The organism is Kitasatospora sp. NPDC059146, assembly GCF_042786665.1.
Lineage (GTDB): Bacteria > Actinomycetota > Actinomycetes > Streptomycetales > Streptomycetaceae > Kitasatospora.
The window spans coordinates 1-55175 of record NZ_JBHZCY010000021.1 but is presented as its reverse complement, the minus strand read 5'-3'; the positions used below and the strand labels follow the sequence as shown (position 1 = coordinate 55175).

At 73.0% G+C, this 55175-nt stretch carries 52 protein-coding genes and 1 pseudogene (1 of these 53 running past the window's edge); 30 read left to right on the top strand and 23 right to left on the bottom strand.

Annotated elements, in window-relative coordinates; all coding sequences use genetic code 11:
* The 3 genes and pseudogenes from ACFXPX_RS12420 to ACFXPX_RS12410 form a co-directional block, all read right to left on the bottom strand.
* Positions 1-12 (bottom strand): annotated as a pseudogene (locus ACFXPX_RS12420) (BTAD domain-containing putative transcriptional regulator) (its annotated part extends 1239 nt beyond the left edge of the window); the annotation flags it as partial.
* Positions 13-98: 86 nt separating this feature from the next.
* Complete coding sequence (locus ACFXPX_RS12415) at positions 99-332, bottom strand: DUF397 domain-containing protein (RefSeq protein WP_380591734.1); 234 nt, start codon at positions 330-332, stop codon at positions 99-101.
* Positions 329-1156: a helix-turn-helix domain-containing protein gene (locus ACFXPX_RS12410; protein WP_380591732.1), complete on the bottom strand. Its 828-nt coding sequence runs from the start codon at positions 1154-1156 to the stop codon at positions 329-331. Before ACFXPX_RS12410 ends, ACFXPX_RS12415 begins: the two co-directional genes overlap by 4 nt.
* A gap of 228 nt (positions 1157-1384) precedes the next feature.
* On the opposite strand from ACFXPX_RS12410, the gene ACFXPX_RS12405 reads away from it, so the two are divergent.
* A complete protein-coding gene (locus tag ACFXPX_RS12405; protein WP_380591730.1) occupies positions 1385-1609 on the top strand; it encodes a hypothetical protein in 225 nt (74 codons plus the stop codon).
* An 8-nt stretch (positions 1610-1617) separates the two neighbouring features.
* Positions 1618-1845 carry a hypothetical protein gene (locus ACFXPX_RS12400; protein WP_375886410.1) on the top strand — a complete coding sequence of 76 codons (228 nt, stop codon included), beginning with the start codon at positions 1618-1620 and terminating at the stop codon, positions 1843-1845.
* A gap of 260 nt (positions 1846-2105) precedes the next feature.
* On the opposite strand, the gene ACFXPX_RS12395 is transcribed toward ACFXPX_RS12400, so the two are convergent.
* Complete coding sequence (locus tag ACFXPX_RS12395; protein ID WP_380591728.1) at positions 2106-2318, bottom strand: DUF397 domain-containing protein; 213 nt, start codon at positions 2316-2318, stop codon at positions 2106-2108.
* Between the two features lie 235 nt (positions 2319-2553).
* Here ACFXPX_RS12395 and ACFXPX_RS12390 point away from each other — a divergent pair, with 235 nt between their 5' ends.
* A complete protein-coding gene (locus tag ACFXPX_RS12390; RefSeq protein WP_380524454.1) occupies positions 2554-2973 on the top strand; it encodes a hypothetical protein in 420 nt (139 codons plus the stop codon).
* A gap of 34 nt (positions 2974-3007) precedes the next feature.
* Here the strand turns inward: ACFXPX_RS12390 and ACFXPX_RS12385 are convergent, their stop codons facing one another.
* Entirely contained in the window at positions 3008-3331 is a 324-nt protein-coding gene (locus ACFXPX_RS12385) for an ArsR/SmtB family transcription factor (RefSeq protein ID WP_380524453.1), read from the bottom strand.
* Between the two features lie 96 nt (positions 3332-3427).
* Here ACFXPX_RS12385 and ACFXPX_RS12380 point away from each other — a divergent pair, with 96 nt between their 5' ends.
* Positions 3428-3754 carry a putative quinol monooxygenase gene (locus ACFXPX_RS12380; protein WP_380640925.1) on the top strand — a complete coding sequence of 109 codons (327 nt, stop codon included), beginning with the start codon at positions 3428-3430 and terminating at the stop codon, positions 3752-3754.
* A gap of 43 nt (positions 3755-3797) precedes the next feature.
* Here ACFXPX_RS12380 and ACFXPX_RS12375 read toward each other — a convergent pair whose 3' ends face one another.
* The 4 genes from ACFXPX_RS12375 to bioB all read right to left on the bottom strand — a co-directional run bounded on the left by ACFXPX_RS12375 (position 3798) and on the right by bioB (position 7659).
* Complete coding sequence (locus ACFXPX_RS12375; protein WP_375886428.1) at positions 3798-4244, bottom strand: hypothetical protein; 447 nt, start codon at positions 4242-4244, stop codon at positions 3798-3800.
* A gap of 72 nt (positions 4245-4316) precedes the next feature.
* On the bottom strand, positions 4317-5057 hold the full coding sequence (gene bioD, locus ACFXPX_RS12370) for a dethiobiotin synthase (RefSeq protein ID WP_380640923.1): 741 nt from the start codon (positions 5055-5057) through the stop codon (positions 4317-4319).
* Positions 5054-6358: an adenosylmethionine--8-amino-7-oxononanoate transaminase gene (locus ACFXPX_RS12365; protein ID WP_380640921.1), complete on the bottom strand. Its 1305-nt coding sequence runs from the start codon at positions 6356-6358 to the stop codon at positions 5054-5056. The genes bioD and ACFXPX_RS12365 overlap by 4 nt, the downstream gene beginning before the upstream one ends.
* 47 nt (positions 6359-6405) lie before the next feature.
* Positions 6406-7659 carry a biotin synthase BioB gene (bioB, locus tag ACFXPX_RS12360; RefSeq protein WP_380591716.1) on the bottom strand — a complete coding sequence of 418 codons (1254 nt, stop codon included), beginning with the start codon at positions 7657-7659 and terminating at the stop codon, positions 6406-6408.
* Positions 7660-7897: 238 nt separating this feature from the next.
* On the opposite strand from bioB, the gene ACFXPX_RS12355 reads away from it, so the two are divergent.
* Entirely contained in the window at positions 7898-8752 is an 855-nt protein-coding gene (locus ACFXPX_RS12355; RefSeq protein WP_380591714.1) for a hypothetical protein, read from the top strand.
* Between the two features lie 77 nt (positions 8753-8829).
* Here ACFXPX_RS12355 and ACFXPX_RS12350 read toward each other — a convergent pair whose 3' ends face one another.
* From ACFXPX_RS12350 to ACFXPX_RS12335, 4 genes are all read right to left on the bottom strand, one after another.
* Complete coding sequence (locus ACFXPX_RS12350) at positions 8830-11322, bottom strand: DEAD/DEAH box helicase (RefSeq protein WP_375886633.1); 2493 nt, start codon at positions 11320-11322, stop codon at positions 8830-8832.
* A 63-nt stretch (positions 11323-11385) separates the two neighbouring features.
* Positions 11386-12120 (bottom strand): hypothetical protein, encoded by a 735-nt coding sequence (locus ACFXPX_RS12345; protein WP_380524447.1) that lies wholly within the window; start codon positions 12118-12120, stop codon positions 11386-11388.
* Positions 12121-12165: 45 nt separating this feature from the next.
* A complete protein-coding gene (locus tag ACFXPX_RS12340) occupies positions 12166-14400 on the bottom strand; it encodes a hypothetical protein (protein ID WP_380524446.1) in 2235 nt (744 codons plus the stop codon).
* 32 nt (positions 14401-14432) lie between these two features.
* Positions 14433-14882 (bottom strand): hypothetical protein, encoded by a 450-nt coding sequence (locus ACFXPX_RS12335; RefSeq protein ID WP_380591712.1) that lies wholly within the window; start codon positions 14880-14882, stop codon positions 14433-14435.
* 226 nt (positions 14883-15108) lie between these two features.
* Here ACFXPX_RS12335 and ACFXPX_RS12330 point away from each other — a divergent pair, with 226 nt between their 5' ends.
* The 3 genes from ACFXPX_RS12330 to ACFXPX_RS12320 are packed head-to-tail and all read left to right on the top strand — an operon-like array spanning position 15109 to position 17269.
* Complete coding sequence (locus tag ACFXPX_RS12330) at positions 15109-16311, top strand: 8-amino-7-oxononanoate synthase (protein WP_380640919.1); 1203 nt, start codon at positions 15109-15111, stop codon at positions 16309-16311.
* On the top strand, positions 16312-16806 hold the full coding sequence (locus tag ACFXPX_RS12325; RefSeq protein ID WP_380591708.1) for a hypothetical protein: 495 nt from the start codon (positions 16312-16314) through the stop codon (positions 16804-16806). It begins immediately after the preceding gene.
* Positions 16799-17269, top strand: coding sequence for a hypothetical protein (locus ACFXPX_RS12320; RefSeq protein ID WP_380640917.1), 471 nt, complete (start codon positions 16799-16801; stop codon positions 17267-17269). Before ACFXPX_RS12325 ends, ACFXPX_RS12320 begins: the two co-directional genes overlap by 8 nt.
* 15 nt (positions 17270-17284) lie before the next feature.
* On the opposite strand, the gene ACFXPX_RS12315 is transcribed toward ACFXPX_RS12320, so the two are convergent.
* The 3 genes from ACFXPX_RS12315 to ligD are packed head-to-tail and all read right to left on the bottom strand — an operon-like array spanning position 17285 to position 19635.
* On the bottom strand, positions 17285-17935 hold the full coding sequence (locus ACFXPX_RS12315) for a GNAT family N-acetyltransferase (protein ID WP_375886457.1): 651 nt from the start codon (positions 17933-17935) through the stop codon (positions 17285-17287).
* Between the two features lie 46 nt (positions 17936-17981).
* Positions 17982-18581 (bottom strand): class I SAM-dependent methyltransferase, encoded by a 600-nt coding sequence (locus ACFXPX_RS12310; RefSeq protein WP_380591702.1) that lies wholly within the window; start codon positions 18579-18581, stop codon positions 17982-17984.
* 40 nt (positions 18582-18621) lie between these two features.
* A complete protein-coding gene (gene ligD / locus ACFXPX_RS12305) occupies positions 18622-19635 on the bottom strand; it encodes a non-homologous end-joining DNA ligase (protein ID WP_380524439.1) in 1014 nt (337 codons plus the stop codon).
* 66 nt (positions 19636-19701) lie between these two features.
* Between ligD and ACFXPX_RS12300 the strand changes: the two genes are divergently transcribed.
* Positions 19702-20763 carry an ATP-dependent DNA ligase gene (locus ACFXPX_RS12300; RefSeq protein ID WP_380640915.1) on the top strand — a complete coding sequence of 354 codons (1062 nt, stop codon included), beginning with the start codon at positions 19702-19704 and terminating at the stop codon, positions 20761-20763.
* A 74-nt stretch (positions 20764-20837) separates the two neighbouring features.
* On the opposite strand, the gene ACFXPX_RS12295 is transcribed toward ACFXPX_RS12300, so the two are convergent.
* Positions 20838-22235: a serine hydrolase domain-containing protein gene (locus ACFXPX_RS12295; protein ID WP_380640913.1), complete on the bottom strand. Its 1398-nt coding sequence runs from the start codon at positions 22233-22235 to the stop codon at positions 20838-20840.
* 456 nt (positions 22236-22691) lie between these two features.
* Between ACFXPX_RS12295 and tdh the strand changes: the two genes are divergently transcribed.
* The 3 genes from tdh (at position 22692) to ACFXPX_RS12280 (ending at position 26969) form a co-directional block, all read left to right on the top strand.
* Positions 22692-23720, top strand: coding sequence for an L-threonine 3-dehydrogenase (gene tdh, locus ACFXPX_RS12290; protein ID WP_380409431.1), 1029 nt, complete (start codon positions 22692-22694; stop codon positions 23718-23720).
* Between the two features lie 88 nt (positions 23721-23808).
* Entirely contained in the window at positions 23809-25002 is a 1194-nt protein-coding gene (locus tag ACFXPX_RS12285; RefSeq protein WP_375886472.1) for a glycine C-acetyltransferase, read from the top strand.
* Between the two features lie 371 nt (positions 25003-25373).
* Entirely contained in the window at positions 25374-26969 is a 1596-nt protein-coding gene (locus tag ACFXPX_RS12280; RefSeq protein ID WP_380640911.1) for a CocE/NonD family hydrolase, read from the top strand.
* A 203-nt stretch (positions 26970-27172) separates the two neighbouring features.
* Here the strand turns inward: ACFXPX_RS12280 and ACFXPX_RS12275 are convergent, their stop codons facing one another.
* Positions 27173-28561, bottom strand: a complete 1389-nt coding sequence (locus ACFXPX_RS12275; protein WP_380640909.1) for a TolB family protein — start codon at positions 28559-28561, stop codon at positions 27173-27175.
* A gap of 269 nt (positions 28562-28830) precedes the next feature.
* Between ACFXPX_RS12275 and ACFXPX_RS12270 the strand changes: the two genes are divergently transcribed.
* Positions 28831-29742 carry a LysR family transcriptional regulator gene (locus ACFXPX_RS12270; RefSeq protein ID WP_375886478.1) on the top strand — a complete coding sequence of 304 codons (912 nt, stop codon included), beginning with the start codon at positions 28831-28833 and terminating at the stop codon, positions 29740-29742.
* A gap of 81 nt (positions 29743-29823) precedes the next feature.
* Here the strand turns inward: ACFXPX_RS12270 and ACFXPX_RS12265 are convergent, their stop codons facing one another.
* Positions 29824-30240 carry a GntR family transcriptional regulator gene (locus ACFXPX_RS12265; RefSeq protein ID WP_375886481.1) on the bottom strand — a complete coding sequence of 139 codons (417 nt, stop codon included), beginning with the start codon at positions 30238-30240 and terminating at the stop codon, positions 29824-29826.
* A 426-nt stretch (positions 30241-30666) separates the two neighbouring features.
* Here ACFXPX_RS12265 and ACFXPX_RS12260 point away from each other — a divergent pair, with 426 nt between their 5' ends.
* From ACFXPX_RS12260 to ACFXPX_RS12230, 7 genes are all read left to right on the top strand, one after another.
* Positions 30667-30960, top strand: coding sequence for a helix-turn-helix transcriptional regulator (locus ACFXPX_RS12260; protein WP_375886482.1), 294 nt, complete (start codon positions 30667-30669; stop codon positions 30958-30960).
* A gap of 145 nt (positions 30961-31105) precedes the next feature.
* A complete protein-coding gene (locus ACFXPX_RS12255) occupies positions 31106-31300 on the top strand; it encodes an FDLD family class I lanthipeptide (protein ID WP_375886484.1) in 195 nt (64 codons plus the stop codon).
* Positions 31301-31500: 200 nt separating this feature from the next.
* Positions 31501-32838, top strand: a complete 1338-nt coding sequence (locus ACFXPX_RS12250) for a lanthionine synthetase C family protein (RefSeq protein ID WP_380640907.1) — start codon at positions 31501-31503, stop codon at positions 32836-32838.
* 5 nt (positions 32839-32843) lie between these two features.
* On the top strand, positions 32844-35948 hold the full coding sequence (locus ACFXPX_RS12245) for a lantibiotic dehydratase (RefSeq protein WP_380640905.1): 3105 nt from the start codon (positions 32844-32846) through the stop codon (positions 35946-35948).
* Positions 35945-37729 carry an ABC transporter ATP-binding protein gene (locus ACFXPX_RS12240; protein ID WP_380640903.1) on the top strand — a complete coding sequence of 595 codons (1785 nt, stop codon included), beginning with the start codon at positions 35945-35947 and terminating at the stop codon, positions 37727-37729. Before ACFXPX_RS12245 ends, ACFXPX_RS12240 begins: the two co-directional genes overlap by 4 nt.
* 98 nt (positions 37730-37827) lie before the next feature.
* A complete protein-coding gene (locus ACFXPX_RS12235) occupies positions 37828-38769 on the top strand; it encodes an LLM class flavin-dependent oxidoreductase (RefSeq protein ID WP_380640901.1) in 942 nt (313 codons plus the stop codon).
* Positions 38770-38857: 88 nt separating this feature from the next.
* Positions 38858-40129, top strand: coding sequence for an erythromycin esterase family protein (locus ACFXPX_RS12230; protein ID WP_380524430.1), 1272 nt, complete (start codon positions 38858-38860; stop codon positions 40127-40129).
* A gap of 106 nt (positions 40130-40235) precedes the next feature.
* Here ACFXPX_RS12230 and ACFXPX_RS12225 read toward each other — a convergent pair whose 3' ends face one another.
* Positions 40236-40739, bottom strand: coding sequence for a hypothetical protein (locus ACFXPX_RS12225; protein ID WP_380640900.1), 504 nt, complete (start codon positions 40737-40739; stop codon positions 40236-40238).
* Between the two features lie 248 nt (positions 40740-40987).
* Here ACFXPX_RS12225 and ACFXPX_RS12220 point away from each other — a divergent pair, with 248 nt between their 5' ends.
* A complete protein-coding gene (locus ACFXPX_RS12220) occupies positions 40988-42304 on the top strand; it encodes a sensor histidine kinase (RefSeq protein WP_380640898.1) in 1317 nt (438 codons plus the stop codon).
* The gene (locus ACFXPX_RS12215; RefSeq protein ID WP_375886500.1) at positions 42292-42972 is read left to right on the top strand and encodes a LuxR C-terminal-related transcriptional regulator; all 681 of its coding nucleotides are present in this window, start codon (positions 42292-42294) and stop codon (positions 42970-42972) included. Before ACFXPX_RS12220 ends, ACFXPX_RS12215 begins: the two co-directional genes overlap by 13 nt.
* Here the strand turns inward: ACFXPX_RS12215 and ACFXPX_RS12210 are convergent.
* Together ACFXPX_RS12210 and ACFXPX_RS12205 are read right to left on the bottom strand one after the other, a co-directional pair.
* The gene (locus tag ACFXPX_RS12210) at positions 42950-44110 is read right to left on the bottom strand and encodes a glycosyltransferase family 4 protein (RefSeq protein ID WP_380640896.1); all 1161 of its coding nucleotides are present in this window, start codon (positions 44108-44110) and stop codon (positions 42950-42952) included. The two genes, ACFXPX_RS12215 and ACFXPX_RS12210, sit on opposite strands and share 23 nt — an antisense overlap.
* A gap of 36 nt (positions 44111-44146) precedes the next feature.
* The gene (locus ACFXPX_RS12205) at positions 44147-45430 is read right to left on the bottom strand and encodes a hypothetical protein (RefSeq protein ID WP_380640894.1); all 1284 of its coding nucleotides are present in this window, start codon (positions 45428-45430) and stop codon (positions 44147-44149) included.
* 306 nt (positions 45431-45736) lie between these two features.
* Here ACFXPX_RS12205 and ACFXPX_RS12200 point away from each other — a divergent pair, with 306 nt between their 5' ends.
* From ACFXPX_RS12200 to ACFXPX_RS12165, 8 genes are all read left to right on the top strand, one after another.
* A complete protein-coding gene (locus ACFXPX_RS12200) occupies positions 45737-46006 on the top strand; it encodes a hypothetical protein (RefSeq protein ID WP_375886507.1) in 270 nt (89 codons plus the stop codon).
* Entirely contained in the window at positions 45987-46505 is a 519-nt protein-coding gene (locus ACFXPX_RS12195; RefSeq protein WP_380640892.1) for a DUF6879 family protein, read from the top strand. The genes ACFXPX_RS12200 and ACFXPX_RS12195 overlap by 20 nt, the downstream gene beginning before the upstream one ends.
* Positions 46506-46519: 14 nt before the next feature.
* On the top strand, positions 46520-47368 hold the full coding sequence (locus ACFXPX_RS12190; RefSeq protein ID WP_375886512.1) for a helix-turn-helix domain-containing protein: 849 nt from the start codon (positions 46520-46522) through the stop codon (positions 47366-47368).
* 193 nt (positions 47369-47561) lie between these two features.
* Positions 47562-47705 (top strand): hypothetical protein, encoded by a 144-nt coding sequence (locus ACFXPX_RS12185; protein WP_375886513.1) that lies wholly within the window; start codon positions 47562-47564, stop codon positions 47703-47705.
* Between the two features lie 3 nt (positions 47706-47708).
* Positions 47709-48767, top strand: a complete 1059-nt coding sequence (locus tag ACFXPX_RS12180; RefSeq protein WP_380640890.1) for a methyltransferase domain-containing protein — start codon at positions 47709-47711, stop codon at positions 48765-48767.
* A gap of 309 nt (positions 48768-49076) precedes the next feature.
* Positions 49077-50003, top strand: a complete 927-nt coding sequence (locus ACFXPX_RS12175) for a Gfo/Idh/MocA family protein (protein ID WP_380640888.1) — start codon at positions 49077-49079, stop codon at positions 50001-50003.
* A gap of 251 nt (positions 50004-50254) precedes the next feature.
* Positions 50255-52132: an endonuclease/exonuclease/phosphatase family protein gene (locus ACFXPX_RS12170; protein ID WP_380591684.1), complete on the top strand. Its 1878-nt coding sequence runs from the start codon at positions 50255-50257 to the stop codon at positions 52130-52132.
* A gap of 74 nt (positions 52133-52206) precedes the next feature.
* Positions 52207-52713 carry a GNAT family N-acetyltransferase gene (locus tag ACFXPX_RS12165; protein ID WP_375886519.1) on the top strand — a complete coding sequence of 169 codons (507 nt, stop codon included), beginning with the start codon at positions 52207-52209 and terminating at the stop codon, positions 52711-52713.
* Positions 52714-52745: 32 nt separating this feature from the next.
* Here ACFXPX_RS12165 and ACFXPX_RS12160 read toward each other — a convergent pair whose 3' ends face one another.
* Positions 52746-55106, bottom strand: a complete 2361-nt coding sequence (locus ACFXPX_RS12160) for an ATP-binding cassette domain-containing protein (RefSeq protein WP_375886521.1) — start codon at positions 55104-55106, stop codon at positions 52746-52748.
* Between the last annotated feature and the right edge of the window lie 69 nt (positions 55107-55175).

The following is a 55175-nucleotide window of genomic DNA, read 5'->3' as shown; positions in this document are numbered from 1 at the left end:
CTCGATGGCCATCCCGGCGCGCTGCACCCGCAGCGCGCCGAGTAAGGCGAAGCCGACCGGTTGCAATGTGCTTCCTATGCTCGGCGAATGGAGGTCGGTCAGATTATGCCGAACTCCCCAGCAGAAGTGGCGGAGATGAAGGCGGTGAAGGCCTCAGGACTGACAGTGAGATGGACACCTGGAGTCTTGGTGTCGCCGATGAGGATGAGGTCGTGAGAGGTGAGAAAGTTGGTGGCTACCTGAACGCAGTCGCCTTCGCCCTGAGGGTCGCTGTAAGTCGACTTGAACCAGCGGGCGGTTGAGGGGTCAGGGGCCGAAGTGTGCGGGGTCATTCTGCGTGGTCCTCCGATGCTCTATGCAGCCACGCCATCGACTCATCGGGCGTAAGGGCCTCTGCTCGGAGCGTATCGTAGATCAGTGCCATATCGGTCACCTGGTGCGGTGCCTCGATGAGTTGACCGGACTTCACTCCTTCCAGATAGGCGACCCGAGGGGCGTCATCGAAGTGGAGCAGCGTGAGCGAGCCGCCCATCGCGCCGTGTGGTCGATCAATTGGCAGGATCTGCACCATGGCGTTCTTGCCCTGGGCGATGTTGATCACGTGCCTGATCTGCTCGCGGGTGACATCCGGGCAGCCGACGACACGGCGGATAGCAGCCTCGTCCAGGACGACCCACATGAACGGAGGCGCGGGGTTGTGGAGGATTTGCTGCCGAGCCTGACGTCGATTCCAGTGTGCTCGGATTTCCTCCTCGGACGCACGAGGTCGGCCTAGCCGTAGGAAGGCGCAGCCGTAGCTCTCAATTTGCCACAAACCTGGAATCGACAGGGAGTATTTCAGGTGAGTATTCGCGAGCGGTTCCAGTGTCATGTAGCGGCGTGACCAGTCCGGAAACGAGTCACTGCTCACGAGCGGGTAGAACCGGGTGAAGAACCCGCCGGCGGAGGGAAGCGCGGTGTCGAGGAGGGGCGGGAGGTCCGGTGGCGGAGTCCGGTGCGCAGCTTCGATGTTGGCCAGGTGTGACTTGCTGTAGCGGACTTGTTCGCCCAGATCGGCGATGGACATGCCTGCGCAGGATCGATGATGGCGGATCTCCGACCCGAAGTAGTGCCGGGGGGACTGGCCAGGGGTGAGGTCGCGAGGCTGCGCGGGCATCTGGGGGCCTCCGGATGTCTTCAAGAGGGGTGGGGACATGCCGCTTCTTCACAAGCCTAACCCCGAGGCGTGACGCTTGAACCACAAACGGTGACAGCCAAATCCGGCGAACGCCCCAGTGGAGCAGTAAATATGACGAATAATCAATCAGGAGAAAACCTTCTCCTCCAGCGGAGCTTTCCGCCCTGCCGGTGTCCCCGGTGCGGTGATTCCATCCCGGAGGCCGGCTTGGCCGACCACGTCATCGCCCCGGCGGCGCCGCCCGTGCGACGGGTGGCGCCGCCGGTCGAGCCCTACCGCCCCTCCGCCATCGGCGAGCGGGTCTTCGACGTCCGCTCCGGATGCTGGGCCGCCTTCATGGGGTGGCAGCACGGGAGCGCCTTCCTCCGGCCCCTCGGCGGGGGCATCGAGTGGGAATCCGAAGCGCGTTGGATCACGAACACCGAACTGTGAGATGCCCCATGAGCAGCATGATCGACAAGATCACGGCCGAGGACCGTCGCAGCGCGGCCGACATTCTCGACGACCTCCAGGCCGTCCTGCACGCCGCCGAGGTGAAACTCCCGTCCCTCGGCATCGACTGGCGCCTCGTCAAGGAAACCGGCGTCCTCCTGATCGACCTCGGCGCGGCCCGGCCGGACGTCATCGAGCGCCTGGTCGTCGTCCTCCGCAGGGGTATGCGACCGTAGCCGCCGCCGGTGCCATCGCCGTCGGGAGCTTCCTCCTCGCGGGCCTCGTCCTCCTGGCGATCCCCGCCACCATGTCCTCGACGGCCGACGCCCTGGTGTTCGCCCTCACCTTCCTCGCCGCCTCCACCGGTGGATTCTCCATCGCCGCAAGATGGTTGAGGGTGCACACCTAACAACGGTGCGGGCTTCGAGCGCCGCTCGAAGCCCGCACCGAACGTCGGACGCCTGGGGCCGCCTTTCACCTCATGGGACGACGGAATTCAGACGGGGCCGAACTCGCCGGACTTGATGCCGGAGATGAAGGACTCCCAGGCGTCCGTCCCGAAGGCGAGCTGCGGGCCGTCGGGGTCCTTGCTGTCGCGTACGGGGAGGACGGCCAGGAGGCCGGGAGCGACCTCGACGCACTGCCCGCCGCCGGTGCTGTACGAGGACTTCATCCAGGAGCGGGGCTTTACGGTCGTGGTGGGAATCATGGCGTGCAACTCCTTGCGGCCGTTGCGGAGATGGGCGAGCGAGTCCACGCGTGAGAGCGCCTGGACCTGCGACCCATCGTAAGTCCATTGCGAGTTCGAGCGCTGCTCGAAGCTCGCGCTCAACACCTTGACCGTTCAGGGGGGTTGGCGGATCCTCGGGGGCATGACTGTGCCTCCGCAGCCGTCGTATGCTCCTCGGTCGCGTCCCGGTGGGTCCCGGGCCAATGCTGTGGCGGTGTTGCTGCTCGCGGGTGGGGCCGTGGGCTCGCTGGCGCTGCCGTGGGCCTCCTACAGTGGGGAGAGCGGTGACCTGTCGTGGTCCGGCTTCGACCTGCTGAACAGCCCGCGGTGGGTGGGGGAGTTGACCGACGGCGCCGACATCTGGATGGGCGCCTTGCAGTGGCTCGGCCTGGTGCTGGTCGGCCTGTCCGTGCTGCGCCTGCTCGCGCGGGAAGTCCGGTTGGCGGGGCTGTCGTTGCTGCTGGCGGCGGGGGTGGCCGGGGCCGCCGTCGGCTCGCTGGTGCAGTTCCACAAGGTGCTCCAGGACGGTGGGGGCTTCGCCCCGTCCATGCAGGCGGGCCCGGTCGTCGCCGCGGTCGCCGCCGTCCTGTGCTTCCTGGTCGCCTGCTTCGGCCCCGCCACCCAGCGCCGCTGACCCAGGCTCGGGCCCGGGCCCGCCCGGCGATCGGTCACGCGCCCGGCGCGTCCTCTGCTGCGAGGAGGGCCAGCAGGCCGGGGAAGCGTTGCTCGATGTCGGTCCGGCGGAGGGTGGCCATCCGGCTGTTGCCCCGGTCGACCTGGCGGACGAGGCCGGCCTCGCGGAGGGTCCGGAAGTGGTGGGTGACCGTGGCCTTGCTGACCGGCAGCTCGAAGGAACTGCAGGTGCGGGCCCCGCCGTCGGGTCCGGCGGCCAGTTCCCGCACCACGCGGCGGCGTAGCGGGTCGGCCAGTGCGCTCAGCACCTTGCCGAGCTCGATCTCCTCCGGTGCGGGGTGTCCCTCGTCGTCGGGCATCGTGACCACCTCCAGGTACGGCTTGCATCGTACCTTGCTGCGGCCCTACCGTACGGGAGGTACGACGAACGTCATACCTCTGGATCGGAGACCCCTGTGGACCAGCCCTTCACCCTCGTCGGCACCGCCCGCCCCAAGCCCGAGCGCGCGGAGGACCTGCGCCAGCTCCTGCTCTCCTTCGTCGAGCCGACCCGTCGGGAACCCGGCTGCCTCGAGTACCACTTCCACGAGGACCGGGACGAGCCGGGCGTGTTCGTCTTCTACGAGGCCTGGCGCAGCCAGGAGGACCTCGACGCCCACCTCGCCCTCCCGCACCTCCAGGACTTCTGGGAACACCGAATGGACTACCTGGAGCGGGACTTGGAGATCCGCTACCTCACCATGCACAGCCCGTACGAGGAACGTTCCGCCCTCGCCCGATGAGCGGGGCGCCGCCGCTCGGCGGGGTCACGGCCCCGACCGCTCCTCAGACGCCGTTGAGGGCGTAGTTGCGGAAGGTCGCCAGCAGCGGCAGCACCTCGGTCTTGTTGGGGTCCTCCGTCACGGCCCGCATCGCGTCGATGACGGTGTGGGCGATGACCTTGGTGATGGTGAGGTCGTCGGCCGGGGTGAGGGTGCCCCAGGCCTTGAGGGTCTGGGTGAGCAGGGCGCTCATCCGGGCGCCGATGTTGGCGCTGACGGCGTCCGAGAGTTCGGCGATCTCCTCGTCGCTCATGCTGGAGCGCAGCCCGAAGGCCAGGGCCATCAGCGTGTCCATCGCGTGCTCGCCGTACGCGGCGACCAGCGCCGGCAGCGACCGCTCCCCGGCCGTGCCCGACGCGAGGGCGACCAGCGCCTCGTCGTCGTCCTTCCAGGCCGCCTCCAGGGCGGCCAAGGCCCGGAGGGCCTCGTCCATGCTCAGCCCGTCTGTCATGCGGGCAACGCTATTGAGCATCCGGTGCCCGGATCTGCAATTCGGGCACCAGGATCACTCCATCGGGCGAAGTCAGGGCCGTTCCGGCCGATGGACGTGTGCGAAGTGCTCCGCGTTCCAGCGGCCGCCCAGCTCGGGGGCCAGGGAGGCGGCGGCGAGGGCCGCGAAGTCCGCGGCCGTACCGGCCCGCTCGGGCAGGGCGCCGAGCAGCGGGGCGCCGGCCGAGCGGGGCAGGTCGGCGAGGTTGCAGCGTTCGGCGAGGCCGGGCTCGGCGGGCCAGGAGCCGATGACGACGCCGGCGAGCGGGAGTGCGCGGGCGGCCAGGGCCTCGGCCGTGAGCGAGACGATGTTGAGGGTGCCCAGGCCGGCGGAGGCGATCAGCAGCACCTCGGCGTCCAGGCCCGCCGCCCGGACGGCCCGGGCCTGGTCAGCGAGCGTGCGGCCTTCGTCGTCGTAGCGGACGAGCAGGCCGCCCGCGCCCTCGACCAGCACCAGGTCGTGGGTGGCGGCGAGGTCGGTGACCTCGGCGACCACCTCGGCGGGGGAGAGGTAGGGCATCCCGGCCCGCCGGGCGGCGGTGTCGGGGGCCAGCGGCTCGGGGTAGCGCGCCAGCTCACGGATCGTCAGTTCGCCCGCCAGGCGCCGCACTTCGGCGGCGTCGCCCGGCTCGCCCGGCGCGACGCCGGTCTGTCCGGGCTTGAGTACGGCGACCTTCCGGCCACCGCGCAGGGCGGCCGAAGCGAGGGCCGCGGTGGCGACGGTCTTGCCGACGTCCGTGTTGGTGCCGGTCACGAACAGGATGCGCGCGGTCATCCGGCCACCGCCGCGGCGGTCACGGCGGCAGCGATGCGTGCCACGTCCTCGTCCTCCGTCACATAGGGGGGCATGGTGTAGATCAGGTCCCGGAAGGGGCGCAGCCAGACGCCCGCCCGGGCGGCGGCCTCGGTGGCCGCCGGGACGTCCACCGGGTGGTCCAACTGCACGACGCCGATGGCCCCTTGGACCCGTACGTCGCGTACGCCCGGCACCTGGGCCGCCGCCGCGAGGCCGTCCCGCAGCCCGCCCTCGATGCGCTTGACCTCGACCGCCCAGTCCTGCCCGAGCAGCAGGTCCAGCGAGGCGTTGGCGGCCGCGCAGGCCAGCGGGTTGCCCATGAAGGTCGGGCCGTGGGCGAGGACGGGCATCTCGCCGCGGCTGATGCCGTCGGCGATCTCGCCGGTGCACAGGGCGGCGGCCAGCGTGAGGTAGCCGCCGGTGAGCGCCTTGCCGAGGCACATCACGTCCGGGGAGACGCCCGCGTGGTCGGCGGCGAACAGGGTGCCGCTGCGGCCGAAGCCGGTGGCGATCTCGTCGAGGACCAGCAGGACGCCGTACCGGTCGCAGAGTTCGCGCAGCATCCGCAGGTAGGCGGGGGAGTGGAACTGCATGCCGCCCGCGCCCTGGACCACCGGTTCGACGATGACGGCGGCCAGCTCGTCGGCGTGACGGGCCATCAACTCCTCGAACTCCGCCGCGTATCCGGGGTCGAGCGGGGCGTCGAAGCCGGCCGGCGGCTGGGGGGCGAAGAGCTGCCCGGGCAGCACCCCGCCCCACAGGTGGTGCATCCCGCCGTCGGGGTCGCAGACCGACATGGGGTGGAAGGTGTCGCCGTGGTAGCCGCCGCGCCAGGTCAGCAGTCGGCGCTTCCCGGGCCGGCCGGTGGACTGCCAGTACTGGAGGCACATCTTCATCGCGACCTCGACCGCGACCGAGCCGGAGTCGGCGAGGAAGACGTGCTGGAGCGGCTCCGGGGTGATCTCGACCAGACGGGCGGCCAGCCGGACGGCGGGCTCGTGGGTGAGCCCGCCGAACATCACATGGCTCATCCGCCCCAGCTGCTCGCGCACCGCCTCGTCCAGCACCGGGTGGCGGTAGCCGTGGATCGCCGCCCACCAGGAGGACATGCCGTCGACCAGTTCGCGCCGCCCGCCCGAGACGGGCTCCGCCAGGCGCAGGCGGACGCCCGCGGCGGATTCGACCACGTACGGGGTGGCCGTGCCGGGCATCGGCCCGTACGGGTGCCAGACGTGCGCCCGGTCGAGGGCGAGCAGCGTGTCCGCGGACAGCTGGGACATGGTGGGTCTCTCCGGAGGGTGCTGGAGGGTCGGGCGGGTCGGGCGGGTCAGGCGTTGGGCGCGAGTTCGGTGCCGGCGCCGCGGCGGCGGACCTTGACCAGGTCGTCGCGCAGCTCGCCGTTCGCGCTGTTCGCGCCGTCCGCGCCCTCCGAGGCCGGGGCCGGGGCCGGGGCCGAGGCGGTCCCGGCGAGGGGCGCGTGCTCGTGCCCGCCGCAGGGCCCGCAGCCGCCGCCGCTGCCGCAGGCCGAGGCCGCGGTGCCGCAACCGGAGCCGGTGGCAGCGGCGGCGGCCACGTCGGCGCGGTGGCGGGGCAGGGTGGCCTCGCCGGCGCCCTCGACCTCGAAGCCCGCGTCCTTGATCATGTCGAGGTCGGTCTGCCCGGCCTGGCCCTCGCTGGTCAGGTAGTCGCCGAGGAAGATCGAGTTGGCGATGTGCAGGCCGAGCGGCTGCATGGTGCGCAGGTGGACCTCGCGGCCGCCGGCGATCCGCACCTCGGTGTCGGGGTTGACGAAGCGGACCATCGCCAGGATGCGCAGGCAGCGCTGCGGGGTGAGGTTCCACTCCTTGGCGAGCGGGGTGCCCTCGAAGGGGATCAGGAAGTTGACCGGGACGGAGTCCGAGCCGAGCTCGCGCAGCGCGAACACGACGTCGACCAGGTCCTCGTCGGTCTCGCCCATGCCGGCGATCAGGCCGGAGCAGGCGGACAGGCCGGCGCCGTGCGCCTTCTGCACCGTGTCGACCCGGTCCGCGTAGGTGTGGGTCTTGGTGATGGCCCCGTAGGTGTTCTCGGAGGTGTTGAGGTTGTGGTTGTAGGCGTCGGCACCGGCCGCCTTGAGCCGCTCGGCCTGGTTGTCGGACAGCAGGCCGAGGCAGACGCAGATCTCGACCTCGGGGTCGGCGTCCTTGATGGCGGCCATGGTGTCGGTGACCCGGTCGATGTCACGGTCCGTCGGGCCGCGGCCGCTGGCGACCAGGCAGACCCGCTTGGCGCCGCCGGCCACCCCGGCGCGGGCGGCGTCGGCGGCCTGGTCCGGCTTGAGCCAGGTGTACTTGAGGATCTCGGCCTTGGACCCGAGCCGCTGCGAGCAGTAGGAGCAGTCCTCGGGGCAGAGCCCGCTCTTGAGGTTCACCAGGTAGTTGAGCTTGACCCGGCGGCCGAACCAGCGGCGGCGCACCTTGCCGGCCGCGGCGACCACGTCGAGCAGCTCGTCGTCGGTGGTGGCGAGGACGGCCAGGGCCTCCTCGCGGGTCGGGACTTCGCCGCGCAGGCCCTTGGCGGTGAGGGTATCGAGCAGATCCATGGGGCCGATCCTGCCTGCTGGCGCTCGAATGGCGCCAGAGCAAACCCACCAGAAGATCCCCGGAAGGATGTGCCGATTGCCACAGTGTCGAAGCTCACGGCGTCGGCGCTGGTCACGCGCTTGACGGCGGCGTCGGCGGACGGTTACCGGCGGGTAGGTCGGAGGCGGGGCGGGCGAAGATCGACAAGCGCCTGACCCAGTGACCAGGGCCACTCGGCGGATGCTTAGAATCTGCGCCATGACCACGCAGGGGGAGCGCACCCCGACTCCGGGAGAGGGCCAGGACGGCCGGGCAGGACAGCGGACCGGCGGGGGCGCCGGAGGGACCGGGGGTACCGCGGGCGCCACGGCGGCGGCCCGCAGGCGCGGCCCGCGGCTGACCGGCCGCCGGGCGGTCGGCTGGGTCGTCGTGATCGGTGTGGTCGTGGCCGGCGGCTGGGTCATCACCCGCCCCACGCCCGGCGACTACATACCCGGCCTGGGCCCGTCCAAGGCGGACTCCGCCCGCACGCCCCCCGTCGTCGGCTCCCCGCCGCCCACCACCGACCCCGAGGGCCTCAACGCCGACAACCTCTTCCCCACCCAGCGGACCGTCGACGCGATCGGCTACAAGGCCCGGCGCAACGGCATCCGGCAGGGCGAGAACTGCGGCGAGGTGCTCCAGGACCGCACCCAGGAGCTGCTCAAGGACAGCGGCTGCCAGGCCTATCTGACGGTCAGCTTCACCGGTGTCGACCGCCCGGTCCTCTCCAGCGTCACCCTGCTGCGCTTCGCCGACCCGTCCACCGCCGCCAAGGCCGCCGACGCCCTGCGCTCCAAGCCCGGCGCGGTCGCCTTCATCCTCGCCGACACCAACATCGCGCCCGCGCAGTCCGGCGGCGGCAAGCCCGGCAGCGAGGCCCGGATCGAGGCGGTCGGGCACTACGTGACCGTCGCCAGCTCCCGCCCGGCCGGCGCCACCGCCCCCGGCACTCCCGGTACCCCCGGCGCCACCGGCCCGACGCCGACCTCCACCGGCAGCGGCGAGCCGAACCTGGACGAGGCCACCCGCGCGCTGTCCTACGCGGCGGGGCAGCCGTTCGTCTGGATGTAGCGCGGCGGTGTGACGAACGGCCAGGGGCCCGGCACGCGGATCGCGTGCCGGGCCCCCGGCCGGTCAGGAGGCGGAGGTCAGCCGCCGAGCCGGTCCACCGCCGTCACCCGCACGACCGCCCGGCCCTCCTCGTCCGAGCCGTACAGGTCGACCTCGGCGCTGATGCCCCAGTCGTGGTCGCCCTCCGGGTCGTCGAAGATCTGCCGGACCTTCCAGGCGGAGTCCTCCTCCTCGATGATCAGCATCTTCGGGCCGCGCGCGTTCGGGCCGGTGCCCAGGTCGTCGTACTCGTCCCAGTACCCGTCCATGGCGTCCGCCCAGCGGTCCGCGTCCCAGCCGTACTCGCCGTCCAGCTCGCCGAGCGCGCCCCAGTGCTCCAGGGCGCACAGCTCCACCCGGCGGAACAGCTCGTTGCGCACCAGCACCCGGAACGCCCGGGCGTTCGCCGTCACCGGCGCCGGCTTGTCGTCCAGGGTGACCTCGGCGGTGGCCGCCTCGGTCGGGTTGGCCAGCTGCTCCCACTCGTCCAGCAGGCTGGAGTCGACCTGGCGGACCAGCTCGCCGAGCCAGGCGATGACGTCCTTGAGGTCGTCCGTCTTCACGTCCTCGGGGACGGTCTGCTCCAGCGCCTTGTACGCACCGGCCAGGTAGCGCAGCACGATGCCCTCGGTGCGGGCGAGTTCGTAGAAGCCGACGTAGTCCGAGAAGGTCATCGCCCGCTCGTACAGGTCGCGCACCACGGACTTCGGCTGGAGCTGGTGGTCGCCGATCCACGGGTGCGCCCGGCGGTACACCTCGTACGCGTGGGTGAGCAGCTCCTCCAGCGGCTTCGGGTAGGTGATCTCCTGGAGCCGCTCCATCCGCTCCTCGTACTCGATGCCGTCCCGCTTCATCTCGCCGACGGCCTCGCCGCGCGCCTTGTTCTGCTGGGCGGCGAGGATCTGGCGCGGGTCGTCGAGGGTCGCCTCGACCACCGAGATGACGTCCATCGCGTAGGCGGGGGAGGTCGGGTCGAGCAGTTCGAAGGAGGCCAGCGCGAAGGTGGACAGCGGCTGGTTGAGCGCGAAGTTCTCCTGGAGGTCCAGGGTCAGGCGGACGATCCGGCCCTCCGCGTCCGGCTCCGGCAGGCGCTCGACCACGCCGCCCTCCAGCAGCGAGCGGTAGATCGCGATCGCGGTGCGGATGTGGCGGCGCTGGGCCGCCTTGTCCTCGTGGTTGTCGGTGAGCAGCTTGCGCATCGCCTCGAAGGCGTTGCCCGGGCGGCCGATCACCGACAGCAGCATCGCGTGGCTCACCTTGAACCGGGAGACCAGCGGCTCCGGGTCGGCGCCGATCAGCTTGTCGAAGGTCTCCTCGGTCCAGCCGACGAAGCCCTCGGGCGCCTTCTTCCGCACCACCTTGCGCTTCTTCTTCGGGTCGTCCCCGGCCTTGGCGATCGCCTTGTCGTTCTCGATCACGTGCTCCGGCGCCTGGGCCACGACCTGGCCCACGGTGTCGAAGCCGGCCCGGCCCGCGCGCCCGGCGATCTGGTGGAACTCGCGGGCGCGCAGGATGCGCACGCGCTGGCCGTCGTACTTGGACAGCGCGGTGAACAGCACCGTGCGGATCGGCACGTTGACGCCCACGCCGAGCGTGTCCGTCCCGCAGATCACCTTCAACAGGCCTGCCTGGGCGAGGCGTTCGACCAGCCGGCGGTACTTCGGCAGCATGCCCGCGTGGTGCACGCCGATGCCGTGGCGGACGAAACGCGACAGGTTGCGGCCGAACTTGGTGGTGAAGCGGAAGCCGCCGATCAGGTCGGCGATGGCCTCCTTCTCCGCCTTCGAGCACATGTTGATGCTCATCAGCGACTGGGCCCGCTCCACCGCTTCCTTCTGGGTGAAGTGCACGACGTAGACCGGCGCCTGGCCGGTCTGCAGCAGCTCCTCCAGGGTGTCGTGCATGCTGGTGCGCCGGTACTCGTAGAACAGCGGCACCGGGCGGGTCGCGTTGCGCACCACCGTGGTCGGACGGCCCGTCCGGCGGGTCAGGTCCTCCTCGAAGCGGCGCACGTCGCCCAGCGTCGCCGACATCAGCAGGAACTGCGCCTGCGGCAGCTCCAGCAGCGGGATCTGCCAGGCCCAGCCGCGGTCCGGCTCGGCGTAGAAGTGGAACTCGTCCATGACGACCTGGCCGATGTCCGCCCGGGTACCGTCGCGCAGCGCGATCTGCGCCAGCACCTCGGCCGTGCAGCAGATGATCGGCGCGGTCGGGTTGACGCTCGCGTCACCCGTCATCATGCCGACCTGCTCGGTGCCGAACATCTTCACCAGGTCGAAGAACTTCTCCGACACCAGCGCCTTGATCGGCGCCGTGTAGAAGGTCCGCTGCCCCTCCGCCAGCGCCGCGAAGTGCGCACCCGCCGCCACCAGGCTCTTTCCCGAGCCGGTCGGCGTGGCCAGGATGACGTTGTTCCCGGAGACCAGCTCGATCAGCGCCTCCTCCTGCGCCGGGTACAGCGTGATCCCGCGCTCCTCCGCCCAGGCCGCGAAGGTCTCGTACAGCGCATCGGGAGTGGCGGGCTTCGGCATCAGATCAAGGAGGGTCACCGGGCTATCTTGCCTGCTGGCCGCCACCCCCGGCAAAGCCCGGGATCACTCGACGGGAACGGTGGGGGCGGTGGCGGCGAGCCGAGGGGTGTTGGTGCACCTGTACGAGCCCGCGGCGGCCCGCGCGATCTTCAGCGCGACATCGGCGTACGTCTGCCGGATCCTGGCACGGGGCGAGGTGGAGACCCAGGGCTCGCCGTCGACGGAGACCTGCACGTACGCCGGGGCGGCGTCGCCCTTACGAAGCTCCGCCGGCAGCTGGTAACCGTCGCACCGGAGGTACAACCGCACCTGGGGAGACTTGTCACCGCCCGCGTCGGCCACCCAGCCGACTGCGTCGGGGCCGAAGTCCAGTGGCACGGTGCGACCGGCCTCCCCGGTGTCCCTCTGCCGGTCGGCGTCGATCCCGTCGTACGCGGGAGAGACGGTTGCCGACAGAAGGCTGTCGGCCGTCGTGTGCTGCCCGGCCCACCAGACTTCGCACTTGCCGTACCGGTCGCCGTTGACCGGGTCCGACGGGGTTGCCATCCGGTCCTGGTGGGCGCCCTCGTAGCCACGGCCGTCCGGGCCCGCGAGCACCCTGAGCTCGTCCTTGGTCACCAGGTCCCAACAGGCGCTCTGCGGCAGGTCCACCTCCTGCCACGGTTTCCAGGCCCACAGCCCGCCGCCCACAGCCGCCGCCACCGCGAGGGCGACGGCGGCGTGCCAGGGGCGGGCCCGGGACCGGCGCCGGGGGGAGTCGTCCGGGGACGGCGGGACGATGTGGGCGACGTCAACCATGTCTCAACGCTCTCGGTCGTGGCCTGGGGTGCGGCGTCCGGGGGTCTAGTTCTTCTTAGGGAAGGCGGTGCCGAAGGAGTCCCTGCCGCTGCCGTAGCCGGTGTTCTCCTCTTGCGCGGCCCGGCGGGCCACGTCGTTGATGTAGTTCGGGTCGGCGCCCGTTGTGCGGCCGGCGTCGCGCACCGCGTTGACGATCGCCTGCTGGGCGTTGGCCTCGGCCTGCTGCTTGGCATCCACGGCCTCGTCGCTCGCGGCATTGTGGGTGTCCACCTTGTACCCGGCGGCGACGTTGTCCATGATCTGGTTGGCCACGTTGTCGATGCCCTCGCCGATCAGGGGTGCCCGCTCCTTCAAGGCGTCGCCGGCGAACGACCAGAGCTGGCCGGCGAGCTCCCGCTTGGTGTCGATGGCGGCGTTGTACGCGGCATCACTGGCGGCGTGCTTGGTGTATACCTCGTCGACCATGGCGCTCGTGATGAGGCCGTTGACCTGACCTGCCGGCTTGGCGATGTTCTCGACCGCCACGGCTAGGTCCTTGTGTAGCTCGGGGTGGGCCAGCACGTCCTGGATCTGGGCCGTGGTGTAGGCCTGCTGCCCGGCAGCGATCGAGGCATAGGCGTCCGGGTCCCGGCCGAGTGTGCCGAGGAGGCGCTCGACCTCGCCCGTCCTGAACAGGTGGGAGGCGGAGCCCGGTCCTTCCAGGGCGCCCTGGATGTCGCCGATGTAGTTGGCGGTCATGTTGCCGAGGCTGCCGTTGAGGTTCGAGAACAGTCCGCCGTGGAGGAGGTCCGGACCGTCTCCGGTGCCGAACCTGGTCACGACCTGTTGCATGACGGCGTTCATGTCGCTGGTGTGCGGAGGGAACTTGCCGTGCACGTCGTCGTACGCGCGGCCCGTGGTCGCAGCCTCCAGGGCGTGCCCCAGGGAGGTGACATCGAAGGGTTCGGCGGTGCCCGGGTTCGGCCGGGGCGGGTACTGCTGGTCGAGCAGGAGTGACCGGGAGCCGTTGTCGGTGAGCATCTTGAGGTAGGTGTTCTCGCCGCCGTGGCTCTTGACCGTGCCGTCGGGGTTGTACGTCGTCGGAGTGTCATGGAAGAACTTGGTAGCCGCCTCCGGGCTGTGTCCGAGAGCGTCCAGGACGGCGGACATCGGGTTGATGCCCCGAATGTTGCCGTCCTTGTCGGGTACGCCGATGAACTTGAGCTCGGTGAAAGGGTACGAGGCCTTCGTCGCGGCGTCCCAGCGCATCGGGTTCTCGTTGGTCAACTGGGTGACGTGCGCGGCGACCGGGTCGAGGAAGTGCGCGTCGTACTTCCCGCTGCGCAGCAGATTGGCCATGATCTGGTAGCCGTACGGGCTGTGCGCGGGGTCGGCGCCGGGCGGGACGGGTATCTGCTTGGCGCCCGCGGCCCGGAACCTGGTCTCCCAGTCGTCCGAGACGTGCGGCAGGTTCTTGGTGTCGGTCGCGGTGGCCAGGGTGAGGCCGAGGTCCTGCTGGATGCCCTTGATCGCGGCGGAGCGGGCCGGGCTGTTGGCGTAGTCCCCGCTCTGTGCCATGGCGCCGTACTTGGCCATGAAGGTCGCCGGGTCCTGGTTTCCGTAGAAGGACGTGGCGAACCGTGGGTCGTTGTTGTGGTGGTCCAGGATGCTCTGGAGGTGCTTGAGTTCGGCGTCGCTGGCCTTGTTGCCGAGGCTGAGGATGTAGGTGGCCGCCTTGGCTTCCTCCTCCGGTATGCCGCCGACCGGGTTGGCATTGAAGGTGGTGCCGTCGCTGCCGGTGTCGTCGCCCAGGGCTCTGGCGGCGTCGAGGTCGGCCTCGGTGGCGCGGTCGATCGCGTCGCCGATGGCCTTGGCCGCGGAATCGGCCTTGGCCTTCCAGCTCTTGCCGTACTCCGGGTCCCGCTTGTCCACCTCGGTCGTGGGCGCGGGCCAGCTCACCCCGCCCTCGGCGCTGACGGTGAGACCGGCGGTGGTGGCGTTGTGCACCGCGTTGGTGAGGTCCTGCTTGGCGGCCGTGATCTCGGCGTGGGCGTCCCGAAGGGTCTTGGCCAGTGCCGAGGCCTCCTCGAAGGCGGCGTGGATCTGGTCGCGGGCCCAGGTGAGTTTGGCGTTGGCGAGGCCGGCGGCGTCACCGTGCCAGCCGGATTGGGTGACGGTCCCGATGACCTCGTTCTGCATCCGCCGGGTGAGGTCCCACGTGCGGACCAGGGTCTCGAAGTCGCCGGCGGCGGCGTCGAGGCTGGTGAGGTCGACCTGTTGGAGCTGGCTGAATGTCACCATGATGGTGTTGCTTTCCCCCGCTTGCGCTGTGGCTAGTTCTGGGCCTGCGGCTTGGCGAAACTGGCGTGGATGTCGCTCTCGGTCTTGTCGTACGTCTGAGCGGTGGTCTGCAGGTTCGTGCCGATGTCGCCCAGCGCACCCTTCAGGGAGTCGGCCTGGCTCGACCACGTCCCCCATGAACCGGTGAGCGCGCCGCCGAGGGACCACCCTTTCAGCGCGCCGGCCGCGGCGGTGACGTGGTCGCCGGGTTGGGTGCACTCGGACTTGACGGAGTCCCGTAGCGCGAAGGCGTTCTGGGCGGCCTGGTGAAGCACTCCGGTGTTGACCGTCACGGCTGCGCCGCCGCCTGCCGGGTTCAGGGAGACGGGGGCGGCGTTGCCGCCTGCCAGGTCCGGAAACTGCTTCTTGGCTTCTTCGGTCAGATTGCCCTTGTCGTCGAAGAGCCAAGGATTCATTCGACGCTCGAACTCGAGGTCTGTCACGTGCCCACCCCCCAGGTGCAGATCGGCATGGAGCGTACCCGAAAGTTTTGCCGTTCCGGTGGGAGGTGTCGAAAGTAGGAGCTGATGCGGGGCGCCCAAGGAAACGAATAGTGTTCCTCTGATTGACAGCAGATGAACAGGGAGTGGACGGCGACAAGAAAACCCGGCTGAGCTGTGCGGAGTCGCACATTGCCCCGCTCTCGCCGCCCGTGCCAGAGTGCCGGGCATGGCCCACCCCCTCGCCTCCCAGCCCCGCCCCGCCGCCGGGCCCGCCCCCGCACACGTCTTCGACTGGCTCGACGAGGCCGCCGCGCTGCGCGCCGACGCCGGACTGACCCGCACGCTGCGCAGCCGGTGCGCCGAGGACGCGGTCCTGGACCTCGCGGGCAACGACTACCTCGGGCTGACCAGGCACCCGGCGGTGACCGGCGCCGCGGCGGAGGCGGCGCTGCGCTGGGGCGGGGGGTCGACCGGATCCCGGCTGGTCACCGGGACGACCGCGCTGCACACCGAACTGGAGCGGGAACTCGCCGAGTTCTGCGGCGTCGAGGCCGCGCTGGTGTTCTCCTCCGGGTACACGGCCAACCTCGCCGCGCTGACCGCGCTGACCGACCCGGACACGCTGATCGTCTCCGACGCCTACAACCACGCCTCCCTGATCGACGGCTGCCGGCTGGCCCGCGCCGACGTCCACCGCGCCCCGCACAGCGACCCGGCCGCGGTGGCCGAGGTGCTGGCCGGGCGGCAGCAGCGGCGGGCCCTCGTGGTCAGCGACTCGGTGTTCTCGGTGGACGGCGACGCGGCGCCGCTGCGCGCACTCTCCGAGGCCGCCCGGGCCGGCGGGGCCGCGCTGCTGGTGGACGACGCCCACGGGCTGGGCGTGCTCGGCCCCGGCGGGCGCGGCGCACTGGCCGCCGCCGGGCTGGCCGGGCAGCCGGACACCGTCGCCACCGTCACCCTGTCGAAGTCGCTCGGCTCCCAGGGCGGCGCCGTCCTCGGCCCGCGCCGGGTCGTCCGGCACCTGACCGAGACGGCCCGCACCTTCATCTTCGACACCGGCCTCGCCCCGGCCGCCGCCGGCGCCGCCCTCGCCGCGCTGCGCCTGCTGCGCGCCGAACCGCAGCGCGCCGACCGCGCCCGCGAGGTCGCCCGCACGCTCTCCGCCCGCCTCACGGCCGCCGGCCTGCACGCCTGCGAACCCGACGCGGCCGTGGTCTCGGTCCGCGCCCCGGGCCCGGAGGCCGCCGTCGCCTGGGCCGCCGACTGCCTCCGCGCGGGCCTCGCCGTGGGCTGCTTCCGCCCCCCGTCCGTCCCGGACGGCATCTCCCGCCTCCGCCTGACCGCCCGCGGGGACCTCACGGACCAGCAGATCGCCGACGCCGTCCGCACCATCGCCGACCTGGCCCCGGCGGGCGCTCGGAGGGCGTAGATGGCCGAGTCGCTGGTCTGGGACGACGTGGCGAACATGTTCGACCCGAGCGACGGGGGGACGCTGCCGGACGTGATGGTGGACAGCACCACGGAGGCCGACTGGCAGCTGCTGCTCGACCTCGTCCGGGAACGGGGCTGGGCGTACGAGTACGACGAGGGCGACACCGTCCGGCCGCTTCCGGCGGCCGCGGCGGTGCTGGCGCGCCCGGACGACGCGGAGTGCCCGAGCCTGGTGGTGCGGCCGACCGCGGAGGTGTGCGCGATCTTCCGGTTCTACGCCGCCGAGGCGATCGACTTCGACGTCTCGCTCCTGGAGCTCCAGGGGCAGGAGCGCCTGGACGTCCTCTGCGCCTTCCTGACCGCGATCGGGCAGCGGCTGGGCAAGCCGGTGGTGATGTACGCCGAGGGTGGCTACCCGAACTGCCCGATGATCGGGTACGACCCCGAGGCCGACCGGGTCGTCCTGCTGCGCGCGGAGCACGTGGATGGCTGAGCCGCTGCGCTGGGCGGACCACGCCGGGTGGCTGCTCGACCCGGCCGCCGACGGCTGGCTGCCCGGCGAGGGCATCGCGGACACCACAGCGGCGGACTGGCAGGCGCTGCTGGACCTGGTGGTGGAGCGGGGCTGGGAGCGAGTGTTCTTCGTGGGTTGCTTCGAGACGGCGCTGCCACGGGCCGAGGAGGTGCTGTCCTGGCCTCCGGGCGGGGCCGCGCGGCCGGTGCTGAGCGTGCGGCCGGGCCCCGGGGTGGGGGCGGTGTTCCGGTTCGGCGGTGCGGAGCGGATCGACCTGGACGTCGACGTCGCGCAACTCCGCGACCAGGAAGGGCTGGACGTGCTGTGCGGCTTCCTGGCCACGGTCGGGCGGCGGCTGGGCAGATCGGTACCGACGTACGCGGCGGGCACCGGCCCGTTCCTCGGGTACGACCGGGCGGCCGACCGGGTCCTGGTGCGCTGACCCCGGGACCGCGCGCTACGGCTGCCCGAGCACCAGCAGGGCCTCCGCGCCGGCCGGGCGGTAGCCGGCGGCCTGGAAGGCGCGGACGCTGGGGGCGTTGCCGGGGGCCTGCTGGGCCCAGACGACCTCGCCCTCCGGCAGCAGGTGGCGGGCGGCGGTGGCGAGGGCGCGGCCGAGGCCCCGGCCCTGGGCATGCGGGTCGACCTCGACGGCGGACTCCCAGCGGCCGGCCACGCCCCGGCCCAGGATGAGCACGCCGCCGTCGGCCTCGTACACCCGGACGTCCTCGCGGTAGCGCAACGCCCGGACCACGCGCGGGTGTTCGCGGTCCTCGACCGGGCGGAGCGGCAGCGGCGGACCGCCCGGGAGGCGGTCGGCGACGGAGAGCAGGTCGATGTTGTTGACGGTCCGTCCGGTGCGCTCGGCGAAGGCGGTGAGGAAGGGCGGGCAGAGCGGTGCGGACAGCGGGTCGCCCGGGGCGGCGGCGAGCGCGGCGCGCACCCAGTCCGGGTCCTGGTCGGTGAACACCACGGCGTGCGCGGCGAAGGCGATCACCCCGGCCTCGCGCGGCGAGGGCTGCGGCACCACCGTCACCGAGCCGTCCGGCGGCGGGAACACCCCGCCCGCCGCGTCCGCCAGGATCTCCGCCAGCCCCCGCGTCCCCATCACGCATCCCGTCCCGTCGTGGTCGATGATCGTCAGCCCCGTCAGCCTAGTCGCGCCGCCAGACCAACAGGTAGCGCCAGAAGAGCAGTTGCCGCAGCGCGTACCCCGGCAGCTCCCGGGCGGCGTACGCCCGCACCTCGGCGAGCGTGGTCCGCGGCCACATCACCGGGGCCGGGACGACCGCGGGCGGGGCGCCGCGTTCGCGCAGGTGGACGGCGAGGCGGCAGAGCGCGTTCACCGGGACGGCGGCCAGGCTGACCAGCCGGTCCCGGACGGTGGCCTCGCGGTAGCAGCCGAGCACCACCAGGACCCCGCCGGGCGCGAGCGCCTCGCGCAGCCGGGCCAGGGTGTCCAGCGGGAGGTGGTGGAGGCTGGCCAGGCAGGAGATGACGTCGTAGTGGCCGGGCGGCAGGTGGAGTTCGGCGAGGTCGCTCCGCCGGTAGTGGATGCCGGCGGGCCCGCCGGCGGCGCGGGCGGCCGCCAGTACGGCCTCGTCCCGGTCGACGGCGTCCACCTCCAGGCCCCGGCGGGCGAGCGCCCGGGCGAAGCGGCCGGTGCCGCAGCCGACGTCCAGGGCGCGGCGGGCGCCGGGTGGCACGCGGCGCAGCAGTGGCCGGTGGTAGTGGTCGTTGTGGTCGAAGGGCATCCGGTCAGACTAGACGGGCCCGTGACGGCCCCTGGGCGTGTCAGGCCGGCTTCCTGCGGGCCCGGCTCGGCTGCACCCGGGGCGGTTCGCCGGCGGCCTTGGGGTGGTCGGGCGGGTAGGGGAGTTCGCCGAGGCCCTCGTCGTGCAGCTGCTTGTCGTAGAGCTCCAGCAGGGCTTCCAGCCGGTACGCGTGGTCCGCCATCTCCGCGTTGGGGTCGCCGAGTTCGGCGAAGCGGGCGGGGACGGTCCGCAGGTCGAAGTCCTCGGGGGAGGCGTCGTCGAGTTCGTCCCAGTGCAGCGGGGCGGAGGCGGTGGCGCGGGGGCGGGCGCGCAGCGAGTAGGCGGAGGCGATGGTGCGGTCACGGGCCATCTGGTTGTAGTCGACGAAGATGCGTTCGCCGCGTTCCTCCTTCCACCAGGCGGTGGTGACCTTTCCGGGCATCCGCTGTTCCAGCACCCGGCCGAGGGCGATCACGGCGTGCCGCCCGTCGGTGAAGGTCCACTCGGGCACCAGCGGGACGTAGACGTGCAGGCCGCGCCCGCCGGAGGACTTGGGCCAGCCGCGCAGCCCGTGCTCCGCCAGCAGGGCGCGCAGTTCGTGGGCGGCGCGGACGGCGTCGTGGAAGTCGGTGCCGGGCTGCGGGTCGAGGTCGATGCGCAGTTCGTCGATGTGGTCGGTGTCGCCGCGCCGGACCGGCCAGGGGTGGAAGGTGAGGCAGCCCAGGTTGGCGGCCCACAGCACGGCGGCCGGTTCGGTGGGGCAGATCTCGTCGGCGGAGCGGCCGCTGGGGAACTCGATCCGGGCGGTGGGCAGCCAGTCCGGCAGGCCCTTGGGGGCGCGTTTCTGGTAGAAGAACTCGCCGTCGACCCCGTCGGGGAAGCGCTGGAGGGTGGTGGGCCGGTCGCGCAGCCCGTGCAGCACCCCGTCGGCGACGGCCAGGTAGTACTGGGCGACGTCCAACTTGGTGAAGCCGCGCTCGGGGTAGTACACCTTGTCCGGATTGGACAGCCGGACGGTGCGCCCGGCGACTTCCAGTTCGACGGCTGTGCCCATGCCTCTCACGCTAAGGGCGCCGTGCCCGGCGCGCGCCCCGGGGCGAACCGCGCCAGGCTGGGACGCATGGACCTGCCCGTGATGCCGCCGGTGGCCCCGATGCTCGCCAAGTCGGTGGCGGGGATCCCGCCGGGGATGCAGTACGAGGCCAAGTGGGACGGCTTCCGCAGCATCGTGTTCCGCGACGGCGACGAGGTGGAGCTGGGCAGCCGCACCGGCAAGCCGCTGACCAGGTACTTCCCCGAGCTGGTGGAGGCCTTCCGGCGGGAGCTGCCGCCGCGCTGCGTGCTGGACGGCGAGGTGGTGATCGCCCGGGACGGGCGGCTGCGCTTCGAGGAGCTGCTGGAGCGGATCCACCCGGCGGCGAGCCGGGTGAAGCTGCTCGCCGAGCGGACGCCCGCCTCCTTCGTGGCCTTCGACCTGCTCGCCCTCGGCGACGATTCGCTGCTGGACGAGCCGCTGTCGGTGCGCCGCCCGGCCCTGGAGGCGGCGCTCGCCGGGGCCGCCGACCCGGTGTTCACCGCCCCGGCCTCGACCGATGCCGAGCTGGCGCGGACCTGGTTCGCCGAGTACGAGGGCGCCGGGCTGGACGGCGTGGTGGCCAAGCCGCTGGACCAGCCGTACCGGCCGGGCGAGCGGACCATGTACAAGATCAAGCACGAGCGCACCGCCGACTGCGTGGTGGCCGGCTACCGCGAGCACAAGAGCGGCCCGGTGGTCGGCTCGCTGCTGCTGGGCATCCACGACGACGCGGGCCGGTTGCAGCACGTCGGCGTGTGCGCCGCCTTCTCCATGGCGCGCCGGCGCGAACTGGTCGAGGAGCTGGCCCCGCTGAGGATGGACGACCTCGCCCAACACCCTTGGGGCGCCTGGGCGGAGGAGTCCGCGCACGCGGAGGGCCGGCTGCCGGGGGCGGTCAGCCGCTGGACCGGCGGCAAGGACCTGTCCTGGATCGCGCTGCGCCCCGAGCGGGTGGTCGAGGTGGCCTACGACCACATGGAGGGCAGCCGCTTCCGGCACACCGCCCAGTTCCGCCGCTGGCGGCCGGACCGCACGCCGGAGAGCTGCACCTACGCGCAGTTGGAGGAGCCGGTCTCGTACGACCTCGGCAAGGTCCTGGGAATCTGACGGTCGGTCAGGAGTACGGAAGGCCCGACCCGTTCGCGCCGGGTCGGGCCTCCTGCTCTGTCCGCGCGCTGCGGTCAGGCCCGCACGGTGGTGGGGGCGTTGCCCGGGAGCGAGGGCGCGCCGCTGCCGGAGCTGCCGGCCGAGGGGGAGCCGGACACCGGGCCGGACGCGCCGCCCGAGGCCGGGGCCGACGGTGCGGCGGTCTCCGCCGGGAGCGCGTAGACGTTGTTCGGCGAGATGATCTTGGTGATCGCGTTCGCGAACAGCGTGGACGGCTCCTGGCCCTGGGAGATCACATCGGTGTTGAGCAGCAGCACCAGGGTGGCCTGGGCCTCCGGCATGTACACCGCGACGCTCTCGTAACCGGGCATCGAGCCGTTGTGCCCGATCCAGCCGTTGTTGTCGAACAGCCCGAAGCCGTAGGTGACGCCGGGGTCGCCGGTGGGCAGGGTCTTCAACCGCTCGGTCTGGCTGGCCGGGCTGATGATGGCGCCGGTGGCCATGGTCTTGGCCCAGCTCTCCAGGTCGGCGAGCTGGGTGATGACGGCCCCGGCCGTCCAGGCCCAGGACGGGTTCCAGTTGGTGGCGTCCTGGATGTCCCCGTTGGGCGTCTGGTCGGTGTAGCCGTGGGCGTGCGGGTCGGGGAGCGTCCCGTCGGTGGGGAAGCTCGTCTTGGCCAGCGAGGCGGGCGTGAACACCTGGGCCTGGAGGAAGTCGCCCGCGCTCTGCCCGCCGACCTTCTCGATCAGCTTGCCCAGGATGATGTAGTTGCTGTTGTTGTACTGGAACCGCTGCCCGGGCGGGAACACGGCGGGGTGTTTGTAGCCGTAGGCGAGCAGCTGGTCCGGGGTGAACACGTGGTTCGGGTCACCGATCAGGGTGTTCACGAAGTCCGGGTCGGAGCTGTACGGGAACAGGCCGCTGCGCATCTCGCCGAGCTGGCGCACGGTGATCCCGTCGCCGCCGGGGACGCCGTCCACGTACTTGGAGATCGGGTCGTCCAGCGCCACCTTGCCCTGGTCCACCAGGCGCAGCACGGCGGTCGCGGTGAAGGTCTTGCTCTCGCTGCCGATGCGGCTGAACAGCCCGGGGTCCATCGGCGTGTTGGCGGTCTTGTCGGAGACGCCGAAGGACTTCTGGTACGTGCCGCCCGGCGTGATGATCCCGACCGAGATGCCGGGCACCGAGTTCTGCTTGAGTACCGACTGGATCGCGGCGTCCAGCTTGGCGCCGACGGCCGGGGTCAGCTGCACCACCGCGTTCGAGGAGGCGCTCCCCGAGGGGGAGTTGCCGGGGGACGGGCTGAGCGCGGCCGGTTCGGCGGTGACCGCAGGCTCGGCGGCCTGCCGGGCGGGCGTCGACTCTCCGGAGCAGGCGGTGGCGGCCAGCAGGCCGGCCAGTGCGAGGGCGGCTCCTGCGGCCAGCCGGGCGGAGCGGGGAGCGGCCGGGCGGGGCCGTCGGGTGTTGGTCATGGAGTGGGGCGCCTCTCTGCGGCGAAGGGCCCCGGAGCGCTGCTCCACGGGGCCGTGGGGGAGCGTCGCCACCGTAAGCACCGCCCTCGAACACCCGCGCGCCGGTGGCGGCCGGGCTGGCCCGAACGGACCCAACCCCACCCGACTGGCCCGCTCCCACTGGCGGATCGTTGTCAAGTACCCCGCCGGTACGGCCGGTTGGTGTCGTCGCGGGTGCCGCGCGCTCGGCCGGACGGGTGAGCACCGGCACGCCGCACCCGCCCCCGGGCCCAGCTCGGGCACGATCGTTTAGCCCAGCTGTGGCCGCCCTTAAGAATTCCTCGATGGACCGCACCCCCTCCCACCAGGCAGATTTCTGCTTGCCGGAGCGTGCCCGTCAGGAGCGGCCGAACCGAGCCACCGGCCTGCCCGACCCTCGAAGGCCGTCCCCGATCAGCACGTCAGGAGCCGTCTCCCGTGAAGGCACTCGTCAAGCAGCATGCCGAGCCCGGCCTCTGGATGATCGACGTCCCGAAGCCCGAGATCGGCCCGGGCGAGGTGCTGATCAAGGTGCTGCGCACCGGCATCTGCGGCACCGACCTGCACATCCGCAAGTGGGACGGCTGGGCGCAGCAGACGATCAAGACCCCGCTGGTGCTCGGCCACGAGTTCGTCGGCGAGGTCGCCGAGCTCGGCGCCGGCGTCGCGGACATCGCGATCGGCGACCTGGTCAGCGGCGAGGGCCACCTGGTCTGCGGCAAGTGCCGCAACTGCCTGGCCGGCCGCCGCCACCTGTGCCGCAACACCGTCGGCCTGGGCGTGAACCGGGACGGCGCCTTCGCCGAGTACGTGGCGCTGCCCGCCTCCAACGTCTGGGTGCACCGGGTGCCGGTGGACCTCGACGTGGCCGCGATCTTCGACCCCTTCGGCAACGCCGTGCACACCGCGCTGTCCTTCCCGCTGGTCGGCGAGGACGTGCTGGTCACCGGCGCCGGCCCGATCGGCATCATGGCGGCCGCCGTCGCCAAGCACGCCGGCGCCCGCAACGTGATGATCACCGACGTCTCCCCGTACCGCCTCGACCTGGCCCGCCGGGTCGGCGTGACGCTGGCGCTCAACGTCGCCGAGCACACCATCGAGGAGGGCCAGCAGAAGCTGGGCCTGCGCGAGGGCTTCGACGTCGGCCTGGAGATGTCCGGCCGCCCCGAGGCGATGCAGTCGATGATCGCCAACATGACCCACGGCGGCAAGATCGCCATGCTGGGCCTGCCGGCCGAGGCCTTCCCGGTGGACTGGGCCTCGATCGTCACCTCGATGATCACCATCAAGGGCATCTACGGCCGCGAGATGTTCGAGACCTGGTACGCGATGTCGGTGCTGCTGGAGGGCGGCCTGGACCTCAGCCCGGTGATCACCGGCCGCTACGCCGCCACCGAGTTCGAGGCCGCCTTCGACGACGCCGCGAGCGGCAACTGCGGCAAGATCATCCTCGACTGGACCGCCTGAGCACCGCCTGAGCACCGTCTGAGTCCTGCCCGAGCCCTGCCCGAGCCCGCCGATCCGCCGCCCCGCCGCTACGACTAGGAGTCTGCCCGTGTTCGACAACGTGCGCGCCGACATCGCCACCACCCTCGACGAGATCCGCGAGGCCGGCCTGTTCAAGCCGGAGCGGGTGATCGGCAGCCCGCAGAGCGCCGAGGTCACCGTCACCTCCGGCGGCCGCCCCGGCGAGGTGCTCAACTTCTGCGCCAACAACTACCTCGGCCTGGCCGACCACCCCGAGGTGCTCGCCGCGGCCAAGGACGCGCTGGACCGCTGGGGCTACGGCATGGCCTCGGTGCGCTTCATCTGCGGCACCCAGGACGTGCACAAGGAGCTGGAGGAGCGCCTCTCGGCCTTCCTCGGCCAGGAGGACACCATCCTCTACTCCTCGTGCTTCGACGCCAACGGCGGCGTCTTCGAGACCCTGCTGGACGACCGCGACGCCGTCATCTCCGACGCGCTCAACCACGCCAGCATCATCGACGGCATCCGGCTCAGCAAGGCCCGCCGCCACCGCTACGCCAACCGCGACCTGGCCGACCTGGAGCAGCAGCTCAAGGAGACCCAGGACGCCCGCCGCCGCCTGATCGTCACCGACGGCGTCTTCTCGATGGACGGCTACGTCGCCCCGCTGCGCGAGATCTGCGACCTGGCCGACCGCTACGACGCCATGGTCATGGTCGACGACTCGCACGCCGTCGGCTTCGTCGGCGCCGGCGGCCGCGGGACCCCCGAACTGCACGGCGTGATGGACCGGGTGGACATCATCACCGGCACCCTGGGCAAGGCGCTCGGCGGCGCCTCCGGCGGCTACGTCGCCGCCCGCCGGGAGATCGTCGCCCTGCTGCGCCAGCGCTCCCGCCCGTACCTGTTCTCCAACTCGCTGGCCCCGGTGATCGCGGCCGCCTCGTTGAAGGTGCTCGACCTGGTCGAGCAGTCCAACGAGCTGCGCGAGCGGCTGGCGGCCAACACCGCGCTGTTCCGCTCGAAGATGACCGAGGCCGGGTTCGAGATCCTGCCGGGCGACCACCCGATCGCCCCGGTGATGATCGGCGACGCGGCGAAGGCCGGCCGCCTGGCCGAACTCCTGCTGGAGCGCGGCGTGTACGTGATCGGCTTCTCGTACCCGGTGGTCCCGCACGGCGCCGCCCGGATCCGGGTGCAGCTCTCCGCGGCCCACTCCACCGAGGACGTCGAGCGCGCCGTCGCCGCCTTCGTGGACGCCCGCGCCGCGCTGGAGGGCTGACCCCCGCGCGGGGCCCGATCCCGACGAAGGGCCCGACCCCCACGAGGGGTTGAGTCCCACGAGGGGTTGACCCCACAAGCCGCCCGCGGGGCCGAGCCGCTCGGAACCGGCCCGTCCCCGCGGGCTCACCACCGCGCTGCGGTGGTGGTGAATCGATTCGCCACCGCCGCGCGGCCCGAAGACCAACTGCCCCACCCTCCCGCCAGGGGTTTGGTACACCGGTTCCCACGGGTGTACCACCCCCGTTCGCGGTTCCGCCGCCAGGTCACGTTACCGGCCAGTAATTTGGCTGATCACCACCTCCTCCGGGGCCGGCTGTGATCACTAGGCTCGTCGTGATCACATCAAGTGGACCGAGGGAGCAGCGCGTGATGGCACGACCCCACCGAACCGGCGGACACCGGGCGGCGAGCACCGCCCTGGCCCTGGCCCTGGCGCTCGGGGCCGGTGCGGTGGCCCAACCCGCGATGGCCCAACCCGCGCCGGCCGCACCCGCGTTCGGGTCCGCCGCCGCGTCCGCGCTCGGCGGCTTCCGGCTGGCGGACATCACCGCCCGGGACGGCGTCGTGCTCAAGGCCGACGTCTTCACCCCGCCCGCCGGAACCCCGGGCGCCGACGCCCGCGGCCGCTACCCGGTGGTGGTGCAGCCCGCGAGCTGGGGGCAGAACGACCTGGAGTACGTCGCCCAGGGGCACCGGTTCGCCGCCGCCGGGTACGTCGTCGTGACGTACACCGTGCGCGGGTTCTGGGGTTCGGGCGGGGAGGTGGACGTCGCCGGGCCCAAGGACGTCGCCGACATCTCGACGGTGATCGACTGGGCCCTCGCGCAGACCCCGGCGGACCCGGACCGGGTCGGCATGATCGGCCTGTCGCTCGGCGGCGGCCTCACCCTCCTCGGCGCCGCGTTCGACCCGCGGATCAAGGCCGTCGCCTCGCTCAGCGGCTGGGCCGACCTGACCGACGCGCTGTACAGCGGACAGACCCGGCACACCGCCGCCGCCACCCGGCTGGCCCGGATCGAGGGCCTGACCGGGCGCAAGAGCCCGGAGTTCGCGGCCGCCCTGGACGACCTGTTCGGCGACCACGACCTCCCCGACGTGATCGCCTGGGCGAAGCTCCGCTCGCCCGCGGCCTACCTGGACCGGATCAACGCCAACGGCGCCGCCGTCTACCTCGCCAACGGCTGGAGCGACAGCTTCTTCAACCCCGGCCAGATGACCGACTTCTACCGGCGGCTGACCGTCCCCAAGCGCCTCGAACTGCGGCCCGGCGACCACGCCAGCCAGGAGTTCACCGGCCTGCTCGGCTTCTCCAACGCCACCTGGGACGACGCCCGCGGCTGGCTCGACCAGCACCTCAAGGGCGTGGCGGGCGCGGGCCTGCCGCCGGGCGTCGGCCTGGAGGTCCGCCCGAGCGGTGCCCACGAGGCGTACCCGGACTGGGAGTCGGGCGCCTCCCGCACTGAGCGGCTGGACCTGGCCGGCACCGCCACCATCCGCGGCGACCAGTCCTCCGGTGCGAGCGGCGGCACCGTGCTGCTCTCCGGCCTGGTCGACCAGTGGCTGCACCAGCCGCCGACCGTCCTGGTCCCGCTGCTGGACCGCGAGGCCGCCGCCGTGCGGCAGTCGGAGCCGTACGAGCGGGGCCTGTCCGTGCGCGGGGCCGTCCGGGTGCACACCACCGTGACCGGCTCCGCCCCGCAGGGCACCGCCGTCGCGTACCTCTACGACGTGGACGCGCTCGGCGTCGGGCGGCTGATCGCGCACGCCCCGCAGAGCTGGTCCGGCCGTACGGCGGGGCAGTCCTTCCCGCTGGACGTCACGCTGTTCCCCACCGCGTACGACCTCCCGGCCGGCCACCGGCTCGCGCTGGTGCTCGGCACCCGGGACGGCCTGTACGGCGGCGAGACGCCGTCGGACGGCACGGTGGCCTTCGGTCCGGCGGAGGTCTCGCTGCCCGTCCGCTGAGGCCGGCGCCGCCCCGCCCTCCCGCAGTCGGAGGGCGGGGCGGCGCCCGGTCGGACAGGCCCCCCCGGGCGGTCGGTCCGGGAACGAGCCAAGCGCCGGACGGCCCCCGGGTCAACAGCTGAGATGAATCCGGACGGAAAATACGTCAACAGACGTAATCGGACGGCGGGCCGTGCGGGCAGGGTGGAGAGGCCGGGCGCGGTTCAGAGGCGGCGGCGGAACACGTCCGTGACGGTGTTGGTGTCGCCCGGCACCAGGTTGCCGTCCTCGGCGTCGAACAGCACCGTGCCGCCCTCGGCGTCCACGTACGGGTTCTGCCCGGCGGCGGTGCTCTGGGAGCCGTCCGAGGCGAGGCTGACCCGCTCGATCCGGCCGGTCCACAGGTCGCGGCGGAACACGTCGGAGGACTGGTTGGTGTCGTCGGCCACCAGGTCGTCCGCGGCGGAGTCGAAGTAGACCCAGCGCCCGTCGGCGGTGATCGCCGGGTCGTAGGAGCCGTCGGTGGGCGTGGTGCCGGGCAGCGGGGTGTTGACCAGGGTGACCTTGCCGGTGACCAGGTCGTGGACGTACAGGTCCATCCGGAGGCCGTGGTTGCCGGGGCGGGGGCCGACGCCGTAGGTCGGCATGCCGTACAGCGCGTAGCGGCCGTCGGGGCTGATCCGGGCGTCCATCAGACCGACGCCGCGCTCGGCGCCGGTGGTGTCCACACCGGCGACGACCGTCCGGCCGGTGGCGGCGGACCAGACGTAGTACGGGTAGAAGCGCGGGCCGGCCAGCTCGGCGTCCGCCGCCGCCGGGGCCGCGGGGGTGCCCGGGGCGGGGTCGGTGAGGTTGTAGGCCCGGGAGACGAAGCCGACCGTGCGCCCGTCCGCGCTGATGGTCGGACGGTAGGAGTGGTTGTCCGCGCCGGTGCCGCCCGCCGGTCCGGTGGTGACCAGCCGGGTGGTGTGGGTCCAGCGGTCGGTGACGTAGATGTTGATCTTCCCGCGGCGGATGCCGGTGGTCAGGTCGGTGCGGTTCGAGGCGTAGGCGACGTAGCGGCCGTCCGCGCTCAGCGTGGGGTTGTCCGCGCTGCGGATCGTCTCGTCGTCCGCGGTGGCGAGCAGGCCGCCGGTGATCAGCTCGGTGCGCCCCGTCCAGCGGTCGCGGACGAACACGTCGTTCTCGTGCTTCGCCTGGCCCGGGACGACGTTGGTGGCGGCGGTGCTGAACGCCACGAACCGGCCGTCCGCGCTGATCGAGGCGTCCGTGGTGGGGGCGTTCAGCTGCGAGCCGTCGTCGGCGACGCTGACCCGCTCGATGTGGCCGTTGCGCAGGTCGCGGACGTAGACCTCGCCGGAGTTCGGGGTGCCGGTGGACGGCAGCAGGTCGGTCGCGGCCGACGAGAACAGCGCCGAACGGCCGTCCGCGCTCAGCCCGAGCCCGGTCGAGGCGCCGTTCAGCTGCTCCCCCTTGAAGCCCTCGCTGACCCGGGCGGTGTCGCCCTTGGGCGGCCGGGCCTCGGCGGCGGGCATCACGGCGCCGACCGCGAGGGCGGCCACCAGGACGCAGCCGGCGCGGGCGAGCCGGCGGCGGGAACGGGCGGTGATCATGGACATCCTCCCCAGATGACGAGTACCGGGCCCCGGAGTCCCCGGCCCGGTCCGTTCCCGAGCCAAGCGCCGTGCGGACCGGGCGGTCAACGGGCCGAGACGATCTCGGGCCGAAATACGCCACCGGTGGTACTGCCCCGGAAACCGCCCTGCGAGCGGCCCTGCCGGCGGCACCCCGCAGGCCCCGCAGGCGGCGTCCCGGAAGCCCCGGACGGCCCCGGGAGCGGCACCCCGGACGGCCCGCTCCGCCGCGCTGGCAGAATTGACGTGTGATCGACGCACGACGGCTGCGGACCCTCCGGGCCGTGGCGGACCACCGCACCGTGACCGCCGCGGCGGCCGCCCTCTACCTGACCCCCTCCGCGGTCTCCCAGCAGCTGGCCGCCCTGGAACAGGAGACCGGCCACCACCTGCTGGCCCGGGAGGGCCGGGGCGTGCGGCTGACCGCCGCCGGGGAGATCCTGCTCGGCCACGCCGACGCGGTGCTCGCCCAGCTGGAGCGGGCCGAGGCCGACCTCGCCGCGTACAGCGCGGGCGTCGCGGGCGAGGTCACCGTCGCCTCCTTCGCGACCGGCATCTCGCACGTGCTCGCCCCGGCGATCGGCCTGCTGGCCGGTCGCGCCCCCGGCCTGCGGCTCAAGGTGCTGGACGCCGAGGGCGACGCCAGCCTCCCGATGGTGCTGGACGGCCGCGCCGACCTCGCGGTGGCTGTCGAGTACCGCGGCGCCCCGCGCGCCGACGACGCCCGGCTGACCAGGGTCCCGCTGTACGCCGAACCCTTCGAGGCCGTGCTGCCGCTGGCCCACCCGCTGGCCGCCGAGGCCGGGCCGCTGGCGGTGGCCGCGCTGGCGGACGAGCCGTGGATCGGCCCCTACCCGGGCAACCCCTGCCACGACGTGGTCCTGCTCGCCTGCGAGCACGCCGGCTTCCAGCCGCGCCTGCTGCACTCCTCCGACGACTTCCGCGCCGTCGTCGCCCTGGCCTCGGCGGGCGCCGGTGTCGCCCTGGTGCCGCGCTCCGCGCTCCGCGGGGTGGACCTGGCCCGGGTGGCGGTCCGCCCGGTCGACAGCGACCTCGCCACCCGCCGGGTCTTCGCCGCCGTCCGGGCCGGCGCCGACGGGCACCCGCTGCTCCGCCCGGTCCTCGACTCCCTCGCCGAGGCCGCCGCAGCCGGCGCCTGACCCGCCGACGGAAGCCCGCTCACGGAAGCCGCCACAGGGCCCGTCTCGGGGCCCGTCTCAGGGCCTGTCTCAGGGCCTCTCTCAGGGGCGTCCCGGCGGGCGGTGGCCCGCCCGGCGCGGTGCGGTCGCGCCCTCGGCCGGGCGGGGCATGCGCTCGATGGCGGAGATCAGCGAGGAGCGGGCCACGCCGTGGGCGTCGGCCACGGCGACCAGCTGCCGCAGTTGTTCGGACAGACCCGCGACGTCGCCCTGCGCGGCCCCGGAACGCGCCACGACGATGATTCCGCGACCGCGGCCGAAATCGATGAGTCCTTTGGCGCGCAATTTCCGCAGCGCGCGCAGAACGGTGTTCCGGTTGGCCCGGAAATTCGCGGACAAGTCGCTCGCCGGGGGCAGCGACTCGCCTTCGGCATATTCCCCCCGCTCGATCGACCACTGGATCTGACGCTCGATCCGGACGTGGAGTGGCGATGGTGAGCCCGGCATTGCAATGCTCATGTCGGCAATGTTAACCGACTTGGTCAACGGGGAGTCAAGCTTCGGCTGTGTCAGGATCGCCGGAAGGGGGTCCGCCCGGTAACCGGCGGGTCGAATTCCGGATTCCCCGCGCCGGTTTCCGCCGATCGCCGCACCGGGCACCGCCGAAGGCCTCCACGGACGGTGAGAATGGTGCCAATGGAACCATCCCCGCCGAATGGCGGGGGTTTCGCCGGAGCGCCGCCTTCCGCCTGTGCGGGGAGTCCCCCGGTGCCACCGGACACCGCCTCCGGAGGCCCGGACACCACGGTCCGGCGCCGTCCTGACGCTCCGTAGCCAACGGCGGAACACGGTTGCTTCCGGTTCGAACAGTGCCTACGTTCTGTCCTGTGCGGCCCGGACGGAGCCGCCCCACCGAATCCGTCGGATGGACAACGGGGAGATGACGTGAATGACTTCGCGACCACGACGGCGGCCGCCTCAGGCGGACCCGCCTGGACCCACGCACTGGACCGTGTCGGCCGACTGACACCCCGTGAGCGCGAGGTTTTCGTGATGCTCGCCGAAGGCCTGACCAACCAGCAGATGGCCGCCCGGCTACAGGTCACCGAACGCACCGTGCGGGCCCATCTCACGGCCGTCCTGGAGAAACTCGAACTCGAATCCCGGCTCTCCGGCTGCCTGGCCTCCTACGCCCACCTCATTGCGCCGGACCGCACCCCCAGGGCGCCCGCCGCCTGAATCACGGAAAGCCGCCGGACCGTCGCCGGACTGTCGCCCGCGACAATAGGCACGGAAAGCCCGCCGGGACATCATCGAATCACGGGGGAGGCACCCCCGAACCCGCCCGGGAAACCGGAACGGGACGATTCGAAGGGAATTCGCGATGTCCGACAACGCATTCGACCTGGACGCCCGCATCAGCTCGCCGGTCCAGGGCGGCGGCCAGCTGCCGACGCCGTCGATCAGCACCCTCGCCACCCGCACCATCTGCACCCGGATCGGCTGCAAGGTGACCTCGACCTGTGTCTGCACCACCCTGTGCACCTCGGGCATCTGCTCGAACCCGCAGCAGGACTGACCTCCGGTGAGGTGACGGGTGCTGCCGTGGATACAGGACACGGCAGCACCCGTCCGCCCATTCTCGCGCCGGCCCGCCGCGAACTCCACAGCTGTCGCGAACTCCAGGGCCGCCGCGGACCCCCGGCCCGCCGCGAACTCCGGGACCGTCACCAGGCCGGGGCCGCCACCGCCCCGGCGCCACCCTCCGAGGGAGAACACATGCACACCGTCCGGGAAACCGGCGAACCGTCCGTCCGCACCCCCGACGCCCCGCTCGCCGAACGGGTCCGCGACACGGTGTGCCTCGTGGTGTCCCGGACCGCGACGACCGAGCAGTGGACCGAACTCGCGCTCCGCGCCGCCGACCAGGCCGCCGTGCCGATGGGCTGGTACCCGCCGAGCCTGAGCCACGGCCAGGCCGGCCTCGCCCTGCTCCACCTGTACGCCGCCCGGGCCGGCCTCGGCGACCGCGAGCACGCCCACGGCCACATCCGCGAGGCGGTGCTCGCCACCCAGGTCGAACCGCTCTCCGGCCCCGGCCTGTTCGGCGGTACCGCCGGCCTGGCCCTGGCCCTGGCCGACTGCGCCGAGGACGAACCCCGGTTCCGGCCCAGCCTGCTGCGCCTGTACGACCAGCTCGCCGAGCAGGCGATCGCCACCCCGTGGCCGGAGGACGGGCAGCCGATCAGTGACACCGACTACGACCTGGTCAACGGCGCGGCCGGCGTGCTCACCTGCCTCAGCGCCCTGCCCGAGCCGGGCCCGCGGGTCCGGGAGGCCGCCGCCGTGCTGCTCGACCGGCTGATCCGGCAGGCCGGGCCCGCCGAGCCGGCCGGAACCGCGCGGGGCTGGCTGCTCCGTCCCGAGGTCTACCCGCCGGTCGGCGACCACCACCGGCAGTACCCGCACGGCTACCTCAACCTCGGCGTCTCCCACGGCGTGCCCGGGGTGGCCGTCGCCCTGGCCGCCGCCTGGGCCGCCGGCCACCGCCGCCCCGGCCAGCGCGAGGCCCTCACGGCGCTCACCGGCTGGCTGCTGGGCCACCGGCTGACCGACGACCAGGGCCCGCTGTGGGCCAACGGCGTCCCGGTCGACGAGCTCGGCGCCGAGCGGCCCGTCGCCCACTGCCACGACCAACTCGCCTGGTGCTACGGCACCGCCGGGATCGCCGCGGCCCTGCTCGCCGTCGCCGACTGCACCGGGGACGACGGGCTGCGCGCCAGTGCCGTCGAGGCCTTCGAGGCCGCGCTGCGCCGGGCCGCCGGCGCCGAGCCGCGCACCCCCACGCTCTGCCACGGCCTGGCCGGACTCGTCATGCTGGCCGAGGAGTTCGGCCCGCACAGCGCGGCGGCCGCGCAGGCGCTGCCCGGACTGCTGGAACGGCTGCTGGCGTACGCCGACCCCCGGCACCCGGTGGTGTTCGCCGACGAGGACCTGCCCGGCAACACCGTCGACGATCCGGGGCTGCTCTCCGGCGCCGCGGGCGTCGCCCTGGCGCTGCTGGCAGCCCTCGCGGACGAGCGGCCCGCCTGGTTCCGCGTCTTCCTGGGGCGGTGAGCCGGGTGTCCCGGTACGTCCCCGCCGACTTCTTCCTGCTGCGCGCGCCCGCGCTGCCGGTCGACGCCTACCACCGGATCACCGCCGACCCGGCCCGCACCCGGGCCGAACTGCTCGCCCTCGCCGAGGACCCGGAGGTCCGCCGGGCGCTGCTGGTGGCCAGCGAGGACCTGGTGGCCGCCCTGGAGCGGCCCGACCGGGCGGACGGGCGCCGCACCCGGCGCCTGCACTCCACGCTGCTGCGCTACCTCACCCGGATGTCCACCCGCCCCACCCCGTTCGGGGCGTTCGCCGGGGTCGCGATGGGTGAGTTCGGCGACCGCACGACCGCCCGGCTGGGCAGCCCGGCGGTCCGCGCCACCCGGGTCCGCAGCGACCTGGAGTGGCTGTTCGCGCTCGTCCACCGGCTGGAGGGCGACCAGGCCCTGCTGCCCCACCTCGACGTGGTCGCCAACTCCACCGCGCACCTCGCCGGGGACCGGATGGTGCTGCCCTTCACCGAGGTGCACGGCGAGCAGGACAAGCGGGCCGTCCGGATCCGGGCCACCGGTCCGGTCCGGCTCGCGCTGGGGACCGCGGCGGCGCCCGTCCCGTACCGGCGGCTGGTCGCGGAACTGGCCGAGGCCTTCCCGGAGGCCGGTGAGGACGCCGTCACCGGTCTGGTCCGCCAGTTGTGGGAGCTCGGCTTCCTCGGCAGCGACCTGCGCCCGCCGCAGACCGAGGCCCGGCCCGACGAGTACCTGCTGAAGAAGGTCGCCGGGCTGCCCGGGGCCGAGGACGTGGCCGAGGGCCTGCGCGCGGTCGTCGACCTGACCCGGACCGCCCACGACGTCGCGGGCCTGCGCGCGCTGGCCGCCGCCCAGACCGCGCTGGTCCCCGAACACCGCGGCCGCACCTACCAGTTGGACGCGGCCCTCGACCTGCGCACACCCACCCTGAACCGTGCCGTCGGCGAAGCCGCCGCCGACGCGGTCGACGTACTGCTGCGGCTGGCCGCCGCCTCCGGCACCGACCACCAGCACCTGGCGCGCTACCGCGAGGAGTTCGTCGAACGCTACGGCGCCGGCGCCCGGGTGCCCGTCCTGGAGGTGCTCGGCGCCGACACCGGCCTGGACGCGCCGCCGCTCTACACCCAGCCCGGCCGCGCCTTCGACCTGCCGCCCACCACCACCCCGCCGGACACCGCCCGGTTCGACGCCGCCCTGCTCGACCTCGCCCAGGAGGCCTGGTGGGAGCGGGCGTTCGAGGTCGAGCTGACCGACGCCAGACTGGACCGGCTCGCCCCGCCCGGCAAGCCCGGCACCGCACCCGTCCTGCCGGTGGTCGACGCCTACCTGAGCATCGAGGCCGCCGACCGGGAGGCGATCGACCGCGGCGAGTGGCGGGCCGTGCTGCGCTCCGACGGGATGGCCCAGGGCGGGCGCACCTTCGGCCGCTTCTTCGACCTGCTCGGGGACGGCGCCGTCGAGCGGCTGCGCGCGTACGCCCGGCGCGAGGAGGCGCTGTTCCCCGACGCCGTGCACGCCGAACTCGCCTTCCAGCCGACCTGGGGCCGCGCCGCCAACGTCGCCGTCCGGCCGCGGATCCGGCCGTACGAGATCCCGGTCAACAGCACCCCGTCGGTGCCGCCGGACCGGGTCGTCCCGCTCGACGACCTGCTGCTCGGCGCCACCGAGGGCCGGCTCTACCTGTGGTCCCGGCGGCTCGGCCGGGAGGTGGTCGTCGCCCAGCACCACATGCTCAGCCCGCTGGTCGCCCCCGACACGGCCCGGTTCCTGCTGGAGGTGTCCTACGACGGGTACGTGCTGCCGGTCGCCTTCGGCTGGGGGCGGCTCGCCCGGGCGCCGTTCCTCCCCCGGGTGGTCCGCGGCCGGGTCGTGCTCCGCCCCGCCCAGTGGCGGCTCACCGCGCCCGACCTCGCCGACCCCGCCGCCTGGCGGGCCCGCTGGAACGTCCCCCGGCACGTCTACCTGGTCGAGGACGACAACCGGCTGCTGCTCGACCTCGACCACCCGCAGACCCTCCCCGAACTGCGCGAGGCGCTCGGACCGGGCGCGGCGCTGACCTTCCAGGAGCTGCTGCCCGTCCACGACCGGCTCTGGCTGACGGACGGGCACGGGCGGCGCCACCACGAGGAGGTCGTCGTCCCGCTGATCGTCCGGGACGCCGCCTCGGCCGCCCGCCACCCGGCCGGCGGCCGGACCACCGCCCCGGTGCCGCGGCACCTGCCCGGCGGCGAGTGGTCGTTCCTCCAGGTGTACGCCGGCCCGGAGCGCCAGGACGAGATCCTCACCGGCCCGCTGCCCGACCTGCTCGCCGAGCTGCGCGCCGAGGGCCTGCTGGACCGCTGGTTCTACCTCCGCTACGCCGACCCCCACCCGCACCTGCGGCTGCGGGTGCGCAGCGCCGACGCGCCGCGCACCCTGGCCCGGCTGCTCGCCTGGGGGCGTGACCTGGCGGGCCGGGGCCTCGCCCGGGACCTCACGGTGGCCTCCTACGCGCCCGAGGTCGCCCGCTACGGCGGCGCCGACTGCTACGACGCCGTCGAGCGGCTCTTCGAGGCCAGCAGCGAGGCCTCGGTCGGGCTGCTCGCCGGCCGCCCCGACCTGCGGCCCGAGCCGCTGCTGGTCGCCGCCGTCGACCTGCTGTACGCCCAGTGGGGCGTCCCGCTGCCGGACCGCGCGGACCTCGCCCCCGGCGGCCGGGCCGACGACGAGGCCGTCCGCCGGTCCTTCCGCGCCGACCGCGACTACCTCTGCGAGCTGCTGCGGCCCTGGCCGCGCCGCCCGCACGAGGAGGGCGCCCGGCACCGGCTGCTGCTCGCCGAGGCCTTCGCCGCCCAGCGGCCCGCCGCCGGTGCGGCCGCGGCGGCGGTCCGCCGGGCCGCCGGGGCCGGGCGGCTGGTCGGCAGCGAGCGGCAGGTGCTCGCCAGCCTCGCGCACCTCCAGGTCAACCGGCTGCTGCCGATCGACCTGGCCCGCGAGGAGCGCGCCTACGGCCTGTGGCGGCACACCCTGCGCGCCGTCCGCGGCCGGCTCGCCGCCGAGGCCGCTGCCGAGCCCCCCGCCGGGAACGGCGGCCGCGGCACCGGACGGGAGGGCGGACGATGACCTGGCTGCGCGTCATCGCGCTGTTCTGGCGACTCAGCCCCGGCAAGGTCACCGGCTACGCGCTCTGCACCGTGCTGAACGCCGCCGTCCCCGGCCTGCAGATCGCGCTCACCGCGCAGGTCGTGCAGAGCGTCGCGGACGCCGTCGGCGGCGTGGCCGGGGCCCGCGACGAAGCCCTGCGGGCCGGCTACCAGCTGCTCGCCCTCGCCGTGGCGGGCCACCTGCTCGGCATCGCCGTCCAGTACCTGGACTCGCTGCTGCGCCTGGAGCTCACCACCAGCATCGGTGAGCAGGTGATGCGCAAGGGCATCACCCTGGACCTCCAGCAGTACGAGGACGCCGACGCGTACGACAAGCTCCAGCGGGCCTTCCAGGAGAGCAACGGCGGCCGCGTCTACCAGCTGTTCGCCGAGATGCTGGAGGCCGCCCGCGAACTGGTCACCCTGCTGTCCGTCAGCGCGGTGCTGTTCGCCTGGAGCCCCTGGGTGGCGCTGGTCATCCTGGCGGCCCCGGTCCCCTCGGTGATCGCCCACATGGCGTTCGGCCACAAGGTCTTCGAGATCGAGTACGCCCGTACGGCCGACCGTCGGCGGCTGTACTACTACCAGTACCTGACCACCACCGACCACTCCTTCAAGGAGGTCCGGCTCTTCCAGCTCGGCCCCTACCTGCTGGACCGCTACCGGGAGCTGGTCCACCGCTTCTTCCGGATCGACCGCGGCGTGGCCCGCCGCCAGTCCGTCACCGTCGGCGGCTTCGGCCTGCTGAGCGTGCTCGCCTCCTCCGGCGCCCTGCTGTGGGCGATCCGGGACGCCGCCGACGGCAGCCGGGTGGGCGAGCTGGCCGGCTACCTCCAGGCCATCGGCACGGTGCAGGTGGCCGCGCACGGACTGCTGCTCGGCGCCGCCGCGCTCTACAAGGACACCCTCTTCCTCGGCAACCTGTTCGGCTTCCTCGACCTCCCGGAACGCCGGATCGCCGGCGGCGACCGGCCCTTCCCGGCCACCCTGCGCGAGGGCATCGAGTTCCGTGACGTCAGCTTCCGCTACCCCGGCACCGACCGGCCCGTCCTGGACCGGCTCAGCTTCCGCATCCCGGCCGGCGCCTGCGTCGCCCTGGTGGGCCAGAACGGCGCCGGCAAGACCACCGTCGTCAAGCTGCTGACCCGGATGTACGAGCCGACCGGCGGCCAGATCCTGATCGACGGCGTCCCGATCGAGGAGTACGACATCGACGGGCTGCAACGGAACATGGGCGTGATCTTCCAGGACTTCATCCGCTACGAGATGAGCGTGCGGCACAACATCGGCTTCGGCCGGGTCGAGTCGCTGGACGACCTCGACCGGGTCCGGCAGGCCGCCGGGTCGGCCGGCGCGGCCCCCGTCGTGGACGCCCTGCCCGGCGGCTACGACACCATGCTCGGCCGGCACTTCGAGGAGGGCCACCAGCTCTCCGGCGGCCAGTGGCAGAAGATCGCCCTGTCCCGGGCGTTCATGCGCCGGGCCCCGATCGTCGTCCTCGACGAACCGACCGCCGCGATCGACGCCGAGGCCGAGGCCGAGATCTTCGGACGGCTGCGCGAGATCGCGGGCGAGTCCACCTCCCTGGTCATCGCCCACCGCTTCTCCACCGTCCGGATCGCCGACCGGATCGTCGTCGTCGCGAACGGCCGGCTGGCGGAGGAGGGCACCCACGACGAACTGCTCCGGGCCGAGGGCGTCTACGCCCGGCTCTTCCGCCTCCAGGCGGCCGGCTACCTCGCCGACAGTGCCCCGCACTGACCGTCCCGTACTGACCGTCCCCGTACTGCCCGCGACGCACCGACTGCCGCCGTGCTGCCCGTCCCGGTTCCGACCGTCCCCGCACCGAAAGCCGACCCGTGCCCATCTCCGTCGTCCTCCCGGTCATGCCCAGCGACCCGGCCCAGCTCGTCCCGTACGCCGAACTCGTGCGGGAGGGCCGGGCGGCGCGGCTGTGGCAGGGCCAGTCACTGCGCCTGGAGACCCACCAGGCCTTCGCCTACCTGGCCGGGCTCGGCCACCGGGTGCCGGTGGGCACCGCCGTCGCGCTGATGCCCCTGCGGCACGAGCTCGACGCCGCCCTCCAGGCCCGCTCGCTGGCCCGGCTGACCGGCCACCGGACCGTCCTCGGCCTCGGGCCGGGCGCCGCCGACTTCGTGGCCGAACTGCGCGGCGCGCCCTACCCGCGCCCCGGCGAGGCGGCCGCCGGGTACCTGCGCACCGTCCGGGCGCTGCTCGCCGGGGCCGCCCACGGCGGACTGCCGGACGAACTCGACCACCCCGGTGTGGAGCTGGGCCTCGGAGTGCTCCGCCCGGCGCTGGCCCGGGTGGCCGGGCGGGAGGCCGACGCGGCCATCACCTGGATGACCCCGCCCGGGTACCTGCGGGACGTCCTCACCCCGGCGCTGGCCCGGGGCGCGGCCGAGGCGGGCCGGCCGGTGCCCAGGCTGGTCTCCGTCGTCCACGCGGCCCTGGACCGCCCGGGGCGCAACCCGTACCGGCTCGCCTACGACGCCGCCCACGCGCACCTGGCCTCGCCGCACTACACCGACATGCTCCGCCGGGCCGGGCTGCGGGTGCACCCGTCCAGCCCCTCGCTGGGCGCCCGGGCCCTGGTCGACTCCGGCACCTTCGTCCACGGCGACGCCGACGCGGTGGCGGCCGGCCTGGCCGCCTACGGCCGGGCCGGGGTCGACGAGGTGGTGGTCAACGTCGCGGGCGTGGCCGTCGCCGAAGGGGCCGGGGCGGCGCTGGCGGACCTCCGGGAGATCCTCGACGCCGTTCGGAGGAAAGACTGTTGACCAGGCGTCAGATCCCGGGCTCCCGTGGTCGGACCCGCCCACTCGTTCGCGTAGGATCGGATGCCGGGGCGGCGCGGAAGGGGCGGACGTGGGCGATGACGTGACGGACTGGCTGGCGGCGAACGCCGTTCCGCTCGACAGCCTGGATGCCGGGGCCCCGGCCGGCGACCTGGCTCCGCTGCGCCGGGTGCTGGGGGAGGCCCGGGTCGTCGGGCTCGGCGAATCCACCCACGGGACGGCCGAGTTCTTCCGGCTCAAGCACCGGCTGCTCGAATTCCTGGTCCGCGAACTCGACTTCGGGGCCCTGGCCATGGAGGCCAGCGCGGCCTCCGCCGGGGCGGTGGACGCCTACGTCCGGTACGGCACCGGCGACCCGGTCACCGCCCTGGACCGGCTGGGCTTCTGGACCTGGAAGACCTACGAAGTGCTCGCCCTGGTCGAATGGTTGCGCGAGCACAACCGGGCGCTGCCCGAGGCCCGGCGGGTGCGCTTCGTCGGCGTCGATCCGCAGCGCAGCGCCGGATCGGCCGAGGAGGTCCACGCCTTCCTCCGGCAGGTGGCGCCCGAGCGGGCCGCCGCCGTGCACCGCACCCTGCGGGCGATCGGCGACAGCACCCCGGCCGGGGACCTCGAAGGCGGCGGTGAACTGCACGCCGGTGCCCGGCAGTTGCTCGACGAACTGGTGGACCGCCGGGAGGACCATGCGGCCCTGGCCGGTGCCGCCGCCACCGACCGGGCGATCGCCCACGCCCGCAACCTGGTCCGGGCCGCCGACCTGGCCCGCCGCCCACCGCTGGGCACCGACGGCAGGACCGAGGAGGGATCGCTCGCCGCCCGGGACCGCCACATGGCCGAGGCCGTCGCCGAACTCCACGACGGCACCGGGCTGCGGACGGCCGTGTGGGCCCACAACAGCCACGTGATGACCGGCCGTTACGCGGCCGGCGTCCCCGCCATGGGCCGCCACCTCCGGGAGCGCTACGGCGACGGCTACTACGCCCTCGGCCTGCTCCTCGGCAAGGGCGCCTTCCGGGCCCGCACCGGCTCCACCCGGGCCCGCCCGCCGCGCCGGCACGGCATCGGCGGCGGCGGACCGAAGTCCGTCGAGGGCCGGCTCGCCGCCGCCCACCGCGACGACCACCTGATCGACCTGCGCGCCGCCCGCGGCGAGCCCGCCGTCGAGGCCTGGTTGGCCGAACGCCACTACCTGCGCAGCTTCGGCGCGGGCGTGCCCCGCTTCAGCTACCGCTTCGAACTGGCGCCGACGGTGCTGGCCGAGGAGTACGACGGCCTCGCCTACGTCCGCCGCTCCACCTGCACGCGGCCCCTGCCACTGCCCCCGGAGCCCGGCAGCCGCTGACCGGTAGCCGCTGACCGGACGCCGCGCGGCACGGACGGTGAGCGGACCACCCCGTACCGCTGCCCCGGCCAGGCCCGGGGCAGCGGTACGGGGTGCGCCCGGCGGATCAGCGCTGGATCTCGACCCGGGCCCGCTCGTCCGGCGTGCCGATGTCCCAGAAGCGGACCGTGCCGCGCGCGCCGCCGTAGGCGCCCGTACCGCCGGTGACGGCCATGTCGAGCGGGGCGCCCGAGCCGTTCGTCCAGAGCGACTGCACCGTCAGCGAGCCGCCCTCGACCTCGATGGTGAGCAGGCAGTGCTTGGTGACCTCCGCGCCGTGGACCTGGACGACCTGGCAGCTTCCGCCCCCGCGGCCGACGGTGCGGCCGTCCTGGACGGTGCCGCCGGAGTAGACGTCCTGGTCGCCCAGGCTCGGCCCGGCCGGGCCGACGTCCACGGTCTCGTACTGGTCGTTCTGGAGCTTGAGTTCGAGCACCTCGACGCGGCCCGGCCGCGGGGCGTCGGCGTCCGCGCTGCCCACGGCGGCGAGGCCGATCGCGGCGGTGGCCAAGGAGGCGGCGACGATCCTCCTGGCCGTCAGGTGCCTGCTGCTGCGTGCGGTGGTGGCCATGGTGGACCCTTTCGTCGAGAACCCTGGTGTGCACTCCCTCGACGCTATGACCTGCGGGCCCGTCCCTTCCAAGACCGATTCCGCTATCACGCCATGCCCTCGCGGGCATGATCGGCAGGGGCGGACCGCGGCCGCACCCGTCCCGGAGGCCCCCGAACCGCCCCCGGACCGCCCCCGAACCGCCGTCGGCCCGTCGCCCGGTAGGGTCGGGCCGCAGGGTTCGTACGCGTCCGGGGAGGGGGAGTGCCGTGAGCGCCGTGCCGGTCACCGTCCGGTCGGTCACCGTCCGGACAGTCACCGTCTGGGCGGAGCTGCGACGGCGGCCGCTGGGCTTCCTGTGGTCGGAGTGGCCGCTGCGCGTCTGGGCGTTCCTGCTGACCGGCACCCTCCAGGGCGCCGCCGTGCTGGTGCTGCTCGCGGTGCTGCTGTTCGTCGGCTTCGGGCTGTCCGTGGTCGGGATCGGCCTGCTGGTGCTGGCCGGGACGGCCGTGCTCGGGGTGCCGCTCGGCGCGCTGGAGCGGCGGCGGCTGCTGCTGGTCGAGCCGGTGCCGCTGGCCGACCCGCACGGTGCGCTGCCCGGCGCGGGGGCGGCCGTCCGGCTGCGGAGCAGGCTCAGGGAGCGGGCCACCTGGCGCGAACTGGCGTACCTGCTGGTCCAGGCCGTGCTGTTCACGGCGAGCGGCCTCGGCTTCGTCGCGCTGTTCGGGTTCTCGCTGCTGCTGTCGGCGGCGCCGGTGTTCGTGTGGGCGGTCAGCCCGGACACCGTGATGCTGATCCCCGGTCAGCCGATCTCGGGGCCGCTCGCGGCCCTGCCCGGCACCGCCGCCGGGCTGCTCGGCCTGGTGCTCTGCGCCTACACCGGGGCCCTGCTGGCCGGTGCGCAGGTGTGGACGGCGCAGCTGCTGCTCGCGGCGCGGGACGAGGACCTGAGCGGCCGGGTCACCGAACTCACCCGCTCCCGCGCCCGGTTGGTGGACGCCTTCGAGGCGGAGCGGCGCCGGATCGAGCGCGACCTGCACGACGGCGCCCAGCAGCAGCTGGTGGCCCTGAGCATGACCCTGGGCCTGGCCGAACTGGAGCTGCGCGGCCGGGAGCCGGCCGCCGCCGAACTCGTCACCCGGGCCCGCGGCGAGGCCCGGCGGGCGCTGGAGCAGCTGCGCACCCTGGTGCGCGGGATCCACCCCCAGGTGCTGACCGACCACGGACTGCCCGCCGCCGTCGCCGAGTTGGCGCTGCGCCACCCCGTCCCGGTCACCGTCGACATCGACCTGCCGCACCGGCTGCCCGGCCCGGTGGAGACCGCCGCGTACTTCACCGTCACCGAGGCGCTGACCAACGCCGCCAAGCACAGCGGCGCCGGCGAGGTCGACGTCGCGGCGCGCCTGGAGGACGGGAAGCTCGTGCTGCTCGTCACCGACAACGGCCGTGGCGGGGCCGATCCCGCCGCCGGCGCCGGCCTCCAGGGGCTGGCCGACCGGGTGGCCATCCTGAGAGGACGACTCATCGTAACCAGCCCCGTCGGCGGACCGACCCGACTGCGCGTGGAGGTCCCGTGCTCCGGGTAGTGCTCGCCGAGGACGCCGTACTGCTGCGGGCCGGCCTGGTGGAGCTGCTCGGCCGGGTCGGGCACCGGGTGGTCGCCGCCGTCGGCGAGGCCGGGGAGCTGGCCCGGGCCGTCGACGCCGAACGGCCCGACGTCGTCATCACCGACGTCCGGATGCCGCCGGACTTCCGCGACGAGGGGCTTCGGGCCGCCGTCGAACTGCGCGCCCGGCACCGGGGGTTGCCCGTCCTGGTGCTCTCCCAGTACGTGGCGACGGCCTACGCGACCCGGCTGTTCGGCGAGGACTCCGCCACCGGGGGCGGCCTCGGCTACCTGCTCAAGGACCGGGTCGGCGAGGTCACCGACTTCATCGACGCGCTGGAGCGGGTGGCGGCCGGGCAGACCGTGCTGGACCCGGAGGTGGTCCGGGTGCTGCTCGGGCAGCGCACCGCCGACGAGCCGTTGAAGCGGCTCACCCCGCGCGAGCGGGAGGTGCTGGGGCTGATGGCGGAGGGGCTCAACAACCAGTCGATCGCCCAGCGGCTGACCGTCACCGAGGCCTCGGTGGTCAAGCACGCCGGCAACATCTTCATGAAGCTGGACGTCGACCCGGTGGAGGGCAACCGGCGGGTGCTGGCGGTGCTGGCGTACCTGCGGGGGCGGCCGGTCATCCCGCCGGCGGGGCGGTGACGGGGCGCAGCTCCGCGCCGGGGGTGAGCAGGTGGGTGAGCCGCTCGGCCGAGGCCTCCCAGGACCACTGGTCGGCCACCCAGCGGCGGCCCCGCCGCCCGAACTCCCGGGCCCGGTCCCGGTCCAGCAGGGCCGCCGCGACGGCGTCGGCCACGGCCGGCACGGACCGGCCGTCCACCACGCTCCCGGTCCGGCCGTCCAGGACGGCGTCGGGCGCGCCGCCGGAGCGGCCGGCCACCACGGGCAGGCCGCCGGCCGCGGCCTCCAGCAGGACGATGCCGAGGCCCTCCGCCTCCAGGCCGGCCCGCCTGGTCCGGCACGGCATGGCGAAGACGTCCGCCGCCGCGTAGTACCGGGCGGTCGCGTCGTGCTCCAGTCCGCCGGCGAACACCACGGCGCCCGGCGCGAGCCGGTCCGCCAGCCCGCGCAGCCGCCGCTCGTCGGGGCCCTGCCCGACCAGCAGCAGGACGGCCTCCGGGACACTCCGGCGGATCAGCGGCAGCGCCCGGATCAGGGCGTCCTGGCCCTTGCGGGGCACCAGCCGGGACACGCAGAGGACCACCGGGGCGTCACCGAGGCCGTACTCGGCGCGGACCGCCCGGCGGTGCTCCGCCGAGGGCCGGAACGTCCCCGCGTCCACACCGGGGACGAGCCGTTCCAGCCGGGCCCGCGGCCCCAGCGCGGGGGCGATCCGGCGGCGGGTGTACTCGCCGAGGTAGGTGACCACGTCCACGTGGTCGCCTATCCGGCGCAGCAGCCGGCGGGCCAGCGGGGCGCGGGCCCACCAGATCTCGTGGCCGTGGGTGGTGGCGACGCTCCGTTCGATCCCGCCGCGGCGCAGCGCGGGCGCCATCGCGGCCAGCGGCGCGGCGGCGCCGAACCAGACCCGGTCGCAGCCGTGGGCGCGGGCGATCTCCAGCGTCCGGCGGGTGACCCGGGCGGTGGGCAGCAGGGTGCGGGCCGGGTCGCGGACCACCGGGAAGGGCAGGGTGGCGTCGTACCGGGCGGCGCCCGGTTCGGCGGAGGTGTGGACGACCACGTCGTGGTCGGGCACGCGGACGGCCATCGCGTGCACGAAGGTCTCGATGCCGCCCTGCCGGGGCGGGAAGTCGTTGGTGACGATCAGGGTGGTGCCCATGGGTGTCGGTGCCTCGTATCCGGGAGGGGTGGTCGGTCAGACGAAGAGGGGGTTCGGGCGGTCGGCGCCGGTCCGCGGGGCCGGGGCGGAGGCGGGAACCGGGCGAGCCCCGGGCACGACGCGGGCCCAGAGCGCCAGCACGACGGGCAGCGCCAGGTAGCCGAAGCGGCCGGCCGGGGCCAGCAGGAAGGCGGCGCCCAGGCCCAGGGCCAGCCGGTCGGCGGCGGCGACCAGAGAGCGGGGCGGCCGGCGCACCAGGGAGACGGCGACGGCCAGGCCGGCGGCCAGCAGCAGGGCGAGCGCCGCCCACCAGCCGGCCGGGCCGAGGTCGGCGAGCAGTTTCCCCGGCAGCGGGCTGGCGGCCTCGGTGCGCAACTCGCCGCGGCCGAGCGGGAAGGCCAGCACCTGGGCGACCATCGGTCCGGGGGCGAGCAGGGCGGCGGGCAGAGCCAGGGCGGCGGTGCCGAGCAGCGCCGTGCCGCAGCCGCAGGCGGCGGCCCGCCGGCCGGCCGTGGCGGCCAGCAGGGCGACGGCGACGGCCACCGCGGGCCAGGCCGTCCACTTGAGCGCACAGGCCGCGGCCAGCGCCAGCCCGGTGGCGGCCGGGCGGCCCGCCGAGGCCAGCGCGAGGGCCAGGCAGAGCAGGCCGGTCAGCGGGAGGTCGACACCGCTGACCGCGAGCGGCAGCGCCACGACCGGCGAGGCGACCAGGGCCGCGAGGGCCGGGAGGGCCGCCCCGGCCGGTACCGGGCCCCGGTTCCGTCCGGTGCCCGTTCCGTCCTCCGGCGCGGCGGCGCGCAGCACCCGGTGGGCGAGCCACAGGCCGCCGAGGAACACGGCGGCGCACCACAGCCGGGGATCGCCCGCCAGCCGGGCCGGCAGGCCGTCGGCGCCGAGCACCGCGCGCGGCACGCCCAGCAGGGCCATCGCCGGCAGGTAGGGCGTCACCTCGGCCACCGTGCGCGGCTCGTCGAGGTACGGGGAGCCCTGGTGCAGCAGCAGCGAGCCGGACCGTTCGATCACCCCGACCTCGCTCTGCCCGGCCCCGGAGAGCACCAGGAGCAGCAGCGGCAGAACGACCGCCCCGGCCAGGGCCAGCGCGGTCGAGCGGGCCGGGGCGTCCCGCCGTGCGGGCAGCAGGACGGCGACCGCCGCGACGAGGTAGCCGACCGCGGCGACGGCGCCCCAGGTCCGGTGCGGCCCGAGCGGCGAGACGAGGGGGAACACGGCGGCCCAGGCGGCGCAGGCGAGCCAACCGGCGCACCAGTACCACCTGCGCCCGTCCGCTCCGGGAGCCCGGCGGGGCTGGTGAGTGAGCACCTCACCATTGCAGCCGCGGCGGGCGGGTGACGTCATGACAGCCAGGTCGAGGAACGGTGGTCGGGTTTCCCCTACCGTCCCGGCCCCACCGACCGGCCCCGCCGAGCCCCACCCCACCCTCCCGACCCCGGCCGGGATCGTGCCCGAACCGCCGTACGACGGACCGCGTAGGGTGGCGGAACCATGACCCCTCGGATACCTACCTGGATTCCCTGAGTGTTGATCAGGATCTGATTCGCCTGACAGGGGCACGGCTGATCAGCATCCTTGGAACCACGGAGAACCTGATCGACGGTGGAGGGCGGCATGGCTCTGGAGTTCCTCGGGATCTACCCGAACACCCCGGATGACGGCTCCCCGACCATTTGGCGGGAGACGGAGACGGGGGACCTGCTCATCCAGTCCTACAAGGCCAGCGCCGAGGACATCGCGGCTGCGCAGGAGGTCGGTTCGATCCCCGGCCACACCACGGACATCCCGGACCACGAGTTCATGATCCGGCTGCCTGCCAACATGATCCAGTTCATCCCCCGACCCGAGGACGAGGACAACAGCGGTGGCAACAGCGGTTCGTGAGCAGTTGGCGAAGGCCGAGCACTCTGCGGTGCACCTGGAGATGCGGGACAGCTACATGCTGGACGATCCCGAGTTCATCGCCTGGCAGCAGGGCAAGCGGCTCGACCCGGCCGACCAGGAGTCGTGGTGGCGGTCGTGGCTGGACGTGGTGACCGAGGTGACGGGAAGGGGTGTCTCCATGCGCCGCCTGCGGGTGGTCTCGGAGCCCGTCACCGACTACATCCGGTACGAGTACGACGTGACGTTCCCCAACGTCGCTGCGGGTGAAGAGGTTCGGTGGCTGCCCCGCTCCCGTACGGGTGACCTCCTGCTCCCCGGCCTGGACGGGTGGGTCATGGACGGCCGGGTGGTGATCCTGCACCACTTCACCGGCGAAGGTCAGTGGGCCCCGGCCAAGATGGAGGTCCGCGAGGACGCCGAACTGGCCGCCCGGTACCTGGCGGCCTACGAAGCAGCTTGGGAGAGGGCCATCCCGCACGCGGAGTTCCACCCCGCCTGATCGGTACTGAGCACATGGCCGATTCGGCATCCTCGAGTGTCCAGCGTGCCCGCCAAGGTCTTGCGGATCAGCTCCGCGAGATACAGCGGGACGCCGGGCTCAGCGGGCGCGACCTGGCCGCCGCTTGCGGCTGGTACCCGTCCAAGGTAAGCCGCTTGTTGAACGCCCGCACCCCGCCGTCAGAGGACGACATCCGGGCCTGGTGCGAGGCGTGCGGTGTGCCCGAGCGAGCGGCTGACCTGGTTGCCAAGCTTCGAGCCGTGGCGGGCATGTTCGTGGAGTGGCGTCGGATGGAGCGGGCCGGGCTCAAGCAAGCCCAGGAGGCCCGCCGTCCGCTGTACGAGCGCACGCACCGGTTCCGGTCGTACTCGTCGTGGCTGATCCCCGGGCTGATCCAGACACCTGGGTACACGGAGGCAGCTCTCCGAGCCATCCAGCAGCGCCGCGGTCTGGTGGACGACGTAGCCGCTGCCGTGGCCTCCCGTATGGAGCGCCAGCGGGTCGTCCGCGAGGGAGGCCGCCGGTTCGCGTTCCTGGTGGAGGAGTCGGTGCTCCGCTCCGGCATCGGCGGTGCCGCCGTGATGCGCGGCCAGCTCCACCACCTGGCGACCGTGGGGTCACTTCCCAATGTCAGCATGGGAATCGTGCCGATGCGACCGGATCGGGTGCGGTGGCCGGCTGAGGGGTTCTGGATCTTCGATACCGCCCAGGTGAACGTGGAGCTCATCTCCGGCTACCTGACGATCACACAGCCCTCGGAGGTCGCGATGTACGCCGAGACCTTCGCCGAGTTGTCCGACCTGGCCGTCTACGGCCCAGCTGCGCAGGAGCTGATCGGCGCGGCGGCTGGGCTGCTCGGTTGACCTGCACCGACTCGCGTGGAATCCCGTAGAACTTCATGGCGACGGACTCCGGTCACTCCGTACCTTCCTGCTGACGGACCAGCAGATCTGAGGAGCCGGAGGCGAACCCCCAGGGCGGAAGGAACTCAAGAACGGCGCATCACCCGCCCCGGGCAAGCAGGCCGGGCTCAACCAGCATGACGGAGGTACTGACATGGGCAAGCGCGGAAGCGGCTCGGGCGACGGCAAGGGCGGCAAGCAGCAGGACGACAGCAACAAGGGCTCCGGCCACGGCGGGGGCGGCTCGGACGAGGGGGGCAACACCTCCGACGGCCAGAACCCGGCGGGCGGTAAGTAGACAGTGAGCGAGACGCACAAGGAGGCGGGCCCTCAGGGGCTCGCCTCCGCGCTGGTGGCCAGCGGCGCACTTTCATCGGACTGGCTTCCCTCCTTCACCGCCGTAAAGCGCGAGTTGTTCGTCCCGGACCGCATCTGGCCGGGCATCTCCGACGGCACGAAGCAGAACGCCCTCGTGGACCGCTCCAAGGACCCGGAGGTGTGGGAGCGGGCGGTCTACTCGGACATCCCGCTCACTACCCAGTGGGACGACGGCGAGCATGAGGGTGACGGGCTCGGGACGACCCCGAGTTCGTCCAACTCCATGCCCACGATGGTGGTCTCGATGCTCCGGGACCTGGACGTGCAGCCGGGGGACAGGGTGCTGGAGATCGGCACCGGCACCGGCTGGAACGCCGGGCTTCTCGCGGACCGCCTGGGGAGTTCCCACGTGGTCACGGTGGAGGTCGACCCCGAGGTGGCGAAGGGGGCCCAGGAGAACCTGCACCGGGCCGGGCTCTCGCCGACCGTGATCGTCGGCGATGGCCGGGACGGGTGGGCAGGGGGCGGGGACTACACCCGGATCATCGCCACCTGCTCCGTGCTGGAGATCCCTCCGGCGTGGCTGGAGCAGTCGGCCCCGGGCGGGGTGATCGTCGCCCCCTTCGGCACCGAGTACGGCGGCGAGCAGATCGTCCGCCTGGTCGTGAACGAGGACGGGACGGAGGCCCGCGGGAACTTCGTCGGAGGGTCGGCCTTCATGAGGCTCCGTCAACAGCGCACCGAAAGGCCGTTGTTCGAGGAGTACCTTCACGGGGTCGAGTGGCCGGCGGACGGCGTGAAGAGCATGACCACGCTGTCCCCGCGGGACACCGGCGACTGGTTCCAACTGTTCGTCATCGGGCTCGGGGTCCCGCGCGCGTTCTGGCGGGCCGAGCGCATGGAGAACGGCGCGTACACGCTGTGGCTGTACAGCCGGGACAAGCAGTCGTGGGCGTCCGCCGACTACGCGAAGGGCCGCACGGAGTACGAGGTGTACCAGTCCGGTCCGCGCAAGCTGTGGGACGAGGTGGAAGCCGCGTAACGCTGGTGGGACGAGCGGGGCCGTCCCGGCTTCGAGCGCTTCGGCCTGACGGTCACCGCCAAGGGCCACACGGCGTGGCTCGACTCCCCGGCCAACCCGGTGCCGCAGCCGTGCCGGCCCTCCCGGCGGCCTGACCGTCCCTGAACCGCCCCGTCCGTGCGTCGATCCCCCAGGGCGCGCGGGCGGGGCTCAGCCGTTCCTGCGGTAGGACCTAGGTCCCGGGGCCGGCGGGGGCGGAGGTCCTGTCGATCGGAGCTCGGCACGTAGGGTGGGCGTGCCGATGATCGTCCACACACCACGGGAGATCCCATGAGTCAGACACCGGCCTCCGCCGCCCTGCTACCGGTCGGGGTGATCGGCCTCGGCGACATCGCGCAGAAGGCATATCTGCCGGTCCTCGGGGCTCTGCCCGGTCTTGACCTTCGGCTGATGACCCGTAACCGTGCGAAGCTCGACGGTCTCGGAGACGCCTACCGGATCGACCCGGCGGCTCGCTTCACCGATCTTGGCGAACTCATCGGCAGCGGCATCCGAGCCGCCTTCGTGCACGCCGCCACGGACCAGCATGTCCCCATCGTGGAGCAGCTGCTCACAGCGGGTGTCGACGTCTACGTGGACAAGCCGCTCGACTATCACGTGGACGGAGCCCGTCGCCTGACCGACCTGGCCGAGAGGCTGGGCCGCTCGCTGATGGTCGGCTTCAACCGCCGGTACGCCCCCGCGTACGTGCAGGCCAGGGAGCGTCCCCGCGACCTCATCGTGTTCCAGAAGAACCGAGAGGGTCTTGCCGAAGAGGCTCGCTCACTGGTTTTCGACGATTTCATTCACCTTGTCGATCTTCTCCGCTTCCTGGTCCCCGGCGAGATCGAGCAGGTGGACGTCCGGGCCCGCAAGGACCGCGAGGGCCTGGTGGAGCACGTGGTGCTGACGCTCGGCGGGGCGGGCTTCACCGCACTCGGCATCATGAACCGGGTCTCCGGCTCGACCGAGGAGGTGCTGGAGGTCTCCGGCGGCGACTCCAAGCGCGAGGTGCGCAACCTCGCCGAGGTCATCGACCACCGGGGCCAGCCCACCGTCCGGCGGCGCGGCGACTGGGTGCCGGTGGCCCGTCAGCGCGGGATCGAGCAGTGCGTGCTGGGCTTCCTGGACGCCGTCCGGGCCGGGAAGACCCTGGACGCCCACGACGCGCTGCGCACCCATGAGTTGTGCGAGCTGATCGTGGAACGGATCGGGTAAAGCCGGGCAAAGGCACGGTCAAACTGGGGAATTGCTGGGCGGCTGCTGGAAGGAGCCTGGGAAAGAGCCGAATCGACGCTTCCGCACGTCACCGGGCCGGAACCGACAGTTCATTGACGAGGTCTTGTCGGGGCATTTTCTACGCGCGTATCTTGAGGGCGCCGCGGGGGAACGGGAGCCGTCCCCCGCTCTCTCCCGACCTTCCTTCTACGCGAGTAGCGTCCGCTGCCCGAGCTAGGAGCCATGCCCCGGTGACCACCGCCTCCGCCCCCCGCCCCCGCAGAGCCGCCCTGTTGCGCGCCGCCGTCGCCCCGGCCGCACTCGCCGTCTCGCTGGTGCTCGTCCCGCTGCCGTCCGCCGTCGCCGCCGGTGCGGCCGCCGCCCCGCCCGCGCCCACCGAGGCCGGTCCGCTGCGGATCCACGACATCCAGGGCACCACCCGGGTCTCCCCGCAGGCCGGAAAGCCGGTCACCGGCGTGCCCGGAATCGTCACCGGTGTGCGCGCGTACGGCAGTTCCAAGGGATTCTGGCTGCAGGACCCGAACCCGGACGCCGACCCGGCCACCAGCGAGGGCATCTTCGTCTTCACCGGCGGAAACCCGACCGTGAAGGTCGGCGACTCGGTGCTGGTCAGCGGAAAGGTCACCGAGTACTACCCGAACTCCTCGGGCGGCTCGCAGTCCGTCACCGAGCTCACCGGCCCCGCCGTCACGGTGCTCTCGGCCGGCAACCCGCTGCCCGCCCCCGTGGTGGTGGACACCCGCAACATCCCCGGCACCTACGCCCCGCCGGCCGGGCCCGACGGCAGCATCGACGCCGGTCGGCTCGACCCGGAGAAGTACGCCCTGGACTTCTACGAGTCGCTGGAGGGCATGCTCGTCCAGGTCAAGGACGTCCGGGTGATACAGGCGACCGACAAGTACAACGAGCTCTGGGTCGCCGCCGACCGCCAGGACCAGCGCAGCAAGCGCGGCGGCGTGCTCTACGAGTCCTACCGCGAGCCCAACGTCGGCCGCCTGATGGTGCAGCAGCAGGCCGCCGTCACCCAGCAGCCCTTCCCGGTCGCCAACGTCGGCGACGAGCTGACCGGCACCACCACCGGCCCGCTGGACTACAACTCCTTCGGCGGCTACACCCTGGTGGCCGGCACCCTCGGCACCCTCAAGGACAACCACCTCCAGCGCGAGGTCACCCCGCAGGCGAGCGAGCGCGAACTCACCGTCGCCACCTACAACGTGGAGAACCTGGCCGCCACCAACCCGGACGCCAAGTTCGCCGAGCTGGCCCAGGGCATCGTCACCAACCTGCGCTCGCCCGACATCGTCGCCCTGGAGGAGATCCAGGACAACAACGGCGCCAAGAGCGACGGCACCGTCGACGCGAGCCAGACCGTCGCCAAGTTCCTCGCCGCGATCAAGGCGGCCGGCGGCCCCGCCTACGACTGGCGCTCGGTCGACCCCCAGGACGGCAAGGACGGCGGCGAGCCCGGCGGCAACATCCGCCAGGTCTTCCTGTTCAACCCCCAGCGGGTCTCCTTCACCGACATCCCCGGCGGCAGCGCCACCGCCGCCGTCGGCGTCACCGGCAGCGGCGCCGCCACCGCGCTCACCGCCTCGCCCGGCCGGATCGCGCCCACCGACGACGCCTGGACCAACAGCCGCAAGCCGCTGGTCGGCCAGTTCGCGTTCCGCGGCCAGAAGGTCTTCGTGATCGCCAACCACTTCAACAGCAAGGGCGGCGATCAGGGCATCGACAGCCGCTTCCAGGCCCCGACCCGCAGCTCCGAGGTGCAGCGGGTCAAGCAGGCCACCGTCGAGCAGGCCTTCGTCGCCGGGCTGCTGGCCGCCGACAAGCAGGCCAGGATCGTCTCGCTCGGCGACTTCAACGACTACCAGTTCTCGCCCGCGCTGGCCGCGCTCACCAAGGGCGGCGTGCTGCGCGACCTGGTGAACGAGCTGCCGGAGACCGAGCAGTACTCCTACGTCTACCAGGGCAACTCCCAGGTGCTCGACCACGTCCTGGTCAGCCCCGAACTCGGCTACGCCAAGTACGACGTGGTGCACATCAACGCCGAGTTCGCCCAGCAGGCCAGCGACCACGACCCGCAGGTGGTCCGCCTCAAGCCGTGACCTGAGCTGCGGTTATCCTGCCTCCGTCGTCGGCGACCGCCGACGGCGGAGGCTTTTCGCCGACAGGGGACGACGTGCAGTACCGGATCGAACGGATCGGCCGCGACGACTGGGAGCGGCTGCGCACCATCCGGCTGGCCCAGCTCCTCGACACCCCGCTGGCGTTCGGCGAGACCCACGCGTACGCGCAGCTCCAGGGCGAGGGCAACTGGCGGGCCCGTACGGACTGGCTGAACGAGCCCGGCCGGATCGGCCTGGTCGCCGTGGACGGCGACGACCGGTGGGTCGCCACCATGCTCTCGATCCCCAGCCGCAAGACCGCGACCGTCGACCTGATCGGCGTCTGGGTCGACCCGGCGCACCGCGGCCGCGAGCGCGGCGTCGCCGACGCCCTGCTGGACGCGGTGATCGCCTGGGCGCGGGAGGGCGGCGCCGAGTGGATGCTGCTCGGCGTCCACGAGGCGAACGACCGCGCCGCCGCCTTCTACCGGCGGCGCGGCTTCACCTGCACGGGCGGCGAGACGCCGTACGTGCTGGACGAGCGGGCCCGGATCCTGGAGATGGTCCTCCCGCTCGGGTAGCGGGCGCCCCGGCGGTTCACCTCATGGACGTCTCACTTCACGTACTCCGCGAGGTGCTCGCCGGTCAGTGTCGAGCGGGCCGCGACCAGCTCGGCCGGGGTGCCCTCGAAGACCACCCGGCCGCCGTCGTGCCCGGCGCCCGGCCCGAGGTCGATGATCCAGTCGGCGTGCGCCATCACCGCCAGGTGGTGCTCGATCACGATCACCGACTTGCCGGAGTCCACCAGCCGGTCCAGCAGGCCGAGGAGCTGCTCGACGTCCGCCAGGTGCAGCCCGGTGGTCGGCTCGTCCAGGACGTAGACCCCGCCCTTGTCCGCCATGTGGGTGGCCAGCTTCAACCGCTGCCGCTCACCGCCGGACAGCGTGGTCAGCGGCTGCCCGAGGCTGAGGTAGCCCAGGCCGACGTCGGCGAGCCGCTCCAGGATCCGGTGCGCGGCCGGCAGCTTCGCCTCGCCGTCGCCGAAGAACGCCTCCGCCTCGCCCACCGACATCGCCAGCACCTCGCTGATGTCCCGGCCGCCCAGCCGGTACTCCAGCACCGAGGCCTGGTAGCGCTTGCCCTCGCAGTCCTCGCAGGTGGTGGCCACCCCGGCCATCATCGCCAGGTCGGTGTAGACCACGCCGGCGCCGTTGCAGGTCGGGCAGGCGCCCTCCGAGTTGGCGCTGAACAGGGCCGGCTTCACCCCGTTCGCCTTGGCGAAGGCCTTGCGGATCGGCTCCAGCAGCCCGGTGTACGTCGCCGGGTTGCTGCGCCGGGAGCCCTTGATCGCCCCCTGGTCGACCGAGACCACGCCCTCGCTCGGCGGGATCGAGCCGTGGATCAGCGAACTCTTCCCCGAGCCCGCCACCCCGGTGACCACGGTCAGCACCCCGAGCGGGACGTCCACGTCCACGTCCCGCAGGTTGTGGCTGTCCGCGCCGCGGATCGCCAGTGAGCCGGTGGGCTTGCGCACCTCCGCCCGCAGCGCCGTCCGGTCCGCCAGGTGCCGGCCGGTGACGGTGCCGCTCTTCCGCAGCCCGGCCACGCTGCCCTCGAAGCACACCGTGCCGCCCGCCGCGCCCGCCCCGGGACCGAGGTCCACCACGTGGTCGGCGATCGCGATGGTCTGCGGCTTGTGCTCCACCACCAGCACCGTGTTGCCCTTGTCCCGCAGCCGCAGCAGCAGGTCGTTCATCCGGCTGATGTCGTGCGGGTGCAGCCCGGTGGTGGGCTCGTCGAAGACGTACGTGGTGTCGGTGAGCGAGGAGCCCAGGTGGCGGATCATCTTCACCCGCTGCGCCTCGCCGCCCGACAGGGTGCCGGAGGGGCGGTCCAGCGAGAGGTAGCCGAGGCCGATCTCCACGAAGGCGTCCAGCGCCTGCCGCAGCGCGTCGAGCAGGGGCGCCACCGAGGGCTCGTCCAGTGCCCGGGCCCAGTCCGCGAGGTCGCTGATCTGCATCGCGCAGGCGTCGGCGATGCTGACACCGCCGATCTTCGAGGACCGGGCGGCCTCGCTCAGCCGGGTGCCCCCGCACTCCGGGCAGGAGGTGAAGGTGACGGCGCGCTCCACGAAGGCCCGGATGTGCGGCTGCAGCGCCTCCTTGTCCTTGGACAGCATGGACTTCTGGAGCTTGGGGATCAGGCCCTCGTAGGTCAGGTTGACCCCGTTGACCTTGACCTTGGTGGGCTCCCGGTGGAGGAAGTCCTGGAGCTCCTTCTTGGTGTACCTGCGGATCGGCTTGTCCGCGTCCAGGAAGCCCGAGTTGGCGTACACCCCGACCGTCCACCAGCTGTCCGGCTTCCAGCCGGGGATCAGGATCGCGCCCTCGGCGAGCGACTTGGTGTCGTCGTACAGCTGGGTGAGGTCGATGTCGGTGACGCTGCCCCGGCCCTCGCAGCGCGGGCACATGCCGCCGGTGATGCTGAAACTGCGCCGCTCCTTGACCGTCCTGCCGCCGCGCTCCACCGTCACCGCGCCGGCGCCGCTGATCGACGGGACGTTGAAGGAGAAGGCCTTGGGGGAGCCGATGTGCGGGGTGCCCAGCCGGCTGAACAGGATCCGCAGCATCGCGTTGGCGTCGGTCGCGGTGCCGACGGTGGAGCGCGGGTCGGCGCCCATCCGCTGCTGGTCGACCAGGATCGCGGTGGTCAGGCCCTCCAGGACGTCCACCTCGGGGCGGGCCAGAGTCGGCATGAAGCCCTGGACGAAGGCGCTGTAGGTCTCGTTGATCAGCCGCTGCGACTCGGCGGCGATGGTGTCGAAGACCAGCGAGCTCTTGCCGGAGCCGGACACCCCGGTGAACACCGTCAGGCGGCGCTTGGGGATGTCGACGCTGACGTCCTTGAGGTTGTTCTCGCGTGCCCCGTGCACGCGGATCAGGTCGTGGCTGTCGGCGGCGTGCGGCTCGGCCATCGTGGTCTTCGCTCCGTGTCTCGGTGGCTTCTCGGCGGTACTTCGGTGGGTCTTCGGTGGGGCGTCGGT

What these genes read in the sequence shown, in the direction of transcription:
- ACFXPX_RS12415 (WP_380591734.1), bottom strand. Translation starts at nt 332, where the DNA reads ATGACCCCGCACACTTCGGCCCCTGACCCCTCAACCGCCCGCTGGTTC.
- ACFXPX_RS12410 (WP_380591732.1), bottom strand. Translation starts at nt 1,156, where the DNA reads ATGCCCGCGCAGCCTCGCGACCTCACCCCTGGCCAGTCCCCCCGGCAC.
- ACFXPX_RS12400 (WP_375886410.1), top strand. Translation starts at nt 1,618, where the DNA reads ATGAGCAGCATGATCGACAAGATCACGGCCGAGGACCGTCGCAGCGCG.
- ACFXPX_RS12395 (WP_380591728.1), bottom strand. Translation starts at nt 2,318, where the DNA reads ATGATTCCCACCACGACCGTAAAGCCCCGCTCCTGGATGAAGTCCTCG.
- ACFXPX_RS12385 (WP_380524453.1), bottom strand. Translation starts at nt 3,331, where the DNA reads ATGCCCGACGACGAGGGACACCCCGCACCGGAGGAGATCGAGCTCGGC.
- ACFXPX_RS12375 (WP_375886428.1), bottom strand. Translation starts at nt 4,244, where the DNA reads ATGACAGACGGGCTGAGCATGGACGAGGCCCTCCGGGCCTTGGCCGCC.
- bioD (WP_380640923.1), bottom strand. Translation starts at nt 5,057, where the DNA reads ATGACCGCGCGCATCCTGTTCGTGACCGGCACCAACACGGACGTCGGC.
- ACFXPX_RS12365 (WP_380640921.1), bottom strand. Translation starts at nt 6,358, where the DNA reads ATGTCCCAGCTGTCCGCGGACACGCTGCTCGCCCTCGACCGGGCGCAC.
- bioB (WP_380591716.1), bottom strand. Translation starts at nt 7,659, where the DNA reads ATGGATCTGCTCGATACCCTCACCGCCAAGGGCCTGCGCGGCGAAGTC.
- ACFXPX_RS12355 (WP_380591714.1), top strand. Translation starts at nt 7,898, where the DNA reads ATGACCACGCAGGGGGAGCGCACCCCGACTCCGGGAGAGGGCCAGGAC.
- ACFXPX_RS12350 (WP_375886633.1), bottom strand. Translation starts at nt 11,322, where the DNA reads ATGCCGAAGCCCGCCACTCCCGATGCGCTGTACGAGACCTTCGCGGCC.
- ACFXPX_RS12345 (WP_380524447.1), bottom strand. Translation starts at nt 12,120, where the DNA reads ATGGTTGACGTCGCCCACATCGTCCCGCCGTCCCCGGACGACTCCCCC.
- ACFXPX_RS12340 (WP_380524446.1), bottom strand. Translation starts at nt 14,400, where the DNA reads ATGGTGACATTCAGCCAGCTCCAACAGGTCGACCTCACCAGCCTCGAC.
- ACFXPX_RS12330 (WP_380640919.1), top strand. Translation starts at nt 15,109, where the DNA reads ATGGCCCACCCCCTCGCCTCCCAGCCCCGCCCCGCCGCCGGGCCCGCC.
- ACFXPX_RS12325 (WP_380591708.1), top strand. Translation starts at nt 16,312, where the DNA reads ATGGCCGAGTCGCTGGTCTGGGACGACGTGGCGAACATGTTCGACCCG.
- ACFXPX_RS12320 (WP_380640917.1), top strand. Translation starts at nt 16,799, where the DNA reads ATGGCTGAGCCGCTGCGCTGGGCGGACCACGCCGGGTGGCTGCTCGAC.
- ACFXPX_RS12315 (WP_375886457.1), bottom strand. Translation starts at nt 17,935, where the DNA reads ATGGGGACGCGGGGGCTGGCGGAGATCCTGGCGGACGCGGCGGGCGGG.
- ACFXPX_RS12310 (WP_380591702.1), bottom strand. Translation starts at nt 18,581, where the DNA reads ATGCCCTTCGACCACAACGACCACTACCACCGGCCACTGCTGCGCCGC.
- ligD (WP_380524439.1), bottom strand. Translation starts at nt 19,635, where the DNA reads ATGGGCACAGCCGTCGAACTGGAAGTCGCCGGGCGCACCGTCCGGCTG.
- ACFXPX_RS12300 (WP_380640915.1), top strand. Translation starts at nt 19,702, where the DNA reads ATGGACCTGCCCGTGATGCCGCCGGTGGCCCCGATGCTCGCCAAGTCG.
- ACFXPX_RS12295 (WP_380640913.1), bottom strand. Translation starts at nt 22,235, where the DNA reads ATGACCAACACCCGACGGCCCCGCCCGGCCGCTCCCCGCTCCGCCCGG.
- ACFXPX_RS12280 (WP_380640911.1), top strand. Translation starts at nt 25,374, where the DNA reads ATGGCACGACCCCACCGAACCGGCGGACACCGGGCGGCGAGCACCGCC.
- ACFXPX_RS12275 (WP_380640909.1), bottom strand. Translation starts at nt 28,561, where the DNA reads ATGATCACCGCCCGTTCCCGCCGCCGGCTCGCCCGCGCCGGCTGCGTC.
- ACFXPX_RS12265 (WP_375886481.1), bottom strand. Translation starts at nt 30,240, where the DNA reads ATGAGCATTGCAATGCCGGGCTCACCATCGCCACTCCACGTCCGGATC.
- ACFXPX_RS12255 (WP_375886484.1), top strand. Translation starts at nt 31,106, where the DNA reads ATGTCCGACAACGCATTCGACCTGGACGCCCGCATCAGCTCGCCGGTC.
- ACFXPX_RS12250 (WP_380640907.1), top strand. Translation starts at nt 31,501, where the DNA reads ATGCACACCGTCCGGGAAACCGGCGAACCGTCCGTCCGCACCCCCGAC.
- ACFXPX_RS12240 (WP_380640903.1), top strand. Translation starts at nt 35,945, where the DNA reads ATGACCTGGCTGCGCGTCATCGCGCTGTTCTGGCGACTCAGCCCCGGC.
- ACFXPX_RS12225 (WP_380640900.1), bottom strand. Translation starts at nt 40,739, where the DNA reads ATGGCCACCACCGCACGCAGCAGCAGGCACCTGACGGCCAGGAGGATC.
- ACFXPX_RS12210 (WP_380640896.1), bottom strand. Translation starts at nt 44,110, where the DNA reads ATGGGCACCACCCTGATCGTCACCAACGACTTCCCGCCCCGGCAGGGC.
- ACFXPX_RS12200 (WP_375886507.1), top strand. Translation starts at nt 45,737, where the DNA reads ATGGCTCTGGAGTTCCTCGGGATCTACCCGAACACCCCGGATGACGGC.
- ACFXPX_RS12190 (WP_375886512.1), top strand. Translation starts at nt 46,520, where the DNA reads ATGGCCGATTCGGCATCCTCGAGTGTCCAGCGTGCCCGCCAAGGTCTT.
- ACFXPX_RS12185 (WP_375886513.1), top strand. Translation starts at nt 47,562, where the DNA reads ATGGGCAAGCGCGGAAGCGGCTCGGGCGACGGCAAGGGCGGCAAGCAG.
- ACFXPX_RS12175 (WP_380640888.1), top strand. Translation starts at nt 49,077, where the DNA reads ATGAGTCAGACACCGGCCTCCGCCGCCCTGCTACCGGTCGGGGTGATC.
- ACFXPX_RS12160 (WP_375886521.1), bottom strand. Translation starts at nt 55,106, where the DNA reads ATGGCCGAGCCGCACGCCGCCGACAGCCACGACCTGATCCGCGTGCAC.